The 57,310-nt window shown below is 66.4% G+C and carries 48 protein-coding genes and 1 tRNA gene (1 of these 49 cut by a window edge); 26 read left to right on the top strand and 23 right to left on the bottom strand.

Going from position 1 to position 57,310, the window contains the following annotated elements:
* The first annotated feature begins 329 nt into the window (after positions 1 to 329).
* The 4 genes from J7I89_RS03020 (at position 330) to J7I89_RS03035 (ending at position 5,232) form a co-directional block, all read left to right on the top strand.
* Positions 330 to 1,898: an NCS1 family nucleobase:cation symporter-1 gene (locus J7I89_RS03020; RefSeq protein WP_214967173.1), complete on the top strand. Its 1,569-nt coding sequence runs from the start codon at positions 330 to 332 to the stop codon at positions 1,896 to 1,898.
* A 98-nt stretch (positions 1,899 to 1,996) separates the two neighbouring features.
* Positions 1,997 to 2,740, top strand: coding sequence for an aspartate/glutamate racemase family protein (locus tag J7I89_RS03025; RefSeq protein ID WP_214967175.1), 744 nt, complete (start codon positions 1,997 to 1,999; stop codon positions 2,738 to 2,740).
* Positions 2,741 to 2,764: 24 nt separating this feature from the next.
* Positions 2,765 to 3,532: an SDR family oxidoreductase gene (locus J7I89_RS03030; protein WP_214967177.1), complete on the top strand. Its 768-nt coding sequence runs from the start codon at positions 2,765 to 2,767 to the stop codon at positions 3,530 to 3,532.
* A gap of 221 nt (positions 3,533 to 3,753) precedes the next feature.
* Positions 3,754 to 5,232, top strand: a complete 1,479-nt coding sequence (locus J7I89_RS03035) for a cation:dicarboxylate symporter family transporter (RefSeq protein ID WP_214967179.1) — start codon at positions 3,754 to 3,756, stop codon at positions 5,230 to 5,232.
* Between the two features lie 102 nt (positions 5,233 to 5,334).
* Here J7I89_RS03035 and J7I89_RS03040 read toward each other — a convergent pair whose 3' ends face one another.
* Positions 5,335 to 5,724, bottom strand: a complete 390-nt coding sequence (locus tag J7I89_RS03040; RefSeq protein WP_214967181.1) for a sterol carrier family protein — start codon at positions 5,722 to 5,724, stop codon at positions 5,335 to 5,337.
* A gap of 401 nt (positions 5,725 to 6,125) precedes the next feature.
* Between J7I89_RS03040 and J7I89_RS03045 the strand changes: the two genes are divergently transcribed.
* From J7I89_RS03045 to J7I89_RS03060, 4 genes are all read left to right on the top strand, one after another.
* Complete coding sequence (locus tag J7I89_RS03045; protein ID WP_214967183.1) at positions 6,126 to 7,451, top strand: glycosyltransferase; 1,326 nt, start codon at positions 6,126 to 6,128, stop codon at positions 7,449 to 7,451.
* Positions 7,448 to 9,304 (top strand): right-handed parallel beta-helix repeat-containing protein, encoded by a 1,857-nt coding sequence (locus J7I89_RS03050; RefSeq protein ID WP_214967185.1) that lies wholly within the window; start codon positions 7,448 to 7,450, stop codon positions 9,302 to 9,304. Before J7I89_RS03045 ends, J7I89_RS03050 begins: the two co-directional genes overlap by 4 nt.
* Entirely contained in the window at positions 9,304 to 10,410 is a 1,107-nt protein-coding gene (locus tag J7I89_RS03055) for a nitrous oxide reductase family maturation protein NosD (RefSeq protein ID WP_251044861.1), read from the top strand. Before J7I89_RS03050 ends, J7I89_RS03055 begins: the two co-directional genes overlap by 1 nt.
* Positions 10,411 to 10,486: 76 nt before the next feature.
* Positions 10,487 to 11,887, top strand: coding sequence for a UDP-glucose/GDP-mannose dehydrogenase family protein (locus J7I89_RS03060; RefSeq protein WP_214967187.1), 1,401 nt, complete (start codon positions 10,487 to 10,489; stop codon positions 11,885 to 11,887).
* An 88-nt stretch (positions 11,888 to 11,975) separates the two neighbouring features.
* On the opposite strand, the gene J7I89_RS03065 is transcribed toward J7I89_RS03060, so the two are convergent.
* Both J7I89_RS03065 and J7I89_RS03070 read right to left on the bottom strand, forming a co-directional pair.
* Positions 11,976 to 12,992, bottom strand: a complete 1,017-nt coding sequence (locus J7I89_RS03065; protein WP_214967188.1) for an asparaginase — start codon at positions 12,990 to 12,992, stop codon at positions 11,976 to 11,978.
* Positions 12,993 to 13,051: 59 nt separating this feature from the next.
* Positions 13,052 to 14,629: a molybdopterin-dependent oxidoreductase gene (locus J7I89_RS03070; RefSeq protein ID WP_214967189.1), complete on the bottom strand. Its 1,578-nt coding sequence runs from the start codon at positions 14,627 to 14,629 to the stop codon at positions 13,052 to 13,054.
* Between the two features lie 137 nt (positions 14,630 to 14,766).
* On the opposite strand from J7I89_RS03070, the gene purD reads away from it, so the two are divergent.
* Positions 14,767 to 16,098: a phosphoribosylamine--glycine ligase gene (gene purD, locus J7I89_RS03075; protein ID WP_214967458.1), complete on the top strand. Its 1,332-nt coding sequence runs from the start codon at positions 14,767 to 14,769 to the stop codon at positions 16,096 to 16,098.
* Positions 16,095 to 17,054: a phosphoribosylaminoimidazolesuccinocarboxamide synthase gene (locus J7I89_RS03080; RefSeq protein ID WP_251044863.1), complete on the top strand. Its 960-nt coding sequence runs from the start codon at positions 16,095 to 16,097 to the stop codon at positions 17,052 to 17,054. The genes purD and J7I89_RS03080 overlap by 4 nt, the downstream gene beginning before the upstream one ends.
* Positions 17,055 to 17,143: 89 nt before the next feature.
* Here J7I89_RS03080 and J7I89_RS03085 read toward each other — a convergent pair whose 3' ends face one another.
* Positions 17,144 to 18,406, bottom strand: coding sequence for a helix-turn-helix transcriptional regulator (locus J7I89_RS03085; RefSeq protein WP_214967191.1), 1,263 nt, complete (start codon positions 18,404 to 18,406; stop codon positions 17,144 to 17,146).
* A gap of 130 nt (positions 18,407 to 18,536) precedes the next feature.
* On the opposite strand from J7I89_RS03085, the gene J7I89_RS03090 reads away from it, so the two are divergent.
* A complete protein-coding gene (locus J7I89_RS03090) occupies positions 18,537 to 18,722 on the top strand; it encodes a hypothetical protein (RefSeq protein ID WP_214967193.1) in 186 nt (61 codons plus the stop codon).
* Positions 18,723 to 18,810: 88 nt separating this feature from the next.
* Entirely contained in the window at positions 18,811 to 19,074 is a 264-nt protein-coding gene (locus J7I89_RS03095) for a hypothetical protein (RefSeq protein WP_214967195.1), read from the top strand.
* 80 nt (positions 19,075 to 19,154) lie between these two features.
* On the opposite strand, the gene J7I89_RS03100 is transcribed toward J7I89_RS03095, so the two are convergent.
* From J7I89_RS03100 to J7I89_RS03120, 5 genes are all read right to left on the bottom strand, one after another.
* Positions 19,155 to 19,231 (bottom strand) — tRNA-Pro (locus J7I89_RS03100).
* A 229-nt stretch (positions 19,232 to 19,460) separates the two neighbouring features.
* Positions 19,461 to 21,317, bottom strand: a complete 1,857-nt coding sequence (locus J7I89_RS03105) for an ABC transporter ATP-binding protein (protein ID WP_214967196.1) — start codon at positions 21,315 to 21,317, stop codon at positions 19,461 to 19,463.
* Positions 21,314 to 23,164 (bottom strand): ABC transporter ATP-binding protein, encoded by a 1,851-nt coding sequence (locus J7I89_RS03110; RefSeq protein WP_214967198.1) that lies wholly within the window; start codon positions 23,162 to 23,164, stop codon positions 21,314 to 21,316. The genes J7I89_RS03105 and J7I89_RS03110 overlap by 4 nt, the downstream gene beginning before the upstream one ends.
* A gap of 83 nt (positions 23,165 to 23,247) precedes the next feature.
* Complete coding sequence (locus J7I89_RS03115; RefSeq protein WP_214967200.1) at positions 23,248 to 24,195, bottom strand: metallophosphoesterase; 948 nt, start codon at positions 24,193 to 24,195, stop codon at positions 23,248 to 23,250.
* Between the two features lie 2 nt (positions 24,196 to 24,197).
* Positions 24,198 to 26,486 (bottom strand): transglycosylase domain-containing protein, encoded by a 2,289-nt coding sequence (locus J7I89_RS03120; RefSeq protein ID WP_214967202.1) that lies wholly within the window; start codon positions 26,484 to 26,486, stop codon positions 24,198 to 24,200.
* Positions 26,487 to 26,523: 37 nt separating this feature from the next.
* Here J7I89_RS03120 and J7I89_RS03125 point away from each other — a divergent pair, with 37 nt between their 5' ends.
* Genes J7I89_RS03125 through J7I89_RS03135 form a run of 3 tightly spaced genes read left to right on the top strand, consistent with a single transcriptional unit; the run spans position 26,524 to position 28,142 of the window.
* A complete protein-coding gene (locus J7I89_RS03125; RefSeq protein WP_009359196.1) occupies positions 26,524 to 26,679 on the top strand; it encodes a DUF4177 domain-containing protein in 156 nt (51 codons plus the stop codon).
* Between the two features lies 1 nt (position 26,680).
* The gene (locus tag J7I89_RS03130) at positions 26,681 to 27,214 is read left to right on the top strand and encodes a RidA family protein (protein WP_214967203.1); all 534 of its coding nucleotides are present in this window, start codon (positions 26,681 to 26,683) and stop codon (positions 27,212 to 27,214) included.
* 16 nt (positions 27,215 to 27,230) lie between these two features.
* Positions 27,231 to 28,142, top strand: coding sequence for an NUDIX hydrolase (locus J7I89_RS03135; protein WP_214967205.1), 912 nt, complete (start codon positions 27,231 to 27,233; stop codon positions 28,140 to 28,142).
* Between the two features lie 378 nt (positions 28,143 to 28,520).
* On the opposite strand, the gene J7I89_RS03140 is transcribed toward J7I89_RS03135, so the two are convergent.
* Positions 28,521 to 29,198 carry a Crp/Fnr family transcriptional regulator gene (locus tag J7I89_RS03140; protein ID WP_056634704.1) on the bottom strand — a complete coding sequence of 226 codons (678 nt, stop codon included), beginning with the start codon at positions 29,196 to 29,198 and terminating at the stop codon, positions 28,521 to 28,523.
* Positions 29,199 to 29,391: 193 nt separating this feature from the next.
* On the opposite strand from J7I89_RS03140, the gene J7I89_RS03145 reads away from it, so the two are divergent.
* On the top strand, positions 29,392 to 30,576 hold the full coding sequence (locus J7I89_RS03145; protein WP_214967207.1) for a MarP family serine protease: 1,185 nt from the start codon (positions 29,392 to 29,394) through the stop codon (positions 30,574 to 30,576).
* 47 nt (positions 30,577 to 30,623) lie between these two features.
* Here the strand turns inward: J7I89_RS03145 and J7I89_RS03150 are convergent, their stop codons facing one another.
* From J7I89_RS03150 to J7I89_RS03175, 6 genes are all read right to left on the bottom strand, one after another.
* The gene (locus tag J7I89_RS03150) at positions 30,624 to 31,661 is read right to left on the bottom strand and encodes a DUF2332 domain-containing protein (protein ID WP_214967209.1); all 1,038 of its coding nucleotides are present in this window, start codon (positions 31,659 to 31,661) and stop codon (positions 30,624 to 30,626) included.
* A gap of 2 nt (positions 31,662 to 31,663) precedes the next feature.
* Positions 31,664 to 32,140 (bottom strand): type II 3-dehydroquinate dehydratase, encoded by a 477-nt coding sequence (gene aroQ, locus J7I89_RS03155; protein WP_214967211.1) that lies wholly within the window; start codon positions 32,138 to 32,140, stop codon positions 31,664 to 31,666.
* Positions 32,141 to 32,265: 125 nt separating this feature from the next.
* Entirely contained in the window at positions 32,266 to 34,446 is a 2,181-nt protein-coding gene (locus J7I89_RS03160; RefSeq protein WP_214967212.1) for an alpha-galactosidase, read from the bottom strand.
* Positions 34,447 to 34,591: 145 nt separating this feature from the next.
* Positions 34,592 to 35,932, bottom strand: a complete 1,341-nt coding sequence (locus tag J7I89_RS03165) for a sugar ABC transporter substrate-binding protein (protein WP_214967214.1) — start codon at positions 35,930 to 35,932, stop codon at positions 34,592 to 34,594.
* Positions 35,933 to 35,979: 47 nt separating this feature from the next.
* Positions 35,980 to 36,924 carry a carbohydrate ABC transporter permease gene (locus J7I89_RS03170; protein WP_214967216.1) on the bottom strand — a complete coding sequence of 315 codons (945 nt, stop codon included), beginning with the start codon at positions 36,922 to 36,924 and terminating at the stop codon, positions 35,980 to 35,982.
* A gap of 11 nt (positions 36,925 to 36,935) precedes the next feature.
* Positions 36,936 to 37,892 (bottom strand): carbohydrate ABC transporter permease, encoded by a 957-nt coding sequence (locus J7I89_RS03175; protein WP_214967217.1) that lies wholly within the window; start codon positions 37,890 to 37,892, stop codon positions 36,936 to 36,938.
* A gap of 213 nt (positions 37,893 to 38,105) precedes the next feature.
* Between J7I89_RS03175 and J7I89_RS03180 the strand changes: the two genes are divergently transcribed.
* Positions 38,106 to 39,308 (top strand): Gfo/Idh/MocA family protein, encoded by a 1,203-nt coding sequence (locus tag J7I89_RS03180; RefSeq protein ID WP_214967222.1) that lies wholly within the window; start codon positions 38,106 to 38,108, stop codon positions 39,306 to 39,308.
* Between the two features lie 5 nt (positions 39,309 to 39,313).
* Positions 39,314 to 40,342, top strand: a complete 1,029-nt coding sequence (locus J7I89_RS03185) for a LacI family DNA-binding transcriptional regulator (RefSeq protein WP_374101989.1) — start codon at positions 39,314 to 39,316, stop codon at positions 40,340 to 40,342.
* Between the two features lie 2 nt (positions 40,343 to 40,344).
* On the opposite strand, the gene J7I89_RS03190 is transcribed toward J7I89_RS03185, so the two are convergent.
* The 5 genes from J7I89_RS03190 to acs form a co-directional block, all read right to left on the bottom strand.
* On the bottom strand, positions 40,345 to 41,127 hold the full coding sequence (locus J7I89_RS03190) for a DeoR/GlpR family DNA-binding transcription regulator (protein ID WP_214967225.1): 783 nt from the start codon (positions 41,125 to 41,127) through the stop codon (positions 40,345 to 40,347).
* A 52-nt stretch (positions 41,128 to 41,179) separates the two neighbouring features.
* Complete coding sequence (locus J7I89_RS03195) at positions 41,180 to 42,091, bottom strand: carbohydrate ABC transporter permease (protein WP_214967227.1); 912 nt, start codon at positions 42,089 to 42,091, stop codon at positions 41,180 to 41,182.
* Positions 42,088 to 43,059, bottom strand: coding sequence for a carbohydrate ABC transporter permease (locus J7I89_RS03200; protein WP_214967230.1), 972 nt, complete (start codon positions 43,057 to 43,059; stop codon positions 42,088 to 42,090). Before J7I89_RS03200 ends, J7I89_RS03195 begins: the two co-directional genes overlap by 4 nt.
* A gap of 16 nt (positions 43,060 to 43,075) precedes the next feature.
* On the bottom strand, positions 43,076 to 44,386 hold the full coding sequence (locus J7I89_RS03205; protein ID WP_214967231.1) for an ABC transporter substrate-binding protein: 1,311 nt from the start codon (positions 44,384 to 44,386) through the stop codon (positions 43,076 to 43,078).
* A gap of 186 nt (positions 44,387 to 44,572) precedes the next feature.
* Entirely contained in the window at positions 44,573 to 46,567 is a 1,995-nt protein-coding gene (acs, locus tag J7I89_RS03210) for an acetate--CoA ligase (RefSeq protein WP_214967461.1), read from the bottom strand.
* A gap of 432 nt (positions 46,568 to 46,999) precedes the next feature.
* On the opposite strand from acs, the gene J7I89_RS03215 reads away from it, so the two are divergent.
* The 3 genes from J7I89_RS03215 (at position 47,000) to J7I89_RS03225 (ending at position 50,251) form a co-directional block, all read left to right on the top strand.
* Positions 47,000 to 48,592, top strand: a complete 1,593-nt coding sequence (locus J7I89_RS03215) for a hypothetical protein (RefSeq protein WP_251044864.1) — start codon at positions 47,000 to 47,002, stop codon at positions 48,590 to 48,592.
* A 217-nt stretch (positions 48,593 to 48,809) separates the two neighbouring features.
* Positions 48,810 to 49,577 (top strand): endonuclease III, encoded by a 768-nt coding sequence (nth, locus tag J7I89_RS03220; protein ID WP_214967465.1) that lies wholly within the window; start codon positions 48,810 to 48,812, stop codon positions 49,575 to 49,577.
* A complete protein-coding gene (locus J7I89_RS03225; RefSeq protein ID WP_214967233.1) occupies positions 49,574 to 50,251 on the top strand; it encodes a CoA pyrophosphatase in 678 nt (225 codons plus the stop codon). Before nth ends, J7I89_RS03225 begins: the two co-directional genes overlap by 4 nt.
* On the opposite strand, the gene J7I89_RS03230 is transcribed toward J7I89_RS03225, so the two are convergent.
* Complete coding sequence (locus tag J7I89_RS03230) at positions 50,248 to 50,445, bottom strand: DUF1508 domain-containing protein (RefSeq protein WP_214967234.1); 198 nt, start codon at positions 50,443 to 50,445, stop codon at positions 50,248 to 50,250. The genes J7I89_RS03225 and J7I89_RS03230 overlap by 4 nt on opposite strands.
* Before the next feature lie 261 nt (positions 50,446 to 50,706).
* Positions 50,707 to 52,566, bottom strand: coding sequence for a bifunctional 3'-5' exonuclease/DNA polymerase (locus J7I89_RS03235; RefSeq protein ID WP_251044865.1), 1,860 nt, complete (start codon positions 52,564 to 52,566; stop codon positions 50,707 to 50,709).
* Between the two features lie 218 nt (positions 52,567 to 52,784).
* Here J7I89_RS03235 and ssd point away from each other — a divergent pair, with 218 nt between their 5' ends.
* The 5 genes from ssd to J7I89_RS03260 form a co-directional block, all read left to right on the top strand.
* Entirely contained in the window at positions 52,785 to 54,059 is a 1,275-nt protein-coding gene (gene ssd / locus J7I89_RS03240) for a septum site-determining protein Ssd (RefSeq protein ID WP_308159788.1), read from the top strand.
* Positions 54,056 to 55,375 (top strand): TadA family conjugal transfer-associated ATPase, encoded by a 1,320-nt coding sequence (locus J7I89_RS03245; RefSeq protein WP_214967236.1) that lies wholly within the window; start codon positions 54,056 to 54,058, stop codon positions 55,373 to 55,375. Before ssd ends, J7I89_RS03245 begins: the two co-directional genes overlap by 4 nt.
* Positions 55,372 to 56,295, top strand: a complete 924-nt coding sequence (locus tag J7I89_RS03250; RefSeq protein WP_374101990.1) for a hypothetical protein — start codon at positions 55,372 to 55,374, stop codon at positions 56,293 to 56,295. Before J7I89_RS03245 ends, J7I89_RS03250 begins: the two co-directional genes overlap by 4 nt.
* Positions 56,296 to 56,458: 163 nt before the next feature.
* Positions 56,459 to 57,073, top strand: a complete 615-nt coding sequence (locus J7I89_RS03255) for a type II secretion system F family protein (RefSeq protein ID WP_214967239.1) — start codon at positions 56,459 to 56,461, stop codon at positions 57,071 to 57,073.
* A 72-nt stretch (positions 57,074 to 57,145) separates the two neighbouring features.
* Positions 57,146 to 57,310, top strand: the start of a protein-coding gene (locus J7I89_RS03260) for a DUF4244 domain-containing protein (RefSeq protein WP_374101992.1). Its footprint extends 201 nt past the window's final position; the window shows 165 of its 366 coding nt (coding positions 1-165); it begins with the start codon at positions 57,146 to 57,148; the stop codon falls past the right edge of the window.

Here is a 57,310-nt window from a genome sequence, read left to right on the forward strand (position 1 = left end):
GGTATCTTCTCCTGCAGCCACGGCAGCCTCGTTTCATCTTTGAATGTTGGGCTCAAGTTTTCGTATTGTGAGAAAACATTCTTGCTATTCGAGATTATGCAGAAGGGCCCCGCTGGTCAAGACGGTGGCATCCGATTGGCTTGCCGGACGCACGCGGCAGGCCCTGCGGACTGATTGTGACCGACGGCAGCCACGAAGACTCCTTGACCCGGAGGTGATCCAGGTCATACAGTTATTCCACTCTTCAAAACCTAATTTCCACCATATGGAAATAGCATACGGAAGCGCAGAATTCCCTTTATACCCATCCCCTAGAACTGGAGATCCAGATGCAGACGACCCCATCAGTCGGCGTCGACACGGTTCCGGTCCCGACAGAGTTGTCGGGCCAGCCGGTCCATCCTGCAACGGGCGTTGAAGCCCTGTGCGCAACAGCAAGCGCCGCATCCGGGCGCACGATCAGCCCCAGCCTCTACAACATCGACCTTGCCCCGACGAAGCGGGAAGGCCGCCGCTGGACCAGCTACAGTATCTTCACCCTGTGGGCCAATGACGTCCACAGCCTCGGAAACTATGCCTTCGCGATCGGGCTGTTCGCGCTCGGGCTCGGCGGCTGGCAAATCCTCCTGGCCCTGGGCGTCGGTGCCATCCTGCTCTTCGCCCTCCTGAGCTTCTCGGGGTTCATGGGCGTCAAGACCGGTGTGCCGTTCCCCGTCATGAGCCGGATCAGTTTCGGCATCAGGGGAGCCCAGATCGCCAGCCTTCTCCGCGGCGCCGTTGCAGTGGCTTGGTTCGGCATCCAGACCTATCTCGCGTCAGTGGTGCTTCGCGTCATGCTCGTGGCCATGGTCCCTTCGCTCCACGAGCTGGACACCAACTCCATCCTTGGCCTGTCCACGCTGGGCTGGGCCGCCTTTGTGTTCCTCTGGATCGTCCAGTTGGTCATCGTCAGCTTCGGCATGGAAATGATCCGCAAGTACGAGGCTTTTGCCGGCCCCATCATCCTGGTGACCATGGCGGCCATCGCCATCTGGATCTTCGTGGAAGCCGCCGGCTCTATCGCCTGGGCTTCGGATAACGCCCTCGAAGGCGGGGACATGTGGCGCACCATCTTCGCTGGCGGCGCCCTCTGGGTGGCCATCTACGGAACCTTCGTCCTGAACTTCTGCGACTTCACCCGCTCGGCCGTCTCCAAGAAGGCAGTGGTGCGCGGCAACTTCTGGGGCATTCCCATCAACATGCTTCTCTTCGGTGCCATCGTGGTGGTCATGGCCGGCGGCCAGTTCAAGATCAACGGCACGGTCATCCAGAGCCCGTCCGACATTGTCCAGACCATTCCGAACACGCTATTCCTGGTCCTGGCCTGCCTCGCGCTGCTCATCCTGACCATTGCCGTGAACCTGATGGCCAACTTCGTGGCTCCGGTCTACGCCCTGACCAACCTCTTCCCGAAGCACCTGAACTTCCGCAAGGCGGCCTGGGTCAGCGGCACCATCGGGCTCATCATCCTGCCGTGGAACCTGTACAACAACCCGCTGGTGATCGTGTACTTCCTGGGCGGACTCGGGGCACTGCTCGGCCCGCTGTTCGGCGTCGTCATGGCCGACTACTGGCTGCTCCGCCGCGGCAAAGTCAACGTCCTTGAGCTGTACTCGGAAGACCCCTCCGGAGCGTACTACTACAAGAAGGGCTTCAACCCCCGTGCGATTATCGCCCTGGTCCCGGCAGCCGCCGTCGCGCTCCTGATCGCGTTCGTTCCCGCGCTGGAGGCCACAGCCCCGTTTGCGTGGTTCTTCGCGGCCGGCATCGCCGCGGTGGTGTACTACTTCATCGCGGACCGCTCGCACCGGCACGAGGACGTCGACGGCGAGTCCATCGCCGTCGCGAGCACCCACTAACCGCCACCCACCCAACTGACTCGCACTTGTTGTCGTTTTGAGCCCCCAAAACGACAACAACTGCGAGTCAGTTGGGGCAACCTATCCAAGAGGACACCATGCGCATACTTGTCGCCAACGTGAACACCACGCAGTCCATGACCGATTCCATCGCCGCGCAGGCACGCAGCATCGCGGCGCCCGGCACCGAGATCATCGGGCTCACTCCGCGGTTCGGCGCGGATTCCTGCGAGGGCAATTTTGAAAGCTACCTGGCCGCGATCGCCGTGATGGACCGCGTGGTCAGTTATCCCGAGCCGTTCGACGCCGTCATCCAGGCAGGCTACGGGGAGCATGGCCGGGAAGGGCTCCAGGAGCTGCTGGATGTGCCCGTCGTCGACATCACCGAGGCCGCGGCCAGCACTGCGATGTTCCTCGGGCACAAGTACTCCGTGGTCACCACCCTTGACCGCGCCGTGCCGCTCATCGAGGACCGGCTGAAGCTGGCCGGCCTCGATGCCAGGTGCGCGTCCGTGCGGGCCAGCGGTATGGCAGTCCTGGAGCTGGAGGAGGAGCCCGAGCGCGCCGTCGAGGCCATCATCGAACAGGCGCTGCTTGCTGTCCGCGAGGACAAGGCCGAGGTGATCGTCCTGGGCTGCGGCGGCATGGCGGGCCTTGACGAACAGATCCGGCAGCGGGCCAGAGTTCCTGTGGTGGACGGCGTGGCGGCCGCGGTGACCATTGCGGAATCGCTCGTCCGGATGCGGCTCTCCACGTCCAAGGTCCGGACCTACGCCACTCCCCGGCCCAAGACCGTCATAGGCTGGCCACTGGTGGGAGCGGATGTTCCCGCCACCCAGTAAGCCAGTAACCAGCAGGAGTACAGCATGACCGCCACGCCAACGCCCGGACCCGGACCCGTAGCCGTCGTCACCGGTGCCGGGTCCGGCATCGGCAGGGCGGTGGCCCGCCAGATGCTCGCGCAAGGCTACCGCGTAGCCCTGGCCGGCCGCCGCGAGGCGCAGCTGCTCGACACGGCGGACGGCCACCCGGACGCACTGGCGGTGCCGTGCGACGTCACAGTGCCCGACGACGTCGAACGCCTTTTCGCTGCCGTCCTCCACAGGTGGGGGAGAGTGGATGTGCTCTTCAACAACGCGGGCGTGTTCGGCCCGGCGGCGTCGGTGGATGACATCACCCTCGCGGACTGGGAAGCCACCGTTGCCGTGAACCTGACCGGATCGCTGCTGTGCGCCGGGGCGGCTGTCCGCGCCATGAAGGCGCAGAGCCCGCCGGGCGGCCGGATCATCAACAACGGATCCATCTCGGCGCATTCGCCGCGGCCGCGGACCGTGGCCTATGCCGTTACGAAACACGCCATGACGGGCCTGACCAAGAGCATCGAGCTCGACGGCCGCGCCTTCGGCATCACATGCGGCCAGATCGACATCGGCAACACCGCCACCGAAATCATGGACACCATCGGCGTCGGCTCCGGCGCGCTCCAGGCCGACGGCACACGCAAAGTCGAGCCCATGTTCCCGGTCGAGGACGCCGCCCGCGCGGTCCTCATGATGGCCGGCATGCCGCCGTCGGCCAGCGTGGGGTCGGTGGTCATCACGGCCGCCGGCATGCCCTTCATCGGCCGCGGCTAGCCCCGCCGCCACACCGCTTCCGCTACGTTTTCGGACATTCGCACCGGGGATCCCGTGCGCGGATGTCCGATGGCGCAGCGGATTTTTGCTGCCCAAAACACGTTCATAAAGTTCCACAATATGGAAACTGTTTATCCCCTTGCGGAAAAGTGTGAGCGGGGTTACTTTGGAACCAGACCCCGATTTTCCGGGGCTGTCCCCGATTGAATAGGTACAGATCAATGAAGATCCCAGATTCCGCGGCGCTGAAGGCGAGTTCGGTGCCGTCGAAGAAGAAGCCCCTGTACAGGTCGCTCTTCTTCCAAATTCTGATCGCCGTCGTGGCAGGTGTTCTTATCGGACATTTCTGGCCGAACCTTGGCTCGCAGCTGAGGCCGCTCGGTGATGGATTTATCCAGCTCATCAAGATGATCATCGCGCCGCTGATTTTCCTGGTGATCGTCACCGGCATTTCGGCCGTAGGCGACGTCAAGGCGGTCGGAAGGGTCGGAGTCAAAGCCCTTCTCTACTTCACCGCGGCCACGCTGTTCGCGCTGGTCTTCGGCCTCATCGTAGGCAACATCGTTCAGCCCGGTGCCGGCCTGAACATCGATCCCAGCACCCTTTCCCAGGAAGCCCTGGACGCCAAGACCGGCCACGCCGTGCCCAAGGACGCCGCGGCCTTCATCCTGGACGTCATCCCCACCAGCGTCATCGGCGCCTTCGCGAGCAATAGCCTCCTGCAGGTCCTGTTCTTCTCGGTGTTCTTCGGCGCGGCCATCGTCGTCATCGGCCGCGAGCGCTGCATGCCTGTCATCAGCCTCATGGAGACAGTCCTCGAGCTGATCTTCAAGATCATGTCCTGGATCATGAAGGTGGCCCCGATCGGTGCTTTCGGTGCCATGGCGTTCATCATCGGCCAGTACGGACTGGACACCCTCAGCACCTATGCGTTGCTCATCGCCGCCTGCTACGGCGCGGCCATCGTCTTCATCGGGCTCCTGTTCCTCGTGGCCTGGGGGTTCGCCCGCGTCCCGCTCTGGCAGTTCCTGAAATACACGCGGGAGGAGTTCCTCCTGGCCCTCGGCACGGCATCCACCGAAGCCGTCATGCCACGCATCATGACCAAGCTGACCAACGCCGGCTGTTCCCGGGCCACCACCGGCCTGGTGGTTCCCACCGGATACTCGTTCAACCTCGACGGCGCCGCGATCTACCTTTCGATTTCCCTGCTGTTCCTGGCCCAGGCATTCGGCCACAACCTGGACCTGGGCCAGCAGCTCGCGGCACTGGGTGTCCTCCTGCTGACGTCCAAGGGCATGGCCGGCGTCCCCGGCTCCTCCTTCCTGGCCCTGTCCGCCACCGCAGCGGCCCTGGGGATCTTCCCGGTTGCCGGCGTCGCCCTCCTCCTGGGAGCTGACCGCCTGATGGACTCGATGCGCGTGGTGGTCAACCTGCTGGGCAACTGCGTGGCCACCTTCGTGGTCTCCAAGTGGGAAGGCCAGTTCGACCGCGACGTCATGGTCCGGGCCTTCAAGGGCGAGATCACCAACCACGATTCGGCGATCATGCTCGGCGTCGAAGACGATTTCGAAGACCAGGAACTTGAACGGATCAGCGGGGGCGGGCAGCCTTCTCCCAAGTTCCGTGGCGGCCCGACGGCCGACCAGATCCCTGAATTCCAGATGAGCAAGCCCTCGGCGGCCATCAACCACGAATAGCCCCAGCCCTGCGGCCAAAGCCTCCAGCGTCTAGCCCGCGAACTCCGCCCCGAATATCCGGGGCGGAGTTTCGCGCGTTATGGCGTTTACGCGTTTTGGCGCTTACAGGGGCAGCAGGGCCGACAGATCGGCGCGGAGCCCGGAGGCGGCCACCCGTCCGGCCCCCACGGCGTCCGCCCAGCTCAAGCTCCCGGTCACCATCGCAAGCCAGGTGGCGGCGTCGCACTCTATGACGTTCGGCGGAGTGCCGCGCGTGTGGCGCGGACCTTCGACGCACTGGGTAACGCCGAACGGTGGTACCCGGACCTCAACTGAGTTGCCAGGTGCCCGGGCGGTGACTTCCTCAAGGGAGTACCGCACCGCCGTTGCGATCACGGATCGGGGGACTTCCGGAGCGGCGGAAGTTGCGGCCGGCGGCGTGCCGGCAGCCACCCACTGGGCCACGGCCGCGCGGCCCAGTTCAGGGTCAATCCGGCGTCGGGAAACAGCCAACGTCCTGGCACCTCCACATCGGTTTCTTCCGTCATTACCCTACGCCACCGGCTCCGGATCCAGACTGCTTTAGCCCGCCACACTAGGTACCGAGCGCGCGTAGGGCGAGTAGATTCCGGGGCTTCATCCGAGTGAAAGCAGGTACTCGGCCCCAAAATAATCGAGTACTCGGTCTCGGAATTCAGGTGTTTTGCCTCATAGCGCCCTCTATGGGTGGCCAGCATGCTTTCTAGTGAGGGTCTCCGGAGAATCAACAGCAAGTAAAGCCGACTCTTCGGTGGGGCCCGAAAGAGCGATGCAGCCCACTGCCGGACCCCGGTGGCGGGCACGGACGGACAACTGCAGGCCAAAACTCCTGACAGCCGTTCCTCACCGACATCCACGACCCCGAAGGACCGGTCATGAGCGCCCTTCCTCACGAAATCACTGATGTCCCGAACCAATTCAGCTGGACGAGCCTAAGCGACTTCTATACCGAGATCTCGCCCTATTTCCCCTTGGCCGTAGCAGGAGCCATCGTCTGGGGGCTGTGGATCTATCGGTTTGTCCTTTCCCGGCGCGCCAGGCCTATCCTGACCGATTTCCGCGCCACAACCTCGGTCATCGTCCCGTCGTTCCACGAGGACCCGGACATATTGATGAGCGCGCTGGAGTCCTGGCGGACGCAGAAGCCGGACGAGATCATCATCGTCCTTGACGTCGAGGATCTCGAAGCATTCAAGCGCATCACCGACCTTGGCGACAGCACGGTCAGGCCCGTCCTCTTCCACCACGTCGGCAAACGCTCCGCCCTGGGGGCGGGCGTGAGGCTGGCCAAGCACGAGATCCTGGTGCTGACGGACTCCGACACCTGGTGGCAGCCGGGGCTGCTGGCCAACGTGCAGATGCCCTTCGAGGACGCCTCGGTGGGCGCCGTGGGCACACACCAGAACGTGTACCAGCGGAACTCGAGCGTGTGGCGCCGGGTCGCCGACTGGCTCGTAAACCTGCGGTACCTCGACTATGTGCCGGCCCTGGGCCGGGCCGGGGCTGTGCCCTGCGTCTCAGGCCGGACCGCGGTCTACCGGAAGAGCGCCGTCCTCCCCGTCCTGGAACATCTCGAAAATGAGTACTTCATGGGCCGCCGCTGCATCTCAGGGGATGACGGGCGGCTGACGTGGCTGGTCCTCGCGTCCGGCTATAAGACCGTCCACCAGTCCACGGCGCGGGCAGTCTCCATGTTCCCGTCCAGCTTCCGTGCCTTCGTCAAGCAACGGGTCCGCTGGAGCCGGAACTCCTACCGCTGCTACCTGACGGCAATAGCCAATGGCTGGCTGTGGCGGGTTCCGTTCGTCACCAAGGTCACTGTCCTGCAGATCCTGCTGACGCCGGTCACCATGGGACTGACGCTCTTTTACCTCATCTTCAACAGGCTTGATCCGACTCCCCTCGGGGCCACGGCCGCGCTCTGCTGGCTGCTTCTGGGCCGCGGCATCCGCGGCATCTCCCACCTGCGCCGCCACCCGGGCGACATCGTGATCCTCCCGGTCCTGGCCTTCACCGTCATCCTGGTGGCCCTCCCCATCAAGGTCTATGCCTTCGCCACCATGAACAAACAGGGTTGGCTGACCAGGCACGCCGACCAAACGGGCGGAGACGGCCAGGACGCCAAGACCCTCGACACCAGCGCCCTCGACGCAACCGCCTCGAACGGAACGTCAATCGGCGCCCCGGGGCTGACGGCATGAGCGGCCGGCGGGGACCTTGGGTCATTCTCGCGCTCCTGGTGGTCGGGGCGGTGGCAGCCGGACTGATCTACGTGGGAAACGCCCGGAATATCAGCGCCGCCGAGGCCAGGGGTCGGAACGAAATTGCCAGCAACGGCAACGTGCAGGGGCGGCTCTACACCGGAAACCCGGCCACGGAAGCCAATCTCGTTGAGCGCGAGGATGAACGCCTGGTCTACGTCCGCACGATCGCCTCCGCAGCCCGCTGGCGCGTCGAAGGGCTGGAAGGCCCCTACCGTCTGCGGACCGGATCCGCCTATACCCTGATCCTGCCTGCGCGGAAGGCGGCGTACACCACGAGGGACCTTCTGGCTCTCGCGCCCAGGTCGTTCCGGGCGCAGGCGGGCGGCCACTACCTGCTGTCCGAGAGCGTCGTGGTGCTGGCCGGCGCCACGCTGTTCCTGAACGCGCCGGCGCCGAACCAGGGACTGAAGCTCCGCATGGAGAGCGGCCCGGAATCTTTCGTTTCGGTCGTGACCCTGGGCGGCTCGCTCGCGATCGGCGGTGCCAAGGAGTCCACCGCAACCGTCACCAGCTGGGATAGCGCCAAGGGCGCGCCGGACACCATAACGGCCGACGGCCGGGCCTACATCAGGGTCATCGGGGGCCACGCGTCGATTTCGCATTCCCACATGTCCAACCTCGGCTTCTGGAGCGGTAACACCGGCGGCCTGTCGCTGACGGGCACAGACGCCATAAGCACCTTCAGCGAGAAGCCCCCGACGCCGGCGGAGACAGCGGCGGCCTCCGCGGGAGCGCGGCTGCTCCCCGACAAAGAGCTGACCACCCTGTTCAAGCAGTCGGGGCAGGACTACAGTTTGGTCACCGCGGGAATCGAGAACCTCCGAGTGGACAAGAATGCTTTCGGCCTCTTTGTGACCAACGCCAGGGACATCGCGATACGCGACACGGCCATTACCCGCAGCCTCGTCGACGGCCTGGTGCTGCACCGTTATGTCACGGACGCCTCCATTACCCGGACCACGTCCTCGGACAACGCCGTTGACGGCTTCAGCGTGGGCAGGTCCACAACGCGCGTTTCCCTTGACGCCGTGGACGCCCGCGGCAACGGGCGCAACGGCATGACGTTCGACGGGCGGCCCCTCGCCGACGGGCCCAATGCCGTTGGCACCCCGGTGGACGCCTATGGCAGCAACCGCGTGACGGGCAGCCGGGCCGAGCGGAACGCGCGCTACGGCGTCGAGCTCAGCGGCGGCAGCAACCTCACGGTCGCGGACAGCGTCCTCGTGAAGAACGACGTCGGCGTGGTGGTGAACAACGGCGCCACGGGCGTGACGATCGCCGGCAACGAGTTCCGCGACCAGGTGCGGCAGGCCGTCGCTGTCCGTGATGCCGACGCAAGGGCCAACGTGACCAGAAATACGATCGCCGGCGGCGACACCGGGATATACGTGCGGGACGCCCACGCCGACATCACGGGCAACACGCTGACGGACATCTCCAACCACGCGGTGACGTTGCTCGGCGACGTGAAGGACACAGCCGTAGAGGGCAACGCGATTGCCGGCTACGGATCCACCGCCATCTGGAAGGAAGAATCAACTGCCGCAGAACTGGGGGAGAACGACCTCCTGGGGTGGGCCCCGGCCTACACCGTGGAGCGGGTGGTGGACTCCGTCTTCCAGCCGCTCACCTTCATCTGGCTCATGCTCGGCGCCCTGCTGCTGGTGACGGCAGCCGCCAAGGGACGGCGGTCCCGCCACGTGTTCCGCAGCCCGTACGCAGACCGCGTGCCGCTGACATCGCTGACGAGGGGGATCATCGCCCTTGAAGACGTCAGGCCGCCGCACTGATGGCGCGCACGTGGCTCGCCCCTCGGTGGATGATCCTCCTCGGCCTCGTAACTGTCGCCGTGGTTAGCGCCGCTGTGGCTGCCGCGATCGCATTGAGCCAGCAGGGCATCCCGCCCACCGGGGGGACAAGCCCCGGCGCGGAAAGCACACCCGCGAAAACGGGAGGGGCCAGTACGTCGGCCAGGCCGACCGGGACGGCTCGGCCGCCGGTTACGGCGGGCTGTCCACGCGCAACAGTAACCGTCACCACGGGGTCGGAACTGAAGGCGGCCCTGGCCAATCCGGAACCCGGTGCGGTCATCAGGCTTGCCGACGGCCTCTACACCGGGAACTTCGTGGCAACAGGCAAGGCGACTGCCGGCAGGCCAATCACATTGTGCGGAGGGGCGGGTGCCGTGCTGGATGGTGGGGGAACCGAGGACGGCTACGTGCTCCACCTCAACCGGGCTTCCTATTGGATCGTCAAGGGCTTCACGGTCAGGAACGGGCAGAAAGGCATCATGGCCGATGAAACAACAAACTCCCTGTTGCAGGGCATCTCCGTCAGCGGGACCGGAGACGAGGCAATCCACCTGCGCAGGTTCAGCTCCGACAACGAGGTGGTGGGGAACACCATCCGTGGAGCCGGTTCGAGGAAGCCCAAGTTCGGGGAAGGGATCTACGTGGGCACCGCAGAGAGCAACTGGTGTGACATCAGCAACTGCGAACCAGACAGGAGCGATCGAAATCGGATAATCGGCAACACCATCTCCGGCACCACGGCGGAGTGCATCGACATCAAGGAAGGCACGTCCGACGGCGTGCTGTTCAACAACACCTTTGACGGTTCTTCACTGGCCGACGCCGACTCCTGGGTTGACGTCAAGGGCAGGGGCTGGACCATCGAAGGCAATACGGGCAGGAATTCGCCCAGGGATGGATTCCAGACGCACGAAATAATTGACGGTTGGGGGACCGGCAATGTCTTCCGCAACAACTTGGCGGAAGTCAACGGCCCGGGGCTCGGCTACTCGCTGAAACCGGTGCGCGGCAACGTCGTCGAATGCAGCAACAGAGCCACTCAAGCCGGCCAGGGTCTCTCAAACGAACCCTGCAGTTCCGGCTAGGGAAACAGCCGGGCCAGCCCGGCCCCTTCATCAGCTCGCGGCCACTTCATTAGCTCAAGTTCGAATCGAGAAACCAATGAACAACCTTGCTTCCTTCAGCGCGCCCAAAATCACGGTGGTCGGAACCGGATACCTCGGTGCCACCCACGCCATTTCCATGGCCGTCCTGGGATTCGACGTCCTCGGGTTCGACGTCGACCATCACAAGATCGCGCAGCTGCGCACCGGCAAAGTTCCCTTCTTCGAACCCGGCCTGCCGGAGAAGCTGGAGGAGGCGCTGGCGTCGGGCCGGCTGCACTTCACCACGAACATGGATAAGGTGGCGGGGTTCGGCGACGTTCACTTCGTCTGCGTGGGGACCCCGCAGTCGGCTGATTCCACCGCCGCAAACCTGAGTTACGTCGACGCAGCGTTCTCGGAACTCGCAGCCCGCATCACGCGCAAGGCGCTGCTCGTGGGCAAGTCCACGGTTCCCATCGGAACGGCCGCCCGGCTCACGCAGATGGTGCAGGACATATCACCGCTCGGCCCGGAACTGGAGCTCGCCTGGAATCCGGAGTTCCTGCGGGAGGGCTTCGCCGTGCAGGACACCCTGCATCCGGACCGCCTGGTTTTTGGCGTGGCATCGGAATGGGCAGAGGCCATGCTTCGGCGGACTTTCCTTCCGCTGCTGGACGAAGGAATTCCCCTCATCGTCGCCGACCTGGCCACAGCCGAACTCGTGAAGGTGGCAGCGAATTCCTTCCTGGCCACCAAGATCTCATTCATCAACGCCATGGCCGAAGTCTGCGAGTGCACATCCGCGGACGTGAGCCTGCTGGCGCAGGCCCTGAGCCTGGACTCACGCATCGGCGGGCGGTTCCTCAAGCCGGGACTGGGCTTCGGCGGCGGCTGCCTGCCCAAGGACATCCGGGCCTTCAAACACCGCGCCGAGGAGCTCGGGGTGGGCCAGGCCGTCAGGTTCCTCGGCGAAGTCGATTCCATCAACAACCGCCGCCGTGTCCGCACCGTTGACCTGATCAGGGAACTGGCCGGCGGAGACCTGACCGGCGTGCGCGTGGCCGCGCTCGGGGCGGCATTCAAACCCAACTCCGACGACGTCCGGGACGCCCCGGCCCTCGACGTGGCCCGGCTGCTCTACATGGAGGGCGCCGTGGTCACGGTTTATGATCCGGAGGCCAACGCCAATGCCCACCGACTCTATCCGGACCTGAACTACGTCGGTTCGCTGGCCGAGGCTGCAGACCAGGCTGACGTGGTGGCCCTGCTCACCGAGTGGGAAGAATTCCGGCAGGCGGATCCGAACAGCCTCGGTGCGCGGGTCAGGCACCGGCGCATCCTTGACGGCCGGCACGCCCTCGATCCGGACCGCTACACATCTAAGGGGTGGGAGTACCGCGCCCTGGGGCGGCCGTACCAGCCAGCCGTCCGGGTCCGGCAGAACGTGGAGAAGCCTGCCACGCAGCTTCCGCTGTAGGCGTGCCGGGCTGTAGGGCAGCTTCCGCTGTAGGGCGTGCCGGGCAGGAGGGCAGCTTCCGCCGTCGGGCGTGCGGGGCAGGAGGGACTTAGTCCAGCAGAGCCGAAACCGCATGCCCCAGGCGGATCCTGCCCACCGGCCGGCCGCCGCCGAGGACGGGCTCAACCACCTTTTCAAGCACACTGGACACGCCGGGAATGTCCACGGCGCCGGCGGCAGCCAGCAGCGTCAGGCCGATCAGGGAGGTGGCGCGCAGGTTTCCGTCCAGCACCTTCACGGCCACCGAGACGCCCTGCGTCGTGGCCATGACCAGGAGGCCCTCGGCGCCGATCTTGGCGATGACGTCCAGCTCCTCCATCACGATGGTGTTGGCTTCGCCCTTGCCCTGCACAGCCCAGGGGTAGTCCAGCATCGAGGTGGCGATGGTGGCTGCCCGGGCGTTGGAGTTCTTGTCGCCGGGCGCCTTCGCCAGTTTGGAGTAGGCGCGGGCCAGCCCGGTCAGGGAAATCGCGGCCACGGGGGCGCCGCAGCCGTCGATGCCCAGGTGGGCGATCCGCTCGCCCGAATACTCTTCGATCACGGTGCGGATGCGCTGCTGCAGGGGATGGTTGGGTTCCAGGTAGCTGTGGGTGTCCCAGCCGTTTTCCGTGCAGGCCCAGAGGAATGCAGCGTGCTTGCCGGAGCAGTTGAAGGCCAGCCTGGACTTTCCCTTCTCGGAGCGGGTGAGCCAGGTGCGGGCCGTCTCGTCCTGCGGCCAGGCGGCCGGGCACTGAAGCTGCTCCTCTTTGACGCCCGCGGCTTTCAGCATGCCCTCCACCACGTCCATGTGGTCCAGCGAGCCGGTGTGGGAGGCGCAGGCGAGCGCCACCTGGGCGCCCCGCAGCGGTACGCCGGACTGCATTGACGCGAGCGCCTGCAGCGGCTTCAGCGTGGAGCGGGCAAGAATCGGCGTGGTGATGTCACCGAGCTGCGTGACCACCAGTCCGTCCGCGGCGAGGACCACTGCTGCTCCAATGTGCCGGGATTCGACGAATCCGCTCCGTTCCACAACCGCAAGTTCGACGGCGGACTCCACAGTGAACGTGGCATGCGAATGTAGTGGCATAGCCCAAGTCTAGGTGCCGGATTCCCATTCCCCGGGACCCATCAGGGGCCGGTCCGCCCCTACTCCACCGTGACCATGACGGACTGCCAGCCCGAGGCGCCGTCCGGCACCGGATCCGCCCTTTTCTCCGTCTGCACCTCGCCGGTACCGTCCGTGGCACGCACCTTGATGTAGTGCGAACCAGGCTTGGCGTCCCAGTCGAAGGACCATTGCTGCCACGTCACCACCGAGGCCTCTTCGGACAGGACGGCCGGGGCCCAGTCGGCGCCGTCGATCTGGACCTCCACCTTGGTGATGCCCCGGGTCTGGGCCCACGCAGTGCCGCCGATCGCCACGCGCCCGGCGGGCACCACGGCGAAGGACTTGGGCACCTCCACCCGGGCCATCGTCTTGATGGGGCCGCGTTCGGACCAGCCACGCTGCGTCCAGTAGGCCTTGCTGTCCGCGAAGCGCGTCACCTCCAGGTCCACCACCCACTTGGTGGCGGAGACGAAGCCGTACAGCCCGGGCACCACCATGCGGACGGGGTAGCCGTGCTCCAGCGGCAGCGGCTCGCCGTTCATGCCGATGGCGAGCATGGCGTCGCGGTCATCCTGCAGGACCTCCAGCGGAGTGGACGCGCTGAACCCGTCGATCGACGTGGAGAGCACCATGTCCGCCCCGTCCTTGGGCCGGGCACGCTTGAGGACTTCGCGGATGGGCAGCCCGAGCCATTTGGCGTTGCCGGCAAGATTGCCGCCCACGGGGTTGGAGACGCAGGTGAGGGTCACATGGGACTCGATCAGCTCGGCGTCGAGCAGGTCCTGGAACGTCAGCCGGACCTCCTGCTCCACGAGGCCATGCACGCGCAATTCCCACTCCTCGGCGTTGATTTCGGGAACGCTCAGGGCTGTGTCGATCCGGTAGAAGTCGCCGTTCGGCGTCAGCCACGGCGTGACGCCGGGCGCCGCGGACTGCACCCCGGCAGGAACTGTGGCAGCGGCCTTGCCCGGCGACGGCAGCCGGAGCGACTCGCGGGCCTGCGCCACGTTGCTGCGCGCAGCGCTCAGCAAACGGCCTCCGATCGCGGCAATGCCTGCGGCCGCGGCGGTCAGGCCGGTCGCCGTAAAGAAGGCGCGCCGGGTGCTCACCGGCCGGCCCGGCCCCTTCGCCGCGACATCAGCCGGAACATCGGGAAAGGACTGTAGCCGCCACACCCGGGCGACCAGGAGCCGCAGCACGATGAGCCCGGCCACGGTTCCGAGGAGCGTCGGCACGGCATCCACCGGCTTGACGCTTGCGCGGGTCACCACGCTGGCCACGATGATGGCGCCCATCAGCAGCACGCCGGCCGCACCCAGTGCCCACTTCCGGTAGGCCACCACTCCCAGCACGCACGCCAGCAGGAAAATGGTCAGGCCCATCCCCACGAAGAGCGCGGCCTTGTCATTCGTGCCGAACGTGGCGATCGCAAAGTCCTTCATCCACGGCGGCGTGAAGTCGATGAACGTGGAGCCCAGCGCGATGACGGGGGCGGCCCGGGCCGTAAAGAACGCGCCGATCATTTCCGCGACGGACAGTACGACGGCGGCAGCCGCCACGCCGGCCAACGCCGCCAATGGGGCGGGGCCCTTGAGCCACTTCGTGAGCTTCTTCATGACCGTGGTTCGTAGCGGCCGGTCCGGGGGATTGTTCCCGAGGCCGGGAACAATGGGCGGGAACAATGGCCGGGAACAATGGGCCGGGCCGACACAGCTTAGGATCCAGCACGGTCCACAAAGTACGCTTGGAGACTGTGAAGGTACTCGTCATTGGCCCCGGCGGCCGCGAACACGCCATTGTCCGCTCCCTGCTTGCAGACCCCAACGTTTCCGAAGTCCACGCGGCTCCGGGCAACGCCGGTATCAGCAAGCTTGTCCCCACGCACGCCATTGACGGGAACGATCCTGATGCCGTGGCGGCGCTGGCCACCCGGCTGGATGTCGACCTGGTGGTCGTAGGCCCGGAGGCGCCCCTCGCTGCCGGCGTTTCCGACGCCATCCGCGCCGCGGGCATCCCCGTGTTCGGCCCCAGCAAGGCAGCAGCCCAGCTCGAGGCCTCCAAGGCCTTTGCCAAGCAGATCATGGCCGAAGCCGGCGTGCCCACTGCCATGGCGCTCGTGGCGGGCAACGCCGAGGAAGCCGCAGCGGCCCTGGACACCTTCGGCGCACCCTACGTCGTCAAGGACGACGGCCTGGCCGCAGGCAAGGGCGTGGTGGTCACCCACAACCGCGACGAAGCCCTCGCCCACGCGCAGAGCTGCTTCGCCGCCGGCGGCACCGTGGTGATCGAGGAATTCCTGGACGGCCCCGAGGTTTCCGTGTTCGTCCTGTGCGACGGCCGCAACACTGTCGCCCTGTCGCCGGCCCAGGACTTCAAGCGCATCTACGACAACGACGAAGGCCCCAACACCGGCGGCATGGGCGCCTACACGCCGCTGGAATGGGCCCCGGAAGGCCTCGTCCAGGAAGTCATCGACCGCGTGGCCCAGCCCACCGTGAACGAGATGGCCCGCCGCGGCACCCCCTTCGTGGGCGTCCTCTTCGTCGGCCTCGCGCTGACCTCCCGAGGCACCCGCGTCATCGAATTCAACGTCCGGTTCGGCGATCCCGAGACCCAGGCCGTGCTGGCCCGGCTCAAGACGCCGCTCGGTTCCCTGCTCCTGGCGGCTGCCAAGGGCGAACTGGACAAGGCAGAAGAGCTGCGCTGGTCCAAGGACACGGCAGTCGCCGTCGTCGTGGCGTCCGAAAACTACCCCGACACCCCGCGGACCGGCGACCGCATCCGCGGCCTGAAGAAGGTGGACGAGCTGGACGGCGTCCACGTGATCCACGCCGGGACCAAGCTCGACGACGAAGGCAAGGTGGTTTCCGCCGGCGGCCGCGTGCTCGCCGTGGTGGCGCTGGGCTCCGACCTCGTCGAGGCCCGGGAAAGGGCGTACGACGGCGTGGAGCTGGTTCAGCTGGAAGGCGCCCAGTTCCGTTCGGACATCGGCGGCAAGGCCGCCCGCGGCGAAATCAAGGTGGCGTCTGGCGCCGCGGCCTCGTCGGCTGCCAAGGCCGCCTCCGCTCCTAAAGAAAAGGCATGACAGTGGCTGAACTTGAGAGCAACCTCAGCGAGCCGAGGCGCGGACTGGACACCGCGCCCCTGGAGCTTCCGGGCTGGAACCATGTCTATTCGGGCAAGGTCCGCGATCTGTACGTCCCGGTCGACGAGTCCATCAGCGAGCAGTTCGGGCAGGACTGCGTGCTGGTGGTTGCGAGCGACCGCATCAGCGCCTACGACCACGTGCTCAGCAGCGAAATTCCTGACAAGGGCCGCATCCTCACCCAGCTGAGCCTCTGGTGGTTCGACCAGCTGGGCGTCGAGCACCACGTCCTGGCCTCCTCAGTGGAGGACGGGGTGCCCGCCGCCGTTGAGGGCCGGGCCATGATCTGCAAGAAGCTGGAGATGTTCCCGGTCGAATGCATTGCCCGCGGCTACCTCACCGGGTCCGGCCTCGTGGAGTACCGGCAGTCCGGCACGGTGTGCAGCATTCCCCTGCCGGCCGGGCTGGTGGACGGCTCGCGCCTGGAGAAGGCCATCTTCACGCCGTCGGCCAAGGCCGAGGTGGGCGAACACGACGAAAACATCACCTATGACGCCGTCGCGTCAATGGTGGGCGACGACATCGCCGGGCGCCTGAAAGAACTGACCCTGGAGATCTACACCAAGGCCGAGCAGACGGCACGGGACCGCGGCATCATCCTGGCGGACACCAAGGTGGAGTTCGGCTACGACGTGGTGACCGGCGCCATCACGCTGGGCGACGAAGTCCTGACGCCCGACTCCTCACGGTTCTGGGACGCCGCCACGTACGAGCCCGGGAAGGCCCAGCCCTCCTACGACAAGCAGTATGTCCGTGACTGGCTGACCTCGGCCGAGTCCGGCTGGGACAAGGCCTCAGACACCCCTCCGCCGGCCCTGCCCGCGGACGTCGTGGAACGCACCCGTGCCCGCTACATTGAGGCGTACGAGAAGCTGACCGGCCGGACGTTTAACTAAAGGTCGCGTTCAGCCAGCGGACGCGTTCAGCTGGCCAACGAAAGTGGCGCCCTCCGGGATCCGTTCCCGGAGGGCGCCTTTTCGTTCTCTTAGCTTGCTTCGGCCGCGGCTGCCCGGCGCTGCGCGAGCCTGATCTCCAGCATGGCGTCGAGGGCCTGCTGCACGCGGTCCTGGGCGCCGGCGGCGCTGAACTCCTTCTGCGCTTCCTCGAGGTGGACCAGCGCTTCCTCGGATTCGCCCGCTGCCTTGAGCGATTTGCCCAGGAGCAGCGACACCTCGCCGGCCGTGTGCTTGGCCAGGGCGGCGCGCTCGGCGTGGATCTCCCGCAGTTTCTGCACGGCCGCCACGATGTCGCCGGTGAGGTAGAGCCAGCGGGCGCGGATGAAGGCGACCTCGAGCTGGTCCGTCTTGTTGCCGCCCACGATGGAGAGCGCGAGTTCGGCGCGTTCGATGGCGGACAGGGTTTCGGGCTCGACGATCCCGGAGGAGAGCCTGACGGCGGCCGACGCCTTGTTGAAGCGGGCCCAGAGATCGATGTCGTTCGCGGGGGAGAGCAGCTTGGCCGCGCGCTCGTGGTGCTTGATGCCTTCCGGGTAGTCGTGCCGCATGAACGCGACGTTCCCGATCACCCAGGCCACCTCCCCGGCCAGCTGGGACATGGAGTGCTCGTCCATCTGCTCGTTCATGTCCTGGCAGTACTTCCAGGCCTCGTCCAGCCGGCCGCTTTCCGCCAGGGCGCCGATCAGGGCCCGGAGCGCGCCGATGATCAGCGTGGATCCCTTGGGTAGCTGCGTGCACTGTTCCACGGCCTTCTGGGCATGCTCGACGGCGGCGCTCAGCTGGCCCTGCCCGTGGCACAACGCCGCGAGCATCTGGCGGGCACGGACCCCCAGCCCGGCGGATTCCGTGGCCATGGGGTGCTCCAGCAGGTGCTCCATGACCTTCTGGCACTCCTTCAGCTGGCCCTGCTTCATGAGGCACTCGGCCTGCATGTAGGTCATGTTCCACCACGCGCTGGTGTTCTTGCCTTCGAGGGCGATGCGCGCGGCCGTGGCGGCATGTTCGGCGGCGAGGGCATAGTCACGCAGATCCCAGGCCTGCCGGGCATACAGCCCCGCCAGTACGTATTCGGCGTCGCTGACCGAGATGGGCTGGCTCCAGGCTTCGAGAGCTTTGGGCGCGAGCTCAAGCCTGCGGGCGAGCTCCTCGATGACATCTGCTGTGGGTTCCCTGCGGCCGGTCTCCAGCAAGGAAATATAGCTGGGGGAGTAGAGGTCCTTGCCCAGCTCCGCTTGGGTGAGGCCGCGCTCGAGCCGCTCTGCTCGGAGCTTCTCCCCGAATCCGTTACCCACGGGATCCTCCTTATTCCGGACACGTCTTGTACATAATGCTTGACACGCCCTGTGGAAAACATTTTACAATGTATGTCAACAAGGAAAGTGCTGACTTTGTAACGAATCCGACTCGTATTGAGGACCACACATGTTGAAGAAGATTGCAGCCGCTGCCGTACTGGCAGGGGCCCTCGCATTCTCCGCCACGGCCCCTGCCATTCTGTCCGCCGGTTCCGCCGCTGAGAGCGCGGGGACCACTGTTGCCATTGGCAACTGGCCGGATCCAATGAGCGTCAACTACATGAACATCGGCAACTGGCCTGACCCTATGTAACAGGCTTTCCTCAGGAAGAGGGCCCCGGGACATGCGCGAACCATGTCCCGGGGCCCTTTCCTTTTCACCACGTTGTACTGTGGCGGCGGTGGCCGGGGCGTCAGTAATCGAGGTGCTCAGCGGAACGGCCGACGCCGGGAGTCGTGCCTGGGGGATCGTCGGCATCGCGGCGCTGCTGGAGTCCCTGGTGCTTTTCGTACTCGGCCTGCGGTTGCGCCACCGGTACCTGAACCAGGTCCAGGGGTACGAGAGCCGCGGCGACTACCTGACGGACGACGGTTCCAACCGGTTCCAGATTCCTTTGCTGGGGGACGGCCAGGCGCGGCAGAACATCACCCACGAAGGCCTCTAAGCCTTCAAGGTACAAGAGCCGCACTAAGGACAAATCAGGGCAAAAAAGAGGGCCTCCCCGTTGGGGAGACCCTCTTTGTTTGGTCGGGATGACAGGATTTGAACCTGCGACCTCTTCGTCCCGAACGAAGCGCGCTACCAAGCTGCGCTACATCCCGATCCGCTGCAAAAGCAACTTTACAAGGATAGCCGATGCAGGGCCCACATGCGAAATCGAGGCCAGGACCCGTTGAAAATCCCCTGCATTGCCGCTCGGAGGGTGTTGCGGCCGCTGATTCTCCCCACTTTTGGTTGCCTTTCTGCGCCAGAAAGGCGGAACCCGCCGCCGGCCTCCTCCAAAGGTGGGGGAAACCCGGCGGGCCGCCTGGCGGTGCATCAGGCCAGGACTCAGACCAGCGAATCCTTCCAGGCCCCGTGGAGCCGGGCAAAGCGTCCGCCGCCGCCGATCAGCTCCTCCGGGGTGCCGTCCTCCACTACCCGGCCGGCGTGGATGACCAGCACGCGGTCGGCCGTCTCCACCGTGGACAGCCGGTGCGCGATGATCAGGGCGGTGCGCCGCCCGGTGCCGGCGCGGGAGCCGGCGGGGCCGCCGTCGTCCGTTCCCCGCAGCAGCCGGGCCAGGCCGCCCTGGACAAGGCGCTCCGAGGGGATGTCCAGCGAGGACGTCGCCTCGTCAAGGATCAGGACCGCCGGCCGGGCCAGCACGGCCCGGGCGAAGCTGATCAGCTGGCGCTGCCCGGAGGATACGCGGCCGCCGCGTTTGTTGACGTCCGTGTCGTAGCCCTCGGGGAGCTCGCTGATGAACTCGTGCGCGCCCACCGCCCGGGCGGCTGCCTCGATCTCGTCACGTGACGCCTCAGGCCGGCCCAGTGCGATGTTGTCCGCCACTGAGCCGCTGAACAGGAAGGCCTCCTGCGTGACCATCACGATGTTCCGGCGCAGGTCCGCCGTGGTCAGCCGGCGCAGGTCCACGCCGTCAAGCGTGACCGAGCCGGACGTGACGTCGTAGAAGCGGGCAATCAGTTTGGCGAGCGTGGATTTGCCGGCGCCGGTCTGGCCCACAAGCGCCACCGTCTGGCCTTCGGGGATGGTGAGGTTCAGTTCCGGGATGATGAGCGGTCCGTTGCCGTAGCGGAACTCGACGCCCTTGAACTCGACCGCGCCTCGCGCCTCGCGGAGCTCCACGGCGTTCCGGGGCGGGCGGACGGTAGGAACCTCTTCGAGCAGGCCTGACACCTTTTCGAGGGCCGCCTGGGCGCTTTGGAAGGAGTTGTAGAACATCGCCATCTGGTCCACCGGCTGGAAGAAGCGCTTCGTGGACAGCATCAGTGCCAGCAGCACGCCTACGGCCAGATCGCCGGTGAGCACCCGGAACCCGCCGAACAGCAGCACCGCGGCGACGCAGAAGTTGCCGATCAGGACCAGGCCCGGCTGGAACACGCCGTTCAGGTTGATGGACCGGACTGTCACCCTGCGGTAGTCGTCGGCCAGTTCTCCGTAGGTTCCGGCGTTCTCGCGCTCCCTGCGGAAGGCCTTGACGGCACGGATGCCGGTCATCGTTTCCACAAAGTGGACGATCAGCCGGGCCGACACCACCCGCGATTCCCGGAACGCTATCTGGGAGTGCTTCTGGTACCAGCGGGCCAGGAAGAACATGGGCACGCCGGCGGCGAGCACGATCAGCCCGCTGCGCCAGTCGAGGACCAGGACCGTCACGGCCGTGAACACCATGAAGAGCATCCCGGATGCCAGGGAGCTGACGCCGGAGTCCAGGAGTTCCCGGAGGGCCTCGAGATCCGAGGTCTGCCGTGCGATGATCCGGCCCGAGGTGTACTTCTCGTGGAATTCGAGGCTGAGCCGCTGGGTGTGGCGGAACACCCGCAGCCGCAGGTCCAGCAGCATCGCCTGGCTGAGCTTGGCCGTTGACGTGACATACAGCGCCGTCAGCACGGAGGCGGCCACTGCCGCCGTGAGATAGGCGACGCCGGTGATCGCCAGCGGGAGATTGTCGCCGGCGCGGAGGGCCGGCAGCGCGTGGTCGATGCCGAAGGCAATCAGGGCAGGCCCGGCCACGCGGGCCGCCTGCGACAGGACCACCGTGGCGATGGTCAGCCAGAACCGCAGCCGGACGGGACGGATCAGCGACCCCAGCAGGGCGAGCGACCGCCGTCGTACTGCTTTGCTGTCGCTCTTGCTCAGGTGGGCGTTGTCCTCGTTGGCGGTGCCGAATGCTGCTGTGCTCATCGGATGGGTTCCCCTGCGTCGTCTTCGAGGGCCGACAGTTCGGAGTCCAGGTCGCGGGGCTCCGTCTCCAGGCTGGCGATGACGTACCGGTAGTGGGCGTTGGCGGCGAGCAGCTCGGCATGGGTTCCGACGGCGGCGATGCGTCCTTCCTCGAGCAGCGCCACCCGGTCCGCCAGCGCCACGGTGGACGGCCTGTGCGCGACGATCAGCGTGGTGGTACCTGCCAGCACCTCCCGCAGGCGGTGTTCCACGAGCTCTTCGGTGTTGACGTCCAGGGCGGACAGCGGATCGTCCAGAACCAGCACCGTGGGCCTGGCCGCGATGGCGCGGGCGAGGGCAATGCGCTGCCGCTGGCCGCCGGACAGACTCAGCCCCTCCTCGCCGATGAGCGTATCCAGGCCGTCCGGCAGGGAGTAAGCGAAGTGGGCCTGGGCGGTGTCCAGCGCCTCCTCCAGGATTTGCTCGAGGCCGCCCCCTGCGTCTTGGCCGGTGACGGATGTCCGGGCACTCGCCGTCCGGGCGCCAAGTAGCACGTTGTCCCGGACGGAGCTGGAGAAGAGCGTGGTGTCCTCAAACGCCACGCCCACCACGCTGCGCAGTTCCTCCACGCTGAAGGCGCGCAGGTCCACGCCGTCGATGGTGATGGAGCCCTCCGTGACGTCGTAGAGCCGCGGAACGAGCTGCAGCAGCGCGCTCTTTCCGCTCCCGGTGATGCCCACGAGCGCCATGGTTTCGCCGGGCCGGATATCCAGCCGGATGTCCTTGAGGATCGGCTTGTCCGGGGCATCGTCAAAGGCGAACGTGACATTGTTGAAGCTCAAGGCACCCTTCAGCTCGGCGGGACGCTGGGGTACCGCGGGGCTGGTGATGGTGTTTTGCGAATCCATGACCTCGAAGTGGCGGTCCAGGGCGCTCTTGGCGGTCAGGGCCATGGCCAGCAGCATGCCGGAGAATTCCACGGGGGCCGCTATGACGGCCGCGGTGGCGAAGAATGCCACGAGGGCTCCGATGCTTAGCTGCCCGTCCGCCACCAGCATGATGCCCGCCACCAGGCCGGCGCCCAGCGCGAGTTCCGGCAAAAGCGTGACCACCATGCTGAAGGTGGCCTGGTGCCTGGCCTTGGCGATCTCGGTCTGGCGGAGTTCCTCGGCCTGGCCGTTGAAGGTCTCCAGCGCTTCCCGGCTTCGGCCGAAGGCCTTCAGCACGCGGATCCCGTGGACGGATTCCTCCACCGTGGTGGCCAGGTCCCCGGCCTGGTCCTGGCTGCGCCGCGCCACCTTGCTGAAGCGCGTCCTGAAGCGGAAGCCGTAGGCCATGATGGGCACCGCCGCGGCGAGGAAGATGAGGGCCAGCTGCCAGCTCATGGTGAACATCACGACGACGCCGATCACCACCGTCAGCGTGGTCACCACCAGCATGATGGCACCGAACGCCATCCAGCGCCGCAGGAAGTTCAGGTCCGTCATGGCGCGGGAGAGCAGCTGCCCCGATCCCCACCGGTCATGGAAAGAGACCGTAAGGTCCTGCAGGTGGCCGTACAGCGAGACCCGCATCCTTGTCTCCACAGTGGTGGCCGGGTTGATGACGAACGTGCGGCGGAGCGCAACCAGAGCGGCTTCGGCGATGCCCAGGGTGAGGATGATTCCGGCGGAGGACCACACGGCCGCCGCGGTGGCGCCCGGCCTGAGGGAATCGTTGATGAGGCCGCGCAGCACCTGAGGGATGGTGAGTGCCACCACGCTGGCCAGGAGCGCGCACATCAGCCCCATCAGCAGCCGGGGGAGGATTGGCTTAACGTGGGGGTACAGTCGGCTGACGGATCTGAAAAATGAACTCTGCTTGGCCATGCCCGCTTCTCAACTCGCGAATGTAGTGTCCCGTAGCAACTACCCTATGCCATCGGTGACGCGGTTCACACGGGGATCAGAAGTCAGGGGCGGGCAGTGAGTGTGAGAAGCACGGCCTCAGGCTTGCAGGCGATGCGGATGGGGGCGAAGCGCGAGGTGCCGATGCCGCCCGACACGTTCACCGGCGTCGTATGTCCGTTGCTCTGCCAGTCATGGAGGCCCTTGGCGCGCCAGGTGGGAATGTCGCAGTTGGCAATGATGGCGCCGAAACCGGGGATGCAGAGCTGGCCGCCGTGCGTGTGGCCGGCGAGCAGCAGGTCCGCGCCGTCCTCGGTGAAGTGGTCCAGCACGCGCTGGTACGGGGCATGGATGACGGCCACACGCAGGTGCTCGGTTGCGTCCTGGCCCCTGGTTCCCCTCGGCCAGCCCGCATACCGTTCGCGCTTGAGGTGGGGATCGTCCACGCCGGAAAAATCGAACCGCATCCCCTTGAGCACAATCGACTGGTGCCGGTTGGTCAGGTCCACCCAGCCGCCCATGCCGAAACCTGACCGGAGGCGCGGCCAGTCAAGTTCCTCCTCGTCCGGCTTGGCCTTGGAAGGGCCCAGCAGGTAGGACGCCGGGTTCTTGAGCCGCGGCGCGTAATAGTCGTTGGAGCCCGGAACGAATACGCCCGGGAATTCCAGCAGCGGCGCCAGAGCCCTGAGTAGCGGATCCACCGCTTTGGGATGGCTGAGGTTGTCGCCGGTGTTCACCACGAGGTCTGGCTTCAGCCCGGCCAGGGAATACAGCCATGCCGCTTTCGCCTTCTGCCCCGGAACAAAGTGGATGTCGCTCAGGTGCAGGATCCGGAACGGATCCCGGCCGCGCGGCAGGATGGGAAGGGTTTCTTCCCGCAGCACAAACTGGTTCTTCTCCCACAGCCCGTACCCCGTGGCCGCGAGGGCTGCCATGGCTCCCGCTCCGGCGGTTACGGCAAAGCCGCGCCCGATGCTACGGACGCGGCTCGCCAGTTGTGATGTGTCGATCACGCTCAGCCATTTCCCTTGTTGCCGTTTCCGCCGCCGGTCCTGCCGCCGGTGCTTCCGGTCGGCGACGGCTGTGGATTATTCGGTACCGGGACCGAAGGCTGGAACTGGGGCGTCCCGTAGAGCAGGTTGGACGGCGGTTCGGGGAAGGGATCGGTGCCGTACGCGGGGGCAATCTGGGACATGAACTGGGAGAACATCGGCCCGGCGATCATGTAACCGTCAATGCCTGTGTAGAACTTGCCGTTCACGGTGACGTTCTGTCCGGCCCGGTCCTGGGCGCCCAGCGCATCACCGAACCAGGCCGCCGTCGCGAGGCCCATGGTGTGGCCGACCACCCAGGTGGAGCCGTTGTTGTTGGACGTACCGGTCTTGGCAGCGATGGGGAAGGTGGTCCGGGTGGAAATCCGGGGCTGGATGAGCGAACCGGAGCCCTCGTTCAGTACCTGCTGGAGCGCGTAGTTCACGCCGCGGGCCACCTCGGGCTTGATGGCATCCCGGCAGGCGCTCGACTGGGCGGGGAGCTGCGCCCCCGTCTGGTCGGTCACGGACGTGATGGCGATCGGCGCGCAGTACTTGCCGTCGTTTGCGAACGTGGCGAAGGCGCTGGCCATGGTCAGCGGAGCCGTCTGCGTGGAACCAAGCAGGTTGCCCAGGGTGGTCATGGTGACCTTCGGATTAGCATCCACGATGGCGTTCGTTTCCTTGTCGCGGGCCGGCAGTCCGCCGTGCAGTCCAACCGCGTCCACGATCTTCTGGATGCCGCACAGGTCAACCTGGGAGGCCGAGGCGAAGGTGGCCGTGTTGATGGAGTTCTTCAGGCCGTCCAGCACCGTCATGTTCCGGTAGTAGCCCTCTTCGGCGTTCTGGAGGTCGTCGGTGCCGTTGCTGCTGTCATACCAGCCCACGGTGGGCGTGGAGCACGTGTTCCGCCACGGGAAGTACTGCGGATACCGCCGCTGGGACGCGTTGACGATGGTGTTCATCGACTTGCCCTCTTCGAGCCATTCGGCAAACGTGAACGGCTTCATGGTGGACCCCGGCTGCGCGCCGCCGAGGCCGTTCAGGTCGTTGCCCTGGTCGTCATACTGATCCACACTGAAGTTGATCTGGGAATCGAACTTGCCCTTGCCCGGGAACCACGAGGTGTTCTGGGCCATGTTGGTGATCTTGCCGGTCTTGGGTTCGACGGAAACGAGCGCCGCGCCCCACTTGTCCGGGTTGGCCCCGGCGGAGGCATTCACCTGGTCCTGGGCGGCCTTCTGTGCCTTGGGGTCCAGGGTGGTCTTGATGGTCAGGCCGCCGCGGAAAATCTTCTTTTCGCGTTCGGTGGCGTCCGCTCCGTAAGCCGGGTTGTTGAGCAGGAGGTGCAGGACGTAATCGCAGAAGTAGGGCGCGGTGGGCGAGTACGCGCAGCCCTGGCGTGCCGGGGTGACCTTGGGCTTCACCGGGGTTGCCACGGCAGCTGTGTGCTCGGCCTTGGTGATCTTGCCCTGGCTAAGCATCGAGTTCAGCACCAGGTCCCGGCGGACCTTGGCGTTCTCCGGATTGGTGATGGGGTCGAAGGCCGACGGGCTGTTGACCAGGCCGGCAAGAAGTGCGGCCTGGGGGAGCGTGAGGTCCTTGGCCGTGGTGCTGAAGAAGAACTTCGAGGCGGCTTCGATGCCGTAGGCGTCACGGTTGAAGAACACGATGTTGAGGTAGCCCTCGAGGATCTGCTCCTTCGTGAATTTCTTCTCCAGCGCGATGGCGAGCTTCATCTCGCGCAGCTTGTCGCCGACGCCCTTGTTGACGCCGTTGAGCTTGATGTCCTCGCCGCGGCCCTCGGCTTCAAGGGAGGCGTTCAGGACGTTGTTGACGTACTGCTGGGTGATGGTCGACGCTCCCTGCTTGTTGCCGCGCGCAGTGCTGACGAGGGCCCGCAGGATGCCGGTGGTGTCGACGCCGCCGTGATCGTAGAAGCGGGTGTCCTCAATGGCGATCACCGCGTCCTTCATGTACGGGGAGATCTGGTCCAGGGGTACGCGGGTGCGGTTCTCCGCATAAAGGTTGGCGATGACGCTCCCGTCCGCTGCCAGGATCTTGGTGGACTGGCTGGGCGGGTCCACCTGCAGCTCCGCGGGAAGGGTGTCAAAGAATTCGATCGAGCCACTGGCTGTGCTGCCTGACACAGCAGCGGCCGGAACCAAAAGGCCGGCCACCAGGACACCGCAAATAGCGCTCACGCCGAGGAAACCTAGAATCTTTCCGAGGGTGGTGGCTGTGTCGAACAAGGGGTTCCTACGAATCGCCATGTTCTCCACTTTACCGGCAAGTACTAGGCTTTAGTTCATGACCAAATGGGAGTACGCAACGATTCCGCTAATCATCCACGCCACTAAGCAGATTCTGGACCAGTGGGGAGAGGACGGCTGGGAGCTCGTCCAGGTAGTCCCCGGCCCCGACGGCAACGGTCTGGTTGCCTACCTCAAGAGGGAGAAGCAGTAGCATGACCACGCCTCAGGAAACCGCCTCCGGCGCTGCGGCGGCGCCCTCTTCCGCCGTCGAACAGCGCCTTGCCGAGCTCGGGCTGACGCTCCCGGAGGTGGCCGCCCCCGTGGCCGCCTACGTGCCGGCCGTCATCAGCGGCAACCACGTGTACACCTCGGGACAGCTGCCGTTTATTGACGGCAAGCTCGAAGCCACGGGCAAGGTGTCCTCCGGAACGGAAGGAACATCCGACGAACCCACCGTGTCTCCCGAAGACGCCAAGGCCTACGCCGCTGTCTGTGCCGTCAATGCCCTGGCCGCCGTCAAGAGCGTCATCGGCGACCTCGACCGCATCACCCGCATCGTCAAGGTAGTGGGTTTCGTGTCCTCGGATCCGTCCTTCACCGGCCAGCCGGGCGTCATCAACGGCGCGTCGGAGCTCCTCGGCCGGGTCCTGGGTGACGCGGGCCAGCACGCCCGCTCCGCCGTCGGTGTTTCCGTCCTGCCGCTCGACTCTCCCGTCGAGGTCGAGCTGATCGCCGAATTCAGCTAAGGACCGGTCGCTTCCTTTGCCCCAACTAGCACGTCGCCTGTTTGTACTACCTCCCGAACTCGAAGGGGCAGCACAAAGCTGGATCGAACACGGCGAACGGACGCCGCGCGCCGCCCGGTTGGCTTCCTCGGTGGTGCTCCTCCGTGATTCGCCCACCGGCCTGGAGACCTGGCTGGGGTACCGGCCGGGGTCCTCGCCGCTGGGCGTCCTCGCGTTTCCGGGCGGCTCCCTGGATGCGTCCGACGACGACGCCGTCGGCTGGCTGGGCCCCTCACCGCAGCATTGGGCGGAGCAGATGGGGACGGACGACGTCGGGCTGGCGCGCCGCCACGTGGTGGGCGCCATCCGCGAACTGTTCGAGGAGACCGGCGTGCTCCTGGCCGGGCCGGACCTGGCCTCCACAGTGGAGGCCACGTCCACGTCCGAGTGGATGAAGGCGCGCGAGGCAGTGGCTTCCCAGGAAAAGTCGTTCACCGACGTGCTGGCCAAACGCGGGCTGTCCGTCCGGACCGACCTGCTCAAGTCCTTGGTGAACTGGCTCAGCCCTGACTTCGCCCACCACCGCTTCAACACCCGGTACTTCGCTGCGACCGTCCCCATGAACCAGCAGCCCAGCCTGCTCGAAAGCAAGGGCGTCTGGGGCCGGTGGGTGTGTGTCACCAAGGTGGTCAGCGAACGCGACACGACCGCGCTGGGCGACGAGGTGGGCCAGGAAAACACGGTGGGCCTCAAGCTCGGCCAGCTTCTGGTGCCCGGGTCCGAGATCATGCTCGAAAAAATGGCGGCGGCCAACGGCTGCATCGCCTACCTCAGCTACAAGCGCACCCCCCACGTGTACCAGCCCAAGCTGGTCGAAGAAAACGGCACCCTCATGCTCGAGGTTGAGGCCGCAAAGACCGTAGCCGGAGCACCCCAGCGGGAGCGGTAACCCCCGGCTTCGCGTCTTTGTCACCAACGCCGGACAGCGGCCCTTCGCCGTCGCACCGTTGCTGGGTCCGCCGGGCACCGGCCCTTCGCCGTCGCTTAGACACGCTCGATAGGCGTCACTCGGGTCGCTGAGCGACCTCCGTGCCGCGATCGATCGCGATGCGCTCCTTCGCGAAGAACCGCCGCCCGGCTTTCTCGGACGCTCTCGCAGTTCCTGCCGCTTTTTCTGCGACGCTCCTGCACTTCCTGCCGTGTCTTCGAGCGTGAAGGCGGCGGGGAACGCGAAAGAGGCCCACGGCGCGACATCCGGAAGCGTGCGTCTAAGCGAGGTACGAGCGAGCACACGGGGATGTCGGGCTGTGGGCCTCGACGTTACTGCCTAGCGGGAGCGCTGGCGGAGGCGCTGCATGTCCAGGATGACCACGGCGCGGGCTTCGAGGCGCAGCCAGCCGCGCTGGACGAACTCGGCCAGGGCCTTGTTGACCGTTTCGCGGGAGGCTCCCACCAGCTGGGCCAGTTCTTCCTGGGTGAGCTCGTGGGCCACCAGGACGCCGTCGGTGGCGGGGCGGCCGAAGCGGTCGGCCAGGTCCAGGAGGGCCTTGGCCACGCGGCCGGGCACGTCGGAGAAGACGAGGTCGGAGAGGGAGTCGTTGGTGCGGCGCAGGCGGCGTGCCAGTGCCTGCAGCAACTGCGCCGAGACCTCCGGGCGGGTGCGGAGCAGGGAGTTCAGGCTCTCGTTCTTGAGTCCGGCCAGGCGCGTTTCCGAAACGGCCGTGGCCGTGGCGGTGCGCGGGCTGGGATCGAACAGTGCCATCTCGCCGAAGAGCTCGCCCGGGCCGAGGATGGCCAGCAGGGATTCGCGACCGTCGGGGGACGTGCGGCCGAGCTTCACCTTGCCGGAGACAATGAAGTACAGCTGGTCACCCTGGTCACCCTCGCGGAAAACGGATGCCCCACGCGAGAGGTCAACCTCGGTCAGCTCGTCCGTCAGCAGACGGAATGCTTCGTCGTCCAGCGTGGCGAAAAGGGGTGCGCGGCGCAATACCTCGATGTCCATGAATTCTCCTGAGTAAAAAGTGTCGTCTGGGGGGCGCTTGTGCCATTGTTTCAGAATTTTGAACGATCTGTGACGTACTTGGCAGCTGAAACGCCTAAAAGGCGCGAGACAGCTGCGCCGGGCCCCGCGGTCCACGGCAAATTGTCAGACTCGGCCAGTAGAATCAGGGCGAAGCTGCCTGTGAGGAGACCCGGTGTTTGGCCTGACCGTTCTGGACCTTGCGTTGATCCTGACGCTCCTGTCCTACCTGATCTACGGCCTGCGCAACGGGTTCCTGGTCACCCTCGGTGGCCTGGCGGGCTTTGCCGTCGGCGCCATCGCCGCGTTCCTATCGGTGCCGCTCGTGAGCGACTTTGTGGAAGACAGTGACTGGAGGCTGACCGCGATCATCGGCACCGCCGTCGTGCTGGTGGTGCTGGGCAACGCGCTGGGCACCATGATCGGCCGCAGCATCCGCAGCGCCGTCCGGCTGAAACCGCTGCGTGCCGTGGACAGAACGGTTGGCGGGGCCGTAAATCTCGTCGTGGCAGCGCTGGTCATGTCCATGCTGGCTTTCAGTATCAGCTCTCTCGGCGTCCCCTTCGTCTCCCAGCAGCTTGCCGAATCCAAGGTCATCCGCTTCATCGACGGACTGACGCCCAACCCCGTGAAGACCGCCATGGCCCAGCTGCGGTCGGCGATGATCGGGGACGGGATCCCCAGGCTGATCGAGGGCATCGGGCAGGAACAGCAGGTCCCTGTTCCCAACGCCAATACCGACACCCCCGCGTTAAACAGGGCCGCGGGTTCGGTCCTGAAGATCGCCGGCACGGCGTTCCAGTGCGGGCAGAACCAGACCGGGACAGGCTTCGTTGTCTCGCCCGGCAGGGTTGTCACAAATGCGCATGTCGTGGCGGGCGTGTCGCAGCCCGTCGTAGAGATTCCAGGCGGCGGAGCGATGCCCGGCCGGGTGGTCTATTTCGACGGCAAGCGCGATCTCGCCGTCCTCGCCGTCGACGGCCTGCCCACCGCGGCGCTGGCCCTGAGCCCGGATCTGCCGGCCGGCACCGCCGCCGCGTTTGCCGGCTACCCCCACGGCGGTCCCTTCCAGTCCAAGCCCGCTACGGTGCAGGGCATCTCCACTGTGCTGGTGCCGGACATTTACGGGAACAACCCCGTCCCGGACGAGGTCTATAAGCTGGCAGGCGACGTCCAGCCCGGAAACTCGGGCGGGCCGCTGCTGACCACCGGCGGGCAGGTGGCGGGTGTGATCTTCGCCAAGGCCACGTCTAACACCGCCCTGGGCTTCGCGATCCCCATGATCGACCTGCGGCCCGTCGCGGAGCGGGCACCGAGCCTGAGCAACGCCGTGTCGCCAGGGCAGTGCATCCAGCAGTAAGCGGATCCGGGCATATGTCTTTCCGGCACTGGCCCGCGGCAGCCGCGCTACCGCTGGAGCCACTCCAGGCTCTGCCCGTGAGGACCCGTGATGGCCACAGGCCGGCCGTTATGGAGCAGCAGGAAGTTTCCCCGGAGCCGGCCCGCCGCCATTTCCGGAACCACGCTTGAACCGTCCGCCTGGACAATCACCGTTTCGCCCTCGTTGGACAGCCAGTGGCACCCGCGGCCGGCCGCCAGCTCCTGCACGGTGCTCCGGAACCGTGAACGGCCGTCCGCGCTGAGGTAGCCCATGACGGCGCTGTGGAACACCACCAGCGCCGCGTCAGCCGGGGCCCGGCCGGCCAGGGACACCAGTTGCTGGTTCAGGTCGCCGGCAACCAGCAGCGGAGGGTTTTCGCGGGCGACGGCGATCGCCCGGCGCAGCCGCTCGCGGCGGAAGTCCTGCTCCGGCCAGATCAGCGCCTCAAGCCAGGCGACGTCGTCGTCGTTTCCGACGTCGAGGGGATTCAGGTCGATTCCGGCCCGCCACACCACCTCCGGGAGCTTGTCCGGCAAGGGAACCGCGCCGGAGACGGTGCACCGCAGGACGGGCGGCTCGGGTGCCGCCGGCTGTCGGCGCGGTTCCGGAGCCAGCCGCGTGACCGTTGTGCCGTCGTCGTACTCGTAGCCGTAGCGGTCCGGGAACAGGGCGAGTCCGGCGGAGGCGCCCACCTCGATCAACGCGAGGGGCTTACGCTCGGCGGCCGAGATGGCCGCCAGCGACGGCAGCAGGGTGGCGCAGCGGCCCACCTCGTTCGTTTGCGTGGCGCGCGACAGCACGGTCCGCGACACGTCAGCCCAGTGCTCGTCCAGGAAGTTCCGGAACTCGGCGTAGGGAGACACTTTGGCGCCCAGGTAGCGGGCAGCAGCCAGGAGCAGCAGAGGCTGGCGCTTGTTGTGCGGCCACTGGTCGATCCGCGCGATCAGCGCGGGATCATCGGCGATGTGCAGCGACCAGTCGGCATAGCAGGCCGAGGAACCGGGAGCGTCAATGGTGCCGAAATGCCGGTACCAGTCTGCGGTGCCGAGGACCGCGCCGGCCATGGTCAGGCCTTGCCGGCATTCAGGTCGGCGAGGTATTCCACCGCGAACCGGTACCCCATGATTCCCGCGCCGGCGATGACCGCCTTGCTGACGTCCGAAAGGTAGGAGTGGTGCCGGAACTCCTCGCGGCCATGGACATTCGTGATGTGGACCTCGACGGCAGGCACCTGCACCGCGGAGATGGCATCGCGGATGGCCACGGATGTGTGCGTGTAGGCTCCGGCGTTCAGGACGATGCCGATCGCCTTGCCCCGTGCCGCGTGGATGGCGTCCACCAGCGCGCCCTCGTGGTTGGACTGGAAGCACTCAACGTCCAGGCCGTGCGCCGCTCCGGCGTCCCTCGCCAGCTGTTCGATGTCGGCCAGCGTTGCCGTGCCGTACTTCTCGGGCTCGCGGGTGCCGAGGAGGTTCAGGTTGGGGCCATTGAGGACAAGGATGGTGCCGCGGCTGGCTTCGGTGGCGGAGGAGGCTTCAGTCATGGATGCAAATCTATCGCGTCGTGCTGCCGGTCCACTTCTGCGCGGGACTTTCGTTACGCCCCCACCTGCCAGGCGCCGCCAGGGACCCGTAAAGGTGACCCGGCAGCCGCCGCCCAGTTCATCTGTCAGAGCGCCGTGACCTTCAGGAGCAGTGCGTGCTCCGGGTTCAGGTTGGGCATGGGCAGGCCCACCTCGGCGAGGAATTTGCCGCTGGCTTCCGCCCCGGAGGCCAGCCAGGCCGGTGCCTGGATCTGCGTGAAGGTGTGGGCGTAATCGGCGTCGCCGGGTGCCGGGAACACCGCTTCCAGGCGGTAGCCGCGTGCCGGCTCCAGGCCCGGGACCGTGACCCGTCCGGGCTGTTCGGCGAACGATGTCGCCGTGCTCACCAGGGCGAAGAGCGCTGCCGTGTCCCCGGCGGAAGCTTCACCGCCGGCCACCACGCCGTGCAGCATGAGTGAGTCGTCGGGAACGTCGGCACGGACCATCCTGCCGCTGTGGATGAGCCCGCGGTGCTCCTTGTAGAGCCCGATGAAGCGCTTGAGCTCGTCGCGCTCTTTGCCCTGGACCTCGCGGACGTCCCATTCCATCCCGAAGTGGCCAAACAGTGCCGTGATGGCGCGGAAGGACAGGTCGTGCGTGCGGGCCGTGGTGTGGGACGTGGTGGGCCCGATGTGTCCGCCCACCAGCTCCGGCGGAACCACCATGCCGGTCCAGCGCTGGATGGTCTGCCGTTCCAGGGCGTCGTTGCAGTCCGAGCCCCAGATGCGGTCCGTGCGCTCCAGGATTCCGAGGTCCACGCGCGCGCCGCCGGAGGAGCAGCTTTCGATCTCGACGCCGGGATGGGCCTTGCGGAGTTTGTCGAACAGGCGGTACGCGGCGAGGGTCTGCTCGTGGACGGAGGAGCGGCCGGCATGGCCGTGTTCGGTGAGGTCCCGGTTCTGGTCCCACTTGAGGTAGCTGATGTTGTTTTCGCGGAGGAGGGCATCGATCCGGTCGAAGATGTACTGCCAGGCCTCGGGGTTGACGAGGTCGATGATGTGCTGGTTGCGCCAGGCCAGGGGCAGCCGGCCGCCATCCTTGTGGGATGCCGCGGCTGGGCCGACGATCCAGTCCGGGTGGGCGCGGGCGACGTCGGAATTGAGGTTGATCATCTCGGGTTCCACCCACAGGCCGAACTCCATGCCCCGGGAGGTGACGGCCTCGATGAGGGGAGTCAGTCCGTCCGGCCACAGGGTCTCGTCCACATACCAGTCGCCCAGGCCGGCTTTGTCGTCGCGGCGCCCGCGGAACCAGCCGTCGTCCAGGACGAAGCGCTCCACGCCGAGGTCGGCGGCGGAGTCAGCGAGCTCGATCAGGGTGCCGAGGTTGTGGTCGAAGTACACGGCCTCCCAGGTGTTGAGCACCACGGGGCGCGGCGTACCGCCTCCCGCGGCCGGCAGAACATGGTGCGGACGGGAACGGAACCAGCTGTAGAACGCCTCGCTGATTCCGTCGAGGCCGCGGTCGGAGTAGGCCGCGAAGAGGGCAGGCGTGGTGTAGCTGCCGCCGGGTCCGAGGACCACCTCGGCGGGCCCCAGCAGCTCGGAACCGCCGATCATGGTCCGTCCGTCGGCAAGCGTGTCCGCGAACTGTTCGTGGTTGCCGCTCCAGGCCAGGTGCGTGGCCCAGACCCTGCCGTGGCGGTTGCCGAAGCCGGCGGTGCCCGCGGCGAACAGGAGCGAGGAGTCGTGGCCGGTGCGGCCGTGGCGTCCGGTGCGCACCCAGGTGCCCTGCTGGATGGGCCGGCGCTGCGGGTGCCGTTCCCGGCACCAGCGTCCGGTCAGGTCCAGGAGTTCGACGGCGTCCGGCGCCACCGGGAGGACCGTGGCCAGTTCGTCGAGCTGGAATGGCGAGGTCCCGGTGTTGGTGACGGTGTGGCGCAGTTCCAGCAGGCCGCCGTCGTGCAGTGTGAGCGTGGACTCCACGGCGATGCCGGCGTCGGCATCCTGCTGCACCACGACTGCTGAGTTGTCCGTGACGGCGGCATGCACGGCGCGAAGGCGGGCTGAGAAGTCGAGGCCAGAGACGCCGTCGGCAATGCGGTGGCCGCGCAGCCCCGGCCGTCCGCGCCAGCTCGAGGAGGCCTGGGGGAGAAGCCCGGCAGGAACGGTGGCGTCGATGGCGGAGTTGGGGATCGGTTCGGCGAGGATGGCGAGGTCCGGGAGATCGGGGCCAATATCGGCGCCCCAATGGATAACCTCGGCTTCCCCGCTGCTGAAGCTGATCACCAGGCTGGTGCCGGCGGAACGGAGGTGCAAGGGATCCATAAGTAATTCTCTTTCGTGAGGAGCAAAAGCGGTAGATAAAAATAGTCGTTGCGGGGCCGGCGCAGCACAGCGTGTGCTTGTGCCGGCCCCGCGAACGTGGTGCTGCAGTGGATGCCCGGGCTTTGATTCTGGCCCGGATTCAGTCCTACTTGAAGAGGGCGTTGACCTTCTCGTTGGCCTCGGACAGGGAGCTGGCTGGCTTCTTGCCTGAAACCACAGCATCCATGGCCGGCTTCATGATGCCCTCGACCTTGGCAGCCTTGTCCGCGATGGGGAACATGAAGGTGGTGCCTTCCTTGACGTGGGTGGTGAAGGCTGAGACGTCGGTGCCCTTGGCTTTGAATGCCTCGGCTGCCTTCTCGGAGGAGGTGGTGATGGCCGGGAACACGACGCCCTTGCTGGCCACTACGTCCTGGCATTCGGCCGAGGCGAGGTATTCAACCCATTTGACGGAGGCTGCCGGGTTCTTGGTGCCCGCCCAGATGGAATCGGCCAGGCCGTTGAACATGCTGGCGCGCTTGCCGTTGGGTCCCTTCGGCGTCGGGGCAATGCCTGTTTCCACACCCTTGTAGCTGGTGTACTGGCCGATCATCCAGGAACCGCTGGTGTTGATGGCGGCCTTGCCTGCGCCGAAGGAGTCCTGGATCTCGGTGCCCACAGTGGTTTCAAGCTTGGGCATGTAGCCCTTTTCCACGAGCCCGGTCCACCAGGCGATGGTCTCCTGGAACTTGGGGTCGTCGTAGTTGAATTCCTTGCCCCACGGGTTCTTGTCCGTGTGGGTCCAGCCCGTGGTGGCGGTCAGGAAGCTCCACTGCGTCTGGCCCATGCCGGCGCTGCCGTCTTCAAGGCCCAGGCCGTAAACGGCGACGTTGTTCTTGTCGAAACCGGCCTCGTCGCCGCGCTTGCCCTTCTTGTCGACGGTGAGGTGTGCGATGGCCTTCTCGTAGCTGCCGCCGTCCTGCGGGTTCCAGTCGAGGTTCTTCAGCTGCTCCTCGGTGTAGCCGGCGTCCTTGACGAGCTTCTTGTTGTAGAACATGGCAACGGTGTCCCAGTCCTTGGGCAGGCCGTAGCGCTTGCCGTCCTCGGCAACCCACAGATCCGCGAGGCCCTTGTTGTAGATGTCCAGGTCGAGCTTGTCATTCTTGACGGCGTCGTCAAGGGAGAGGAGCTGCTTCTTGGACGCGAACTCGGGGTACTTGGCCAGGTGGTCGGTGAAGACGTCCGGGGCGGTTCCGGCGACGAAGCCGTTGGTCAGGGTGGTCCAGTAGTCGTCCCAGCCGCGCTGGGTGATCTTGACCTTGATGTCCGGGTTGGCCTTGGTGAAGTCGTCGGCGCACTTCTGGTAGGCGGGGAGCTGATTGGCGTCCCAGAGCCAGTAGTTGATTTCGCCCTTTGCCTCGGTGGAGGCGGGTGCTGAACCGCCGCAGGCGGACAGGGATACGGCTATGGCAGCGGCGGCTGCAATGGCGCCGATGGATTTCTTCATGATGGACCTTTCGAGGGTTTTGCAGGGGGTGACGTGAAGTGAAGGGGTTACTTGATTCCGGAGAAGCCGATGGAGTTGACCACCTTCTTGCCGAAGGCCATGAACAGCAGGAGCACGGGGATTGCGGCGACCAGGGTGGCTGCCATGAGCCCGCTCCAGTCCGGTGCGCCCTGCGGAGACTGCGACTTGAAGACGCCCAGGCCGACCGTGAGCACGCGGACGCTTTCGTCCTGGCCCACCAGCAGCGGCCAGAAGTATTCGTTCCACTGGCCGATGAAGGTGAGCAGAGCCAGTGTGGCCAGCGGAGCAGCGGCGTTGGGCAGGACGATCTGGAAGAAGATCCGCAGGTGCTTCGCGCCGTCGAGCATGGCGGCTTCTTCCACTTCCCTGGACATGCTGAGGAAGAACTGGCGCAGGAAGAAGATGGCGAACGGCGTCATGAACAGGTAAGGCAGCGTCATGCCGGCGAATGTGTTGAGCAGGCCCAGGTTCTTGATCATGAGGAAGTTGGGCAGGGCGGTGAAGATCGGCGGGACCATCATGGTCGCCAGGAACAGGCCGAACACCGCGTTGCGTCCTGGCCAGCGGAGCCGCGAGAAGGCGTAGGCGGCCATGGCGCTGAAGAAGACCTGCCCGGCGGTGGTGACGGTCGCGAAGATCACCGAGTTCCGCAGGTAGAGCCAGAAGTTGATCGCGGCTCCCGAGCCTCCCTCGGCGATGGCCTCTTCCGGGGTCTGCATCCCGAGGACTCGCTTGAAGGCGCCGAGGCTGAACTCTGCGGGCAAAAGGTTGCCGGCGTTGGACGCCAGCGCCGCGTTGCTGGAGAAGGCGGTGCGGAGCATCCAGAGGAACGGGGCCACCGTCACGGCGATCGCGAGGACCACCAGGGTCCAGGCTCCGACGCGGCGCCAGTTGACCGGCTTCCTAACCGAATTCCTGTGGGAAGAGTTGTTGTTGACGGACTTCTTGCGGGTGAGTGTGGAGGTGCTCATGGCGGGGTTCCTTAGTCCAGGTCCGATTCGTTGCCCTTGAGGAACTTCATTTGCACGAAGGCCACCAGGGCGAGGATGACGAAGAGGATGACGGACAGTGCCGATGCGTAGCCGAAGTCCGATTCGCCGAAGGCCTTTTGGTAGATGTACATCTGGATCACTCGGGAGGCGTTGATGGGGCCGCCGGCAGTGGTCACCGCCACGGTGTCGAACACTTGGAAGGACCCGATCACTGTCACCACGAGCACCAGCACCATGACGGGGCGCAGGAGCGGCATGGTGATGCTCCAGAAGGTCCGGGTGGGGGATGAGCCGTCGAGGGACGCGACCTCGTAGACGTGGTTGGGGATCGACTGCAGGCCGGCGAAGATCAGCAGGGCCGTGTAGCCCATGTGGCGCCAGACGTTGACGGCGGCGATGGTGGGAATGGCCCATTGCTCGCTGCCGAAGAAGGCGATGCGCGGCAGGCCCATCCAGCTGATGACCTCGTTGACGATGCCCAGCTGGTAGTCGAGCATCCAGAACCACAGCAGGGCGACGATCACGTTGGCCACCAGGAAGGGCAGCAGCAAAGCGCCGCGGATGAACGTGGACTTAGCGACGCGGTGCATCAGGAGGGCCAATCCGAGGGCGATGACGGTCTGGAAGCCGATGTTGAGCCCGACGTACTGGACGGTGACTGCCATGGCGTTCCAGAACAGTTCATCGCCGAGCATGGCGGTGTAGTTCTTGATGCCGATCCAGGTGGGTTCGCCCAGGATGCTGTACTCGGTAAAGCTGAGGTAGACGCCCCGGATGGTGGGGATCAGATAGAAGACAACAAAGCCGATCATCGCCGGGAAGATGAAGAACAGTGCCACCTTCAAGTCTCCGAGGCGGTGGATGAAGCTCTTCCGATCGGGTTTCGCTGCCTTGGGGCGGCGGACCGGTGCTGCCGGGTCCTGTTGCTGCTTGGTAAGGGTGGTCATCTTCGACCCTTTCCTGACTGTGATGTGGGTAACAACTGAATGGAAATCTACACGAGTAGATACACCGTTGCAAGGAAAAAGTCTTGAAAACATTGAAATTTACGGCTGTGCGCTGAATTTCGTTGACTCGAGTAGATTGCAGTGCAAGACTTTCGGCAAGCCCACACGGGGCTCTTCGTGCCCGGACCTGCGGGCAGCCAGGAAAGGTAAACAATGACGTTTTCTATCGGAGTCGTCGGCGTCGGACAGTTCGGCGGCCACTTTGCCCACCTCTTCAAGCTCCACCCGGGCGTGAGCGAGGTTTATGTCGTGGACGAGCGGCCCGAACGCGCGGCCGCGGCGCTGGAGCACTGGGGGCTCGACGGCACCAAGGCGAGCTTCGAGGAGCTGCTGGCGTCCGACGTCGACGCCGTCGCCATTTTCACGCAGCGCTGGACCCACGGTCCCCTCGTGGAGCAGGCGCTGCGTGCGGGCAAGCATGTCTACTCCGCTGTTCCCATGGCAGTCTCGGAAGAAGAGATCGAACGCATCATCGAGGCCGTGAAGGAAACCGGCCTCGTTTACGCCATGGGTGAGACCAGCTACTACAACCCCGCCACGGTCTACGCCCGCAACCAGCACGCCGCCGGCAAGTTCGGCCGGATCTTCTACAGCGAAGGCGACTACGTCCACGACATGGACCTCGGCTTCTATGACGCCTACCAGTACAGCGGCGGAGAGGAATGGAAGGCGACGGCGAGCTACCCGCCGATGCTGTACCCCACGCACGCAATCGGCGGCGTCCTCGGTGTGCTGCCCTCGCACGCGGTCAGTGTCAGCTGCATCGGCGTCAAGGACGACCGCGGGGACGGCGTTTTCGACAAGGACGTGAGCATGTTCGACAACGACTTCTCCAACGCCACGGCGCTCTTTGAACTGAACGACGGCGGTGCGATGCGCACCAACGAGATGCGCCGGGTGGGCTACCCCTCCCACATCCGCGAATCCCGGTTCCGCTTCTTCGGGACCGAGGCCAGCTTCGAGCAGATCGCGAAGGTGACGGTGTGGCAGGACAAGGAAAACGTCCATGACATCTCGGACCAGGTGGAAACCAGGCCCAGCATCCCGCTGGATGATCCCTCGTTGGCCGGCGTCGCCCCCGAACTGCGTGATGCCTTCATCTCCGGGCTTGCCCCCGTGCACGACCGCGGACGCCTGCCGGACGAATACCTCGGCGCTCCGACCGGCCATGAGGGCAGCCACCAGTTCCTGGTGGACGACTTCGTGACGGCGGTCAACACCGGAACCCTGCCGCCGGTCAACGCCTGGGTGGCCGCCCGCTTTACCCTGCCCGGGATCGTGGCCCATGCCTCGGCCCAGCAGAACGGCGAACGCCTGCCCATCCGCGATTTTGGCGACGCTCCGCGGGGTGCATAGCTAGCATGTACTCCATGACCACTTCCGCAACGCACGCGCCCCGAGGCCCGGTAACCCGCAAGGATGTTGCCCGCTATGCAGGCGTGAGCACGGCGGTGGTCAGTTACGTGGTGAACGGCGGGCCCAAGCGGGTTGCGCCGGCCACGGAGGCGAAGGTCCAGGACGCGATCCGCGTCCTGGACTACCGCCCCAACGCCGCCGCGCGCGCGCTGAAACTGGGATCCAGTGAGACCATCGGCCTGATCATCCCGGACAACAGCAACCCGTTCTTTTCGCTGCTGGCGCATGCCGTAGAGGACGCCGCCGGCGAACTCGGGTATGCCTTGTTCCTGACCAACTCCGACGGCGACCTCGCCAAGGAACGCCGGCACATCCGCAACCTGGCCGCCCGACAGGTGGACGGCGTCGTGCTTGCGAGCGTCCTCTCCGAACCGGACCTGGCGGACCTGCAAGCGGCGGAGATTTCATCGGTCCTGCTAAGCCACAGTGAAAGGCCGGCCGGCGTCACCAGCGTCGGCGTTGACCTTGCCGAGGGCGCCCGCACTGCCGTGGAACACCTCATCGGGCATGGCCACACAAACATCGGACTCGCCATGGGTACCACCACAGCCAATGAGGCCGATGATCGCGAGCAGGGCTGGCTGCGGGCTCTCGAGGCCGCCGGCCTGCCGGAGGGCCCGATCGCGCGCAGCGCCTTCACCAGGGATGGGGGCTACGCGGCAGGAAAACGCCTGTTGGCGGCGGGGCACCGCCCCACTGCTATTTTTGCGAGTTCGGACATGCAGGCGGTGGGCATCCTCCGGGCCCTCCATGAAGCTGGACTCACCGTTCCGGGGGACATTGCCCTGGCCGCCTTCGATGGTTCGGTGGAGGCAGAATATTCGTGGCCCCCGCTGACTACCGTGGAGCAGCCGGTGCGCGACATGGCGGACGCCGCGGTGCGCGCGCTGGTCGGAGCGGACCGCGGCGAGCCGCCCCGCCACCACGTCTTCCCGACACGTCTGCTGGTCAGGCAGTCCTGCGGCTGCCCCTGACGCTACACGAGCCGCAGCCGGCTCACCCGGTCGCGGAGGATCCGCTGGGCCTCGCCGGACAGGCCGGCATCACTGATCACTTCGTCGGCTTCCTCAAGTTCGGCAATGGTACTGATGCCCTGGGTGCCCCACTTCGTATGGTCAGCCAGGACCACCACCTTGCGGGAGGCGGCCACGAAGGCGCGGTCGGTTTCCGCCTCCAGGAGGTTCGGGGTTGTGTAGCCGGCCTCGGCGTCCATGCCGTGCACGCCGAGGAACAGCAGGTCCAGGTGCAGCTGCCTGAGCGCCGCGGTGGCTATGGGTCCCACCAGCGCGTCCGACGGCGTGCGCTCGCCGCCTATCAGGATCACTGTCGAGCTGTGCCGTGGGCCGCCCGACGCCGCACCGTGATGGAAGAGGTCGGCGATCCGGATCGAGTTGGTCACCACGGTTATCCGCGGCCCGTTCACGAGCTCCTTGGCCAGCGCCCAGGTGGTGGTGCCAGCACTGAGGGCCACCGCCATGCCCTCATGCACCATGGTGGCAGCCTCCAGGGCAATGGCGCGCTTCTGCGCGGTCAGCTGCGTGGACTTGAGCTCGAACCCGGGCTCGTGGGTGCTCGCGTCCCCGGGCAGCTTGGCGCCGCCGTGGATCCGCTCCACCTGCCCGCTTTCCTCGAGCATCTCGATGTCCCGGCGCACGGTCATGAGGGAGACACCCAGCTGCTGGGCGAGGTCCGACACGCGGACCACGCGCTCTCGCTGGACTGCATCCACTATGGACTGGTGGCGTGCGGCGGGAAGCATTGGAATCCTCTCAATCGTGGGCGGCGGCGTGGCTGCTACTGCCCATCTTCGCCTACCCCTTGCTGGAACCAAGAGTCAGCCCAGCAACAAACTGCCGCTGCAGGAGCAGGTAGACAATCAGCGTCGGAATCACGGTGATCACGGCTCCGGCCGCCAGCAGGTTGTAATCGTTCAGGAATTCGCCCTGAAGGTTGTTGATGGCCGTCGTGACGGGGAGCCTGTCGCCGCTCTGGATGAAAATGAGCGGCCAGAAGTAGTCGTTGTAGATGAAGATGACTTCCAGCGTGCCGAGGGCGGCGAAGGCTGGCCGGCACAGCGGCATGATGATCTCCCGGTACTGGCGCCAGATGCCCGCCCCGTCCACCAGTGCGGCCTCGGTCAGGTCCTGGGACAGCGCCTTCATGTAATTGGACAGGACGAAAGTGCAGAAACCCATCTGGAAGGCGGTGTTCACGGCGATGACCACGATGTACGTGTTGAGCATGTTGCCGGAATCGCTGAAGGCGTATGGCACCTCGAAGTGCTTGGCCATCTCGAACAGCGGCGCCGCCAGGACCTGGGGCGGGAGCAGGTTGCCGGCCGTGAACATGATGAGCAGCGTGACGTTGAACTTCCAGCTCACCCGGCTGACGGCGAACGCCATCATGGAGGAAAGAAAGAGCACGAGCAGGACGGCCGGAACGGAGATGATCACCGAGTTCCAGAAGTACTTCGCGATGCCGCCCTGCGTCCAGGCCTGGACGAAGTTGTCGAAGTTGAAGTCGCCGGCCACGCTGAAGTAGCCGTGCTCATTCGTGGAGGCGATGGGCCGCAGGGCCGTGAGAAGAGCCCATCCCAGCGGGATGAGCCACATGACCGCCATCGCCGTGAGGAAGATGTGGGTTCCGTAATGGCGTTTTGGCCTGCTGCCGGAACGGTGCTGCTCCGCGGTTGGAAGGCCTGCGCGCGTGGCCGTGGTGCTCATGCTTTGTTCTCCTTGCCGAAGGTGCGGCTGAGGTAGAAGACGATCGGGACCAGGGAGATCACCAGCAGAACCACCGCAAGGGCCGAGCCGACGCCGATCACCTGCCCTTCTCCCACCAGGTTCTGGATCACCAGGGCACTGATGAGCTCGAGGCCGTTGGTGCCGCGGTTGATGACGTAGACGACATCGAACGCACGCAGTGACTCAATGATGGTGATCACGACGATCACGATGTTGATGGGGCGCATGGCCGGAAAAACCACCCGGAAAAAGGTCTGCACCGCATTCGCTCCGTCGATCGCCGCAGCCTCCTTCAGGCTCGGGTCGACGCCCTTGAGGCCGGCCAGGTACAGCAGCATGACGTAGCCTGCATGCCGCCAGGTGGCCGCGATCAGGGCTGCCCAGATGTTGACGGAGGAATCACCGAACCAGTCAACCGCCTGCGGAGTGCCGGAGGTGCCCAGGAGGAAGTTCAGCAGGCCGTTGTCCCGCTGGTAGAACAGCTGCCAGATGATGCCGACCAGGGCCAGGGACAGCATCACGGGAGCGAAGAAAATGCTCTGGTAGATCTTGCTCCCGCGGATCTGCTGGTCCAGCAGCACGGCCAGCAGAAGTCCCAGCGGCGTGGCCACCAGGGCCAGGAACGCAAGCCACAGCAGGTTGTGCTGCATTGCCGGCCAGAACGGCGGGTAGTCCTGCGAAATGTACTGGTAGTTACCGAGGCCCGCCGGCCTGATGTCGGTCAGGGCCAGGCCGTTCCAGCGCATGAAGCTCAGGGCGATGGACATCAGCGTGGGCAGCCAGACAAACACCAGCTGGATGAGCGTCGGAATGCCCACCATAAGGGACAGGACGACCTTATCCCGTTTGGAAAGCCGCCGGACTTTCCCGCTCTTGACGCCCTTGGCCTGCGCTCCGGACGGGGCCCTGGATTCCGGCGGGACCAGGTCTCTTGCTGTAGTGCTCATGGGAATCCCCTGACTGCTACTGGGCCGCGTAAAGCGTCTTGGCCTGGGCCTCGAGATTCTTGACGTCCATCTTGCCGTCCTTAAGGAAGGTCTGCAGGGCGGGGATCATGACGTTGTTGGCCATGGCAGGTAGGGCGTCGCGGTCGAAGAACTGGCTGATGAACTTGGCGTTGGCGATCGTGTCGGCGCATTTCTTGTTCAGCTCGCTGAATGTGGACGTGTCCGTGCCTTTGGCAGTGGCGATGTTGGAGGGGTCCACAGCGGCGTAGGCGTCCTGGGCCTCGGGCGTGCCGATGAATTCCATGAACTGGCGCGCCGCCGCGTTCTCGCCGCCCTTCTTGGACAGGAGGAGGCCGTCGATGGGGGCCTCGACGGCGTCGCGGCCTTCGGTGGCGATCTCCGGGAACGGGAAGAAGTCGATGTCCTTCAGCACGGCGGGATCCGTGAACTGCTGGGTGACGAAGGAGCCGAGCAGGTACATGCCGGTCTTCTTGGCCGCCAGCGCCCTGGCCGCGTCCTGCCAGGTCTGACCCAGCGCGGCCGGGTCCTGGAAGGGGAGCAGCGCGGACCACGTGGTGAACACTTCGGTCACCTTCGGCTGGTCCCAGGATTCCTTGTGTGAGCAGAGGTCCACGTGGAACTGGTAGCCGTTGAGCCGCATGTTGATGTAGTCGAACGTGCCCATGGCGGGCCAGCCGTCCTTGTCGGCAAAGCCGATCGGGATGATGCCGTCGGCCTTCATCTTCGCCGCCAGGGTCTTGAGGGCGTCGAAATTCTCCGGAACTTCGTAGCCCTTCTCCGCCCAGAGGCTCTTCCGGTAGAAGAAACCCCACGGGTAGTTGTAATTCGGCACGAAGTACATCTTGCCGTCGGGCCCGGTGGAGGCTGTCTTCAGGGCATCCGAGAAGTTTCCGCCGATCTTCTCCCAGACATCATCGACGGGAGCAAGCAGGCCCTTGCCTGCGTAGAACTGCATCCGGTAGCCCGCGAACCAGGTGAAGGTGTCGTCCGGCGAGCCCTGCAGGTAGGAGTTGATCTTGTTCTGGAAATCGTTGTGCGGCACGACGTTGGTGCTGACGGTCTTGCCCGTCTTTTTGGTGAAGGCGTCAGTCACTGCCTGGTAAGCCTTCTTGGGCACCTCGTCGGAGGACCCTGAACCGAAGGTGAGTCCTGAGGATTCCGTTCCCCCGCCGGAGGGTCCGGCACCTCCGGTGCAGGCTGCCAGCAGCGGCACGCCGGCCAGCCCGGCAACACCCACGCCCATGGTCTTCAGGATGGTGCGCCGGCCGGGGCCGGCGGTAAGGGACGGTTCTGTGTGTGCTGCCATGATCTCTCCCTTGAAACTCAGCTGCTTGTGAGACACCTCACATAGGAATGACTATAACCTCGCAAAAGAGAACAGGAAAGATCGAAAAACAACATTCTGCAGTCCGATGTGCGGTCCCATGCGCAGTCCAACAAGCAGGGCCCGGCCGCTGGGTGCGGCCGGGCCCTGCGAAGTGCGGTTTTGTGCTTATTTCTTCAGTGATGCCGCGATCTGGGCCATGACGGTGTTGTCGGCCAGGGTGGTGGCGTCTCCGACGGCGCGTCCCTCGGCTACGTCCTTGAGCAGCCGGCGCATGATCTTTCCGGAGCGGGTCTTGGGCAGTTCGGGTACCACCAGGACGATCTTGGGCTTGGCGATGGGGCCGATCTCCTTGCCCACGTGGTTGCGGAGGTCCTGGACGATTTCATCGCCCGAGTCCACGGCGTCGCCGCGCAGGATGACGAACGCCACCACGGCCTGGCCGGTGGTTTCGTCCGCGGCTCCGACGACGGCGGCTTCCGCCACCGCCGGGTGGCTCACCAGGGCGGATTCGATCTCCGTGGTGGAGAGCCGGTGCCCGGAGATGTTCATGACGTCGTCCACGCGGCCCAGGAGCCAGATATCGCCGTCCTCGTCCTTCTTGGCGCCGTCGCCGGCGAAGTACATGGTCTCGAACCGGGACCAGTAGGTTTCCTTGAACCGCTCGGGGTCGCCCCAGATGCCGCGGAGCATGGCCGGCCACGGTTCGCGGATCACCAGGAAGCCGCCGTGGCCGTTGGGCACCGAGGCGCCGTTCTCATCCACGACGTCCACGGCGATGCCGGGCAGCGGCACCTGCGCTGAGCCGGGCTTGGTCTCCGTGACGCCGGGGAGGGGGGCGATCATCTGGGCGCCGGTTTCGGTCTGCCACCAGGTGTCCACGATCGGGGCCTTGTTTCCGCCGATGACGTCGCGGTACCACATCCAGGCCTCGGGGTTGATGGGTTCGCCCACGGAGCCCAGGACGCGGATGGAGGAGAGGTCGTACTTGTCCGGGATGTCCCGGCCCCACTTCATGAACGTCCGGATGGCGGTGGGCGCGGTGTACAGGATGGAGACCTTGTATTTCTGGACGATCTCCCACCAGCGGCCCTGGTGCGGGGAGTCGGGGGTGCCCTCGTACATGACCTGGGTGGCGCCGTTGATGAGCGGCGCGTAGGCGACATACGAGTGCCCGGTGACCCAGCCGACGTCGGCAGTGCACCAGTAGACGTCGGTTTCCGGGTGCAGGTCGAACACGGCCTTGTGGGTGTACGCCGTCTGGGTGAGGAACCCGCCGGTGGTGTGCAGGATGCCCTTGGGCTTGCCGGTGGTGCCGGAGGTGTACAGGATGAACAGCGGGTGTTCGGAGTCGTGGCCCACGGCGGTGTGTTCGGCGGAGGCCGCTTCGACGGTGTCCGCCCACCAGTGGTCGCGTCCTTCGTGCCAGTCCACGTCCTGGCCGTTGCGCTTGACCACCACCACGTTCTGCACGCTGTGCCCGTCCGTGGCAAGGGCCTGGTCCACGGCGGACTTCAGGGCGCTGGGCTTGCCGCGCCGGTAGGTGCCGTCGGCGGTGACCACGAGCTTGGCTTGGGCGTCCTCGATCCGGGACCGCAGGGCGTCAGAGGAGAAGCCGCCGAACACCACAGAATGCACTGCCCCGATCCGGGCGCAGGCGAGCAGGGTGATCACGGCCTCCGGAATCATGGGCAGGTAAACGGCCACCCGGTCGCCCTTGGCCACGCCGAGGGACTCGAAAGCATTCGCGGCCTTCTTGACCTCTTCGGTCAGCTCGGCGTAGGTGTAGGCGCGGGAATCGCCGGGTTCGCCCTCGAAATAGATGGCCACCCGGTCCCCGAGCCCGTTCTCCACGTGCCGGTCCAAGGCGTTGTACGCGGCGTTGACCTGGCCGCCGACGAACCACTTCGCGAACGGTGGATTGGACCAGTCAAGCGCCTGCGTGAAGTCCTTGTTCCACGTCAGTAGTTCGCGCGCCTGCTTGGCCCAGAAGGCCGGGCGGTCGGCATCGGCCTCGGCGTAGACCTCCGCGCCAACGACGGCGTTCGCGGCGAAGTCCGCGGACGGGGCGAACTTCCGGTTCTCATGCAGCAGGTTTTCGAGAGCATCGCCCTGCTGGCTGGTGGCGGCGGTGGCCGTCGGGCCGGGAGTGTCGTGGGACATGGTGAACCTCATCATTCATCGATCTTTGCTGCGCGGGATGCGCCGTCCCCGGCCGGCACTCGGCCGCAGTGCGCGGCGTCGGGCAGCGGCCGATCGCGGACATACCGCAAAGAGCTGTTCCGAAAACAGACTAGCGCCTTCGGGTTCGGCCACGTGTGCCGCGTCACAAAGTGAACAGTGAGCGGTGCGTATTTAGCGACGAATGGTTCGCGTGCCTTCGCGGCATTGGTGCGGAGGTGCGCCAGGAATCGGGCGTTGCGGCGCCCCGCCGCGGCCCGTCAGCTAGTGATCATCCATGCACTTGGCTAGGCTGAGAAAGACTCGTGACAGAGGCCGGAGGCAGCCTGACCGCTTGAGGTCGGGCGCGCCGGCCGTTAGGCGTCGCCCGGCATTGGACAGCCGCTCGGGTGCCGCCACGCTAAGGAGAACAGTATGAATCAGCAAAGCCACGGCCAGCCGGGTTTGGCCCAACAGGGTCCAGGCCAGCGGGACTCCGGTCAGCAGGGTCCGGCCCAGCGAGACCTGGGTCAGCAGGTTCCAGCCGGGCAGGGTCCGGCCGGAAAGGCTGGAGCCGAAGGGGGTTCAACCGGACACCAGGAAGCGCCGCGGGATGATTCGCCCGCCGGAGGCCACGACGCACACCCCGCCAAGTCGCAGGGCGGGACATCCGCGAACTCCGCGGCCTCGCCCTCCAAAGCTTCCGCCGGCGCCAGGGGTCCGGGAATGCGGAACGTGGCGGTCCTTGGCCCGTTCACCGTCCGTGACCTGACTGTTTTCGCGGCCACGCTGATTCTCTTCATCGCATCGCTGATTCCGATGTTTGCCGTCCGGTACAACCTGTGGAACCTCGGGAGCCTGTTCTTCCTGGGGCTCGGGATCGTGCTGCCGCTCATCCTGGCCGCGCTGTTTGTAGCGCGCCGGGTGGCCCCGGAGACGAAGGTCCGGATCGGCTCGCTGTCCATTGATCAGTTCGGATCTGTTGTGGCCTCCTTTGCCGTGGCTTTCTTCTTCCTCTCTGTCGCAGGAGCGTTCACGCCCAGCCTGCTGGTTGCCCTGATTGGCGCCCTGGTGCTGTTCGCCGCCACGGTGCTGGCCAGGTTCATCCCGTTTTTCGCCGGTGACTTCCTGGACCGGGCCGAAGTGCCGGCCCACATCGCCGCCCGCGAGTCGGCGGTGCCCGCCCGCGAGTCGGCCGTGCCCGCCCGGGCACCGAAGGCAGCCAAGGCACCGAAGCCGGCCAAGCCAACCGAGCAGGGCCCGGCGGCGGGTGTCCAGAAGGCGGCCGACCGGATTTTTGGCGGCCAGAAGTTCGGCGGCAAGTCCGCAGCCCAGGCGCCGGGAACGGGTGCCGCCACAGCCGGCACTCCAGCAGCCGGCACTCCAACCGCCGGTACTCCAGCCGCCGGCACCGCGGCTGCCGGCGCCGGAATGGCGCCGTCTGCCGGTGCCTGGCCCGCCGCCAACGCAGCCAGCAGCGCCGCAGCATCCCCCGAGACGGGACCTGCCGCCGTCGTGCCTTCCGCAGAGGCACCCACAGCCGCCCGGCCTCTGGCAACTGAACCGGCAACGCCGGCCGCCGAAGAGACGCAGCTGGACGGTACTCCGGTCACCGCTGCTGCGGCGGCAGGTGCCGGGACGGAGTCGGGGAACCAGCCCGCGGGTACTGGCGCCGGCACTGGCACCGGCGCCGTGACGGGTTCGGCGGCGTCGGCCACTCCGGCCACCGCCGTCCATCCGCAGGTGAAGCCGCAGGAGCAGGTGAAATCGCAGGAGCCGATCGGCGCCACGGTTGATCCCGCGACCCGGCCCGAAGAAACCGAGGAGCAGCCGGTCCACGAGGCATTCTGGTTCGCGGTGGCGCAGCACCGGACGGCCGTGGATGAGCGCACCGGCGCACCGCTGTTCGGGATCGAGCCTGGCGGCTGGGTGCTGGCGCTCGAGGACCGGGGCGATGAGTTCCTGGTCCAGCACACGGACGGCCGCGTGGGCGTCCTGCGCGACCTCAGCAACATCGAGCGCGGCTAGCCGGCCTCCCGTGGCCACCTCCCGCACACCACGGCACGGCACTCCCCGGAACGGAACCACTGTGCCCGGAACCACTGTGCCCGGAAGCCCGACGGCGGCTGCTTCGACGGCGGCCGTCCCGGCGTCGGGTGCCGACGTTGGGGGCGCCCCGGGTGGGGGCGTCCCGGCTAAGGGAGCCGGGACCGCCGGTGCCGGCTCCCGTTCCGGCGAGTCAACGCTGGCGCTGAAGCGGCGGGCCCGGCGAATCAACCGGGCACTTGCCGAGCAGTACCCCTATGCCCACGCCGAGCTCGACTTCCGGAACCCGTTTGAGCTCCTGGTGGCCACGGTGCTGTCCGCGCAGACCACAGATGTGACGGTCAATCTCATCACGCCGCTGCTTTTCGCCCGCTACCCGGATGCGCGTGCCATGGCGGAGGCGGACGCTGCGGAGCTTGAGGCGATCATCAAGCCGACAGGATTCTTCAGGGCCAAGACGAAAAACCTCCTGGCCCTCGGAAACCGGCTCGTGGACGAGTTCGACGGCGTGGTTCCGGGCCGGCTGGAAGATCTGGTGACGCTTCCCGGCGTCGGACGTAAAACCGCCAACGTGGTGCTGGGAAATGCCTTCGGCATTCCCGGCATCACCGTGGACACGCACTTCGGGCGCCTGGCGCGGCGCTTCGGCTGGACCGAGTCCGACGATCCCGTTCGCATTGAATCCGATGTGGCCGAACTCTTCGAGCCGAGGGACTGGACCATGCTGTCCCACCGCGTGGTGTTCCACGGCCGGCGGGTCTGCCATTCCCGGAAGCCTGCGTGCGGTGCCTGCGCCGTGGCCAACTGGTGTCCCAGCTTTGGCCTGGGCGAGACGGACCCGGCCAAGGCCGCGAAACTTCTCAAGTACGAGCTTGCGCCGGGAAACGAGCAACTCCTCGGGAAGCTCCTGGCCGAGACCCACCGTGCGGCCGAAATCCGGATGGAATCCCAGCGGAGGGTCCCTTGACCGCCCGCCAGGACCTGGTGGACCTCGTGGAATCGATCAAGGCCGGAACGGGACCGGCCCGGAATCCGTACTGGCGCAAACTTACGGTGGACGCTTCGGTGGCGCGGAAGGCCGCCGTGCTGATCCTGTTCGGTGCGCTGGACGACGTTCCGGCGACCTCGGGAAAGCCACTGGTCGCCGCGGACCTGGACGTCCTGCTCCTTGAGCGCGCGCACACGCTGGACGACCATCCCGGCCAGGTGGCGTTTCCCGGTGGCGGCATCGATCCGGACGAGTCACCGGTCTCGGCGGCACTGCGCGAGGCCGAGGAGGAGACCGGCGTGGATCCGGAGGGAGTGGATGTGCTCGGGGTCCTGCCCGAATTGGCGCTTCCCCGCGGCAATTACCTCGTGACGCCGGTCCTCGGATGGTGGGCCTCGCCGTCGCCCGTGCGGGTTGTGGACTATGGCGAGTCCGCCCAGGTCTTCCGCGTCCCGGTCCGGGACCTGCTGGATCCGGAAAACCGGGCGATGGCCACCGTCACGCGGATGAACCAGACATTCCAGAGCCCTGCGTTCACCGTGAACAAAGTCGTGGTCTGGGGCTTTACCGGCATGATCCTGAATGAACTGTTTGACCAGTTGGGGTGGGCCGTTCCCTGGGACCGGACCCGGCTGCACCCGCTGGATCTCTAGCCCTGCGGCCGCGTCTTCCGCAGGTCCACCACAAGTCCCGTTGCGGCATTTTCCCGCATCGCGTTGATGCCCTCAACAACCCCGGAAACGGTCCTGAACCGCGGTGACAATGCCACCACGTTGCCGTCCCCGTCTATGAGCCGGAACTTATAGGATTGATCGCCGTCCTGGTGTATTTCAAATTTACCCGCCATTGGCGTGGAACCCCCTGCTGATGCTTCCTTGCACATGCCGGGCCAACGATTCTGCCACTGCCCGGCCACTTTCGAGCCTAGTGTCTTGGACCACACGGGGCGAGCTACCCGCGGGTACGTTACTTCGTTCAACGGTGCGTGTCCTTGACGGACGGATGTGACTTTATTTCCCGCAGTTGAGAGGCTACTCTCACGCCTTGACTGCGACTCATGAGCTGTTTTCATGAACCGTTTTGATGACCGGCCGGGAGCGGGGCGTCCCTACTTCGCGTTGTCGTAGGAGTCCACCACTGCCACACTCACCGGGAACTCCACCGGAATCGGGCCGAACAGCAGCTCCTTGGCGGCGTTGGCGGCTTCCTCGATCGCCCTGATGCACGCATCCACGGCGGCATCGGGGGCATGGACCATGACCTCGTCATGCAGGAAGAAGACGAGCTCCCCGGAAGCGGAACCGTCGGCACGCAAGGTGCGCAGCCGGCGTCGTAATTCCGCAAGCCAGCAGGCGGCCCAGTCCGCCGCAGAGCCCTGCACGACGAAGTTGCGCGTGAACCGCCCACGCGAGCGGGCCAGTGAATCGGCGCGCCGCTGCTCCTCCGCTGAGGTGGACCGCTGGCTGAGGAGCCATCGCTCGGACGGAGGCGGGCTGCTGCGGCCCAGGCGGGAGGTGACGGTCTTCCCGGCTTCGCCGTCGCGGGCCGCCCGCTCCACGAAGCCGACGGCGCGCGGGTAGGTGCGGGCCAGCTGCGGCATGAGCCGGCCTGCCTCGCCGGAGGTGGCGCCGTACATGGCGCCCAGGAGGGCGATCTTGGCCTTGCCGCGGTCGCCGCCGAATCCCTTGGCGGCGATGCCCGCGTAGAGGTCCTGGTCGCGGGCCGCCTCGGCCATGGTGGAGTCCTGGGCGAGGGCCACCAGAACGCGCGGTTCCAGTTGGGCGGCGTCCGCGACGATCAGTTTGTGGCCGGGGTCGGCATGCACCGCGCCGCGGATCTGGCGCGGGATCTGCAGGGCACCGCCGCCGCGTGAGGCCCAGCGCCCCGATACTACGCCGCCCACCACGTACTCGGGCTGGAAGCGGCCGTTCTTCACCCAGGCGTCCAGCCACGCCCATCCGTTCGCGGTGTGCAGCCGCGAGAGCTTCTTGTACGCCAGCAGGGGCTCGATGGCCGGATGGCTGGACTCCTTCAGCTCCCACTGCCTGGTCGACTTCACCTCGATGCCGTTCCGGTGCAGGGCGCGCATGAGTTCCTGCGGTGAATCCGGGTTCAGGCTTGGCGAATTCAGGAGCCGCCGGAGTTCCATGTTGAGTGCCTCGAGCTTGGCAGGCCGGTGCCCGAGCGGCGGGCGCGGGCCCAGATACTCGGCGAGAATCTGCTGGTGCAGCTCCTCCCGCCACGGCACGCCGGAATGCTGCATCTCGGCGGCGATCATGGCCCCGGCCGATTCGGCGGCGAGCAGGAGCTGGAGCCGCTGCCTCCGGTTGCCGTCCGCGCTCGCGCCCGCCAGAGCCTCCTGCTGGGCGGCGTACTCGGCGCGGAGCTCCCCGGGGGTATGCCGGGGTTCGGACCTCAGGCCGGGGTCGTCGAAGAGTGCACCCTGATCGGCGGGCGGAGGCGGTGGCTGAAGCGCCCGCGGCGGCTGGAGATCGTCATCCTGCGTCAGCTTCTCGGCGTTTTTCGCATAGGACGTGTGCGCCGTGAACTCCGAATGCGCCAGGATGGCGCCGCACAGTGCGAGATCGTAGCAGCGCTCCAGCTCGACGCCGGCCTGCAGCAGTGCCGGGTACCAGTCCTGCGTCCGGTGCCAGATCCAGCGCGGACGCTGCTTTTCGAGTTCACGCACGACGGCGGCGAGTCCGGTTCCGCTGTTGGGGCCGGTTCCGTTGCCGGTGCCGGTTCCTGTTCCGGTTCCTGTTCCGGTTCCGCTGGTGTGGCTGGCGTGTGCGGTTTTTCCCAGAGCCGTGTGGCTGGGCGGGCCGGCATGGTTGCCCGGTGCGGAGGATTCTGCAGTGGGGTTCCGCCTGATGATCCGGGGTTCCGGATTGCCGGGATGGGGCAGGCCCGCGGCGGTGAGTTCCTGGATGACTGCGCCGTCAGCGTGGGCGGCGAGCAACAGATACATGCCTCAATTCTGCCTTGCCACGGATAATCTTCTCAGCCGCCTCGCTTTCCGGCGATTGCGGGACATGTCGGGACCGGGATCCGGGCGCTGTACCTGACCGGCCGCGTGGCAGGACGCATTCTCCGCAGGACGTGTCTTCCACAGGGCGCGCCGGCCGGTTGTCCACATAGGACGATCTGACCCTGACCGTCCGCTGACCTTTTCGGCAGAGTGGCTGCATGAGCAGGCATCACGCACGGAACCAGGAAAGAGCGTCCGAACCGGATATCGTTCAGGCGGCCCTGCCGCCCGGTCCAGGCATCCCCGCGCAGCGCGTGGCGGCCAGTGAACCAGGTGAACCTGCCGGGCACCGTCCGGCTGCGTTGCGGGCTTCTGCCGCCGAGCGGGCGGGGAGGATCCGGCAGACTGACCGTGGTCCGGAACCGTGGCTCCCCGTTGAGGCGAACGAGGTACTGCTGGTCACCGCCTTCGCGTTTCTCCAGGCTGAGGTGGAGCGGATCGTGGCGGCCGCCGGCGGCCGCCTGCGCGTGGCGGCCGACATTGCGGAGGCCGCTCCCTACTGGGATTCTGCCGCGGCCGTACTGCTGGGCAGCGATATTCGTGACCTGCCCCCACGCCGCCGCGCGCCAGCCGTTCTGGTGGGCCTGAGCGGGGAGGGGGACGCCTTGTGGCACCTCGGAGCGGCCCTTGGCGCGCAGCGCGTGGCCGTCCTTCCCGACGCCGCGGCGTGGCTCGCCGAATACCTCAGCCGCTCACGTGCACCGGAGGCCGGAGGAGTGGTGCTGGGCGTTACCGGCGGTTGCGGGGGTGCAGGTGCCACCACGGCGGCGATCTGGCTTGCCCAGGCAGCGGCGGGCCTTGGCGCAAGGGTCCTGCTCGTGGACGCCGACCCCTGGGGCGGCGGGCTCGAACTTGCCTTGGCGGCAGAGGAATCGCCAGGCCTCCGCTGGCCGGACCTGTCTGATGCCAGCGGCAGTATCGACCCAGAGCAGCTCGCCGACGCCCTGCCCCTGGCTGGCGGGTTTTCGTTCCTGTCGTGGCCCGGCACCAGGGAAAGGCCGCCGGCTGTCGACTCGGCCAGCGTAGGCGGCGTGCTCGACGCCGCACGGCGGGGCTACGAGTTGGTCATCGTCGACATCGGCAGGAATGCCGAACCCCTGCGGACTTTTGCCTGGGACTGCGACCGCCTGCTCATCGTGGTCCCGGCACAGCTGAAGGCCGCTGTCGCTGCCGCCCGGCTGTTGCAGGAGCTTCCGCCCGTGGAGTCGGCGCTGCTTGTCAGGGGCAAAGCCGGCGTTGCGCTGGACGAAGCCCTGATTGCGGAGTCTGTAGGGCTTCCGTTGCACGGGCGGATGCCGGAAGTGCGCGGCACCGCAGCGGCCTCCGAACTCGGTCGCCTACTGGAACACGGCAAGAGGAAGAGCGTGCGGCGCTTCGCGGCGTCGGTGCTGGACCTGCTTGACGATGAGCTGCTGGCCGGGGACATCCGGTGAGTGCACACTCGAGCGTCCCCGGGCCAGGTGTCGGCCCGCGGCCCGGCGCCGCCGCAAGCTCAGGGCTGACGGAGAGCGCCGGTCGGCGGCGGGCGGCGAGGGTCCTCGACGCGGGCCTGCTGGAAACCGTGCGCGAGTCCGTCATGGCCGACGCCGGGCCGGTCACACCGTCGCGGGTGGCGGCCGCCGTCCAGGCCACCGGGAAATTGCTCGGTACCGCCGGGTCCCTCGCCGCCGTCGAACGCATCAGTGCTGAACTAAACGGGCTCGGGCCCCTGCAGCAGCTGGTCAGGGATCCGTCGGTGACCGACATATTCGTCAACGCGCCCGGTTCCGTGTGGCTGGACCGCGGCAGGGGCATTGAACGGGCACCTGTGGTGTTCGCCGGGGAAGCGCAGGTCCGGGCCCTTGCGGCCAGGCTGGTGGCAGCGGGCGGACGGCGCCTGGACGACGGATCACCCTGCGTGGATGTTCGGCTCGAGGGCGGCTACCGTGTTCACGCAGTCCTGCCTCCCATCTCCGCATCCGGGACGCTCCTGAGCGTCAGGATCCGGCGAGAACAGGTTTTTTCCATGGCCGAGCTTCGGGAGGGAGGGATGTTCGGCCCGCTGGTGCAGTCTGTACTGGAGCGCATGGTGGAGCAGCGGCTGAGCTTTCTGGTCAGCGGTGCCACGGGGTCAGGGAAAACCACCCTGCTGTCCACGCTGCTCGGACTTTGTCATCCCGGCGAACGGCTGGTCCTGATCGAGGACGCCGCCGAGCTGAACCCGGTGCACCCGCACGTTGTCCAGCTTGAATCGCGCCACGGCAACCTGGAAGGCGGCGGCGAGGTGGATCTGGGTGAGTTGGTCCGCCAGGCGCTGAGAATGCGTCCGGACCGGCTGGTGGTCGGGGAATGCCGGGGCGCTGAAGTGCGTGAGCTCCTCACCGCGATGAACACCGGACATACGGGCGGCGGCGGGACCATCCACGCCAACGCCGCCGGCGCAGTACCGGCGCGGCTCACTGCGCTCGGGGCCCTGGCCGGGCTGGGACAGGACGCCGTCAGGCTGCAGGTTGCCAGCGCCCTGGACATCGTGGTGCACGTGGCAAGATCCCGGCACGGACGGTATGTGGCCTGCGTGGGTGTCCTGACGGAGGCGTCCGGCGGACTTGGCGTGGCCGTGGCACTGGAGAATTCGGGCGGACGGCTGGTCACCGGGCCTGCGTGGGATGGCCTGGCCTGCCGCCTCGGCATGGACCCCCGGTTGGCGTCTGTTCCGGCACAAGCGCCGCCGCAGGAAGAGGTGCTTGGAACAAGGGGAGCTGCAGCGTGATCGCCGTTCTCATTGGCGTGATGGCTGTTGCCCTCTGGCTGATCCTGCGGCCGCCGCGCGGGCTGCACCGCAGGGTCCGCAAGGCCTTCGCCGGGAGCGCCGCTGGGAGCCGGGCCGCCTGGAACAGGGGAGGAGCGACGGGGCGGGGAAGCGCCAGGTCCCCGGATGCCCCCGGATTTCCTCCCAGGGGCGGACCGTCCCTGCACCATCGTCAGAGGAGCGGCCGCGAGGTCCGGGACGGTCAGGGCTTGTCAGCGGCTGGCCACAGTGGCCCCAACGGCCGCCGCCTTGGCCGGGGGCGCAAGGACGCCGCGGTGCCCCTCACAGTACTTGTTCAGCAGCTTGCTGCCCTGCTGAAGGGCGGGCGGACGCCGGCCCGCCTCTGGGACGAATTGTGCCGGGTGTACGGAGGATCCGGTCCCGCAGACGGAGGCTCCGGCGGGCCGCGGCTCAGTCCCGGCTCTGCGGCGGTCCTGGCTGCGGCGCGCGGGGCGGCCATGCGCGGCTCGCCCGTGGCCGAGGCGATTCGTTTTGCAGCGGCGTCATCCGGTCATGCTGGCGGCAGCCGCGAACCGCGGATTTGGCAGGAGCTGGCCGCCTGCTTCGACATCGCTGAGGCAAGCGGCTGTCCGCTGGCCGACGTGCTGACCCGCTTCGCGGCGCAGCTCGAGGTTGAGGACGACGCCGAAGCAGCCCGTCAGACCGCCCTCGCCGGACCCAAGGCGACAGTTACGCTGCTGACCTGGCTTCCCTTGCTCGGACTCGGGCTGGGATTCTGCCTGGGCGTGGATCCGCTGGCGATGCTGCTCGGAACACCCATCGGCGTGGCGGCACTCGTCGCTGGCATCGTCCTAACCGTTGCTGGCAGGCTGTGGTCGGCCAGGCTGGTGCGGGCCGCGGCCGGAGCGGCAGTGCCATGACTGGGCTGCGACGTGACAAGCAAGTGACAGGCCTGTGCCCGGCTCCAGGCCTGTGTCGGGCGGCAAGACCGGGCTGGCGAATTGTTCCGGCCCCGGTGCCACGAGGCCCCGATATGGCGGGGGCAGCAGCGCCGCTGAACCCCGGCATGACGGGTGCAGACGCATGACCGGGCCGACTCTTTCCGCTGCGCTCGTGGCGATGGTTTTGGCCGCTGCTGCGGCGCTCGCCTTCACCGGCCATTCGCGCACACGCAGGCGCCTTCTCGGCAGAAGCGGCCTCATCCTGACCACTGCGACGCACGGCGGCGCCTCCGGCAGGTCCGCTTCCGCCGGGCACAGGACCGGACTGCGCGACACCGCAATGATGCTGGAGCTGGTCGCAGCCATGCTCGACGCCGGATCAGGGATCGGGCGGTCCCTGGAATTGGTGGCAGCCGCAGCCTCACCCGAGTACAGCGGGTCGCTGAGGCCTGTCGTGGGGGCCATGGCCATTGGAGCTGACTGGGAAACCGCTTGGCGGAGTTCAGCGGCGCGCTCACCCGAGATACTTGCCCTTCGCGACGCCCTGGGCTTCGCCGCGCTGACCGGCGCGCCGTCCTCGGCCATTCTCTATGCCCAGGCCGCCGGAATGAGGCGCGAGCGGTTCCGGTCTGCCGAAAAGCGCGCAGCGTCCCTCAGCGTCAAGCTCGTGATTCCGTTGGGCCTCTGCTCCCTCCCGGCGTTCATCTGCCTAGGCGTCGTGCCCGTGCTGCTTGCGCTGGTGCCCTCCGGAGCCTGACCGCCGTCCCGTTGCCAAACAGGCACTTTTCCTCCACACGGCGGCACCGACGCGTCTTATCCACTTAGGCAGATTCGTCACTTACCGGCCCGCACGGCAGGCGGAACAGTCGGACTAACCGGCAATCCCGCCGGATACCCAGAAAGGAAAACTATGTCCCTGAATCAACACGGCATCAGCGAGGCCCAGCCCCTGTATCCGGACGGCGGAGACGGAGCTGTCCGGGAGATCTACCCG

This window comes from Arthrobacter sp. ISL-5, assembly GCF_018613835.1.
Classification (GTDB): Bacteria; Actinomycetota; Actinomycetes; order Actinomycetales; family Micrococcaceae; genus Arthrobacter.

What these genes read in the sequence shown, in the direction of transcription:
- J7I89_RS03020 (WP_214967173.1), top strand. Translation starts at nt 330, where the DNA reads ATGCAGACGACCCCATCAGTCGGCGTCGACACGGTTCCGGTCCCGACA.
- J7I89_RS03025 (WP_214967175.1), top strand. Translation starts at nt 1,997, where the DNA reads ATGCGCATACTTGTCGCCAACGTGAACACCACGCAGTCCATGACCGAT.
- J7I89_RS03030 (WP_214967177.1), top strand. Translation starts at nt 2,765, where the DNA reads ATGACCGCCACGCCAACGCCCGGACCCGGACCCGTAGCCGTCGTCACC.
- J7I89_RS03035 (WP_214967179.1), top strand. Translation starts at nt 3,754, where the DNA reads ATGAAGATCCCAGATTCCGCGGCGCTGAAGGCGAGTTCGGTGCCGTCG.
- J7I89_RS03045 (WP_214967183.1), top strand. Translation starts at nt 6,126, where the DNA reads ATGAGCGCCCTTCCTCACGAAATCACTGATGTCCCGAACCAATTCAGC.
- J7I89_RS03050 (WP_214967185.1), top strand. Translation starts at nt 7,448, where the DNA reads ATGAGCGGCCGGCGGGGACCTTGGGTCATTCTCGCGCTCCTGGTGGTC.
- J7I89_RS03055 (WP_251044861.1), top strand. Translation starts at nt 9,304, where the DNA reads ATGGCGCGCACGTGGCTCGCCCCTCGGTGGATGATCCTCCTCGGCCTC.
- J7I89_RS03060 (WP_214967187.1), top strand. Translation starts at nt 10,487, where the DNA reads ATGAACAACCTTGCTTCCTTCAGCGCGCCCAAAATCACGGTGGTCGGA.
- J7I89_RS03065 (WP_214967188.1), bottom strand. Translation starts at nt 12,992, where the DNA reads ATGCCACTACATTCGCATGCCACGTTCACTGTGGAGTCCGCCGTCGAA.
- J7I89_RS03070 (WP_214967189.1), bottom strand. Translation starts at nt 14,629, where the DNA reads ATGAAGAAGCTCACGAAGTGGCTCAAGGGCCCCGCCCCATTGGCGGCG.
- J7I89_RS03080 (WP_251044863.1), top strand. Translation starts at nt 16,095, where the DNA reads ATGACAGTGGCTGAACTTGAGAGCAACCTCAGCGAGCCGAGGCGCGGA.
- J7I89_RS03090 (WP_214967193.1), top strand. Translation starts at nt 18,537, where the DNA reads ATGTTGAAGAAGATTGCAGCCGCTGCCGTACTGGCAGGGGCCCTCGCA.
- J7I89_RS03105 (WP_214967196.1), bottom strand. Translation starts at nt 21,317, where the DNA reads ATGAGCACAGCAGCATTCGGCACCGCCAACGAGGACAACGCCCACCTG.
- J7I89_RS03110 (WP_214967198.1), bottom strand. Translation starts at nt 23,164, where the DNA reads ATGGCCAAGCAGAGTTCATTTTTCAGATCCGTCAGCCGACTGTACCCC.
- J7I89_RS03120 (WP_214967202.1), bottom strand. Translation starts at nt 26,486, where the DNA reads ATGGCGATTCGTAGGAACCCCTTGTTCGACACAGCCACCACCCTCGGA.
- J7I89_RS03125 (WP_009359196.1), top strand. Translation starts at nt 26,524, where the DNA reads ATGACCAAATGGGAGTACGCAACGATTCCGCTAATCATCCACGCCACT.
- J7I89_RS03130 (WP_214967203.1), top strand. Translation starts at nt 26,681, where the DNA reads ATGACCACGCCTCAGGAAACCGCCTCCGGCGCTGCGGCGGCGCCCTCT.
- J7I89_RS03140 (WP_056634704.1), bottom strand. Translation starts at nt 29,198, where the DNA reads ATGGACATCGAGGTATTGCGCCGCGCACCCCTTTTCGCCACGCTGGAC.
- J7I89_RS03150 (WP_214967209.1), bottom strand. Translation starts at nt 31,661, where the DNA reads ATGGCCGGCGCGGTCCTCGGCACCGCAGACTGGTACCGGCATTTCGGC.
- aroQ (WP_214967211.1), bottom strand. Translation starts at nt 32,140, where the DNA reads ATGACTGAAGCCTCCTCCGCCACCGAAGCCAGCCGCGGCACCATCCTT.
- J7I89_RS03160 (WP_214967212.1), bottom strand. Translation starts at nt 34,446, where the DNA reads ATGGATCCCTTGCACCTCCGTTCCGCCGGCACCAGCCTGGTGATCAGC.
- J7I89_RS03165 (WP_214967214.1), bottom strand. Translation starts at nt 35,932, where the DNA reads ATGAAGAAATCCATCGGCGCCATTGCAGCCGCCGCTGCCATAGCCGTA.
- J7I89_RS03170 (WP_214967216.1), bottom strand. Translation starts at nt 36,924, where the DNA reads ATGAGCACCTCCACACTCACCCGCAAGAAGTCCGTCAACAACAACTCT.
- J7I89_RS03175 (WP_214967217.1), bottom strand. Translation starts at nt 37,892, where the DNA reads ATGACCACCCTTACCAAGCAGCAACAGGACCCGGCAGCACCGGTCCGC.
- J7I89_RS03180 (WP_214967222.1), top strand. Translation starts at nt 38,106, where the DNA reads ATGACGTTTTCTATCGGAGTCGTCGGCGTCGGACAGTTCGGCGGCCAC.
- J7I89_RS03185 (WP_374101989.1), top strand. Translation starts at nt 39,314, where the DNA reads ATGTACTCCATGACCACTTCCGCAACGCACGCGCCCCGAGGCCCGGTA.
- J7I89_RS03190 (WP_214967225.1), bottom strand. Translation starts at nt 41,127, where the DNA reads ATGCTTCCCGCCGCACGCCACCAGTCCATAGTGGATGCAGTCCAGCGA.
- J7I89_RS03195 (WP_214967227.1), bottom strand. Translation starts at nt 42,091, where the DNA reads ATGAGCACCACGGCCACGCGCGCAGGCCTTCCAACCGCGGAGCAGCAC.
- J7I89_RS03200 (WP_214967230.1), bottom strand. Translation starts at nt 43,059, where the DNA reads ATGAGCACTACAGCAAGAGACCTGGTCCCGCCGGAATCCAGGGCCCCG.
- J7I89_RS03205 (WP_214967231.1), bottom strand. Translation starts at nt 44,386, where the DNA reads ATGGCAGCACACACAGAACCGTCCCTTACCGCCGGCCCCGGCCGGCGC.
- acs (WP_214967461.1), bottom strand. Translation starts at nt 46,567, where the DNA reads ATGTCCCACGACACTCCCGGCCCGACGGCCACCGCCGCCACCAGCCAG.
- J7I89_RS03215 (WP_251044864.1), top strand. Translation starts at nt 47,000, where the DNA reads ATGAATCAGCAAAGCCACGGCCAGCCGGGTTTGGCCCAACAGGGTCCA.
- J7I89_RS03230 (WP_214967234.1), bottom strand. Translation starts at nt 50,445, where the DNA reads ATGGCGGGTAAATTTGAAATACACCAGGACGGCGATCAATCCTATAAG.
- J7I89_RS03235 (WP_251044865.1), bottom strand. Translation starts at nt 52,566, where the DNA reads ATGTATCTGTTGCTCGCCGCCCACGCTGACGGCGCAGTCATCCAGGAA.
- ssd (WP_308159788.1), top strand. Translation starts at nt 52,785, where the DNA reads ATGAGCAGGCATCACGCACGGAACCAGGAAAGAGCGTCCGAACCGGAT.
- J7I89_RS03255 (WP_214967239.1), top strand. Translation starts at nt 56,459, where the DNA reads ATGACCGGGCCGACTCTTTCCGCTGCGCTCGTGGCGATGGTTTTGGCC.